The organism is Thermaerobacillus caldiproteolyticus (genome assembly GCF_013761245.1).
Lineage (GTDB): Bacteria > Bacillota > Bacilli > Bacillales > Anoxybacillaceae > Thermaerobacillus > Thermaerobacillus caldiproteolyticus.
Map to the genome: position 1 here is coordinate 1 of NZ_JACDUT010000010.1, position 57,671 is coordinate 57,671.

Here is a 57,671-nt window from a genome sequence, read left to right on the forward strand (position 1 = left end):
GGAAATGTGTTTTTTAGGTCACTGTATATGATTTCCAAGACGGGTGGATTTTTTGTGTACATTTATGCATTCACTATGCGTTTTGCAACACGTTCAGATATAAGTGTTTTCCCTTCCAACGCCACTTAATAAATTCATCATAAATAAGTCTCAAGCCTTATTTGAATATACATTTCAGGTCTATTTCGGAGAATCTCTTTTCTTTGTATCGTTAAGATGGAAAAGGGAGAGAAATTTTGGTTGAAATGGGTTTAGGTTTATTCTTTAAGCCAATTTATCTCTATGCTGCTTGGAGTTTTTGAGAATTAGTTGTTGATAAGGCTCATCATCTTCTCTAAGAGGTGAGGATTTGGAGAAGTATTGTTAGAGTATTTGTTTAGGTAAGCTGCTTGTACTAGAGACTTATCAATATGGAGCAAGCCCGTTTTATTGGTAGATTTAAATGAAAAATTATTGTTTGGTTCAAGATATGGGGGGAGATCATGCAAGCTTCTAACGAAATATGTTTGTATAAAAATAGGAAGTGATATTTCTTCTTGCTGCAAGGAATGGCTAAAGGATAAGCAAAAGCTAATGATGGAAACTAAAAATACTATGGAAAGAAGGGAAAACATTGAAAGGATTTTTTATGATTCTATTGGGTGTCATTGGATTATATGTTATCTTTTTTAATCCAATTGACTTTAGTTGGTTGTCTTTTGGAAATCAAGGAACTCAGTCCGTTATATCTAAGAAAATTGATATGATTGAAATTGATGTTTCAGGTGTTAACACAACGATTATTCCGGAAAAACGAGAAGATTTAAAGGCAGATCTAGATGGAAAGGGAAAATTGATCGTTAAACGCCACGGGGACAAGGTAGAGGTAAGTGTGAAACGAACAAGGAAATGGTTTGACTGGTTTTTATTCAATAAAAAGGCGAGACTGAATATTTATATTCCTAAAGATTATGATCGAAATATGGCTATAAATCTAGGCTCAGGGAATCTGAGTTTTTCCGGCCATTCCAAAAATGAACCGATGAAATTAAATGAATTACTATTAGATGTAGGCTCAGGCAACATCAACCTAAAGAATTTATCGGTTAAATATTTTGAGCACAATGGTTCGTCAGGTAATGTCGAGATAGATTCATTAACGACAGAAACAGGATCATTTGATGTTAGTTCAGGAAATCTCAATGTAAAGCATTATATTGGAGCTATTAAGGCTGAATTATCATCTGGAAATTTAAATGTACAAATGGACAAATTAATAGATTCAGTTGATATTGAAGTAAGTTCAGGAAAGGTCGATATTAATCTGCCGACCAATGCTGACTTTACTTTAAATGGAAAGACAAGTAGCGGTAATATAACATGTGATTTCCCGCTAACTAGTAAAAAAATAAGTAATAAAAACATTAAAGGTATTCATGGGTCTGGGAAGCATCAGATTGATCTAACCGTATCAAGCGGCAACATCAATATTTATTAAAATAACGCAAAAAAGAGGCAACTTATTTAGTTTTGTGTATCTAACTTCAAAAACAATGAATGATGTTCCCTAAGCTATAAAAATGACATATAGTTGTCGACTAACACTCGAAAGAAAACCAAAAGCAGCCTAAACCTTCTTTATTCAGGTTTCAGGCTGCTTTTCAAATAAAACTCCTAGTATAAGAGTGCTTATGCTTTCAAATAGGCAAGCCCCTAATTCATTTATTCCTCTCTGTTACTTGTCTAGCAATGCTTCAAAGAACATATCCTGTAATTCCACAGTAACTGGCCGTCAATAGTCAGTGAATCGTGTGCCTTTTTGTTTTAAAGTTGTAGAAGGATCTCTACGTTATCACCGGTAGAGAAGGGGCTACCAATTATGTAATTCAGTATGCATAATTTTTCCTGCATGTTCGTTAAGAATGTTAATTTCGCTGCTTTTTACTTTTGCTGTTGCGAAAAATGCAATAAATAAGAAAGAACTCACTAAAGGAGGTGAGTTCTAGTTTCAAAGGAAGTAATCACAATAAACGTATTAAGCGAGCAAGACGTTCAAATATATCAATCAATATAGAGCAGGAAAAGTAAATGGTAGGAGATGTTAGTGGAATTTTTTCATGATTGAATTGTAAAGGTTTTTTCGTCTACAATATAGAAACTATATTCAAATGCTCAAATATTGACTATATAAATATTTTGTAATATAGTGTTGAGACATTTCCTTTTTTCATTAAATGGAAGGTATGTTTGTATTCTGTTTTTAGTCGGAAAAGGGGGAACGACGTAGTTTGAATAGAAAAGAAAATTTCCTGTAATTATCGAATCATGATATTTATATCATGATATTATAAGAACTAAATCTTTAATAATGTTTCGCTCGGTTTCAATTAGATTAATTACCTCCTATTTAAGAATTATTGTTTCATAGAAAAATTTAAAAATAGTAGAGGGGGGATATAGTGAGAAAGATAATATCACAAATCAGACAGGAGTTAGGGCGAAAAGAGATTTCACCATCATATTTGGCGAAAATGCTAAATGTATCACTAACATGTATCAATGAGTTTTTTAATGGCACAAGGCAGTTGAATTTTAGTGATTTTTTACAAATCATCAATCTTTTATTTGATAAAGATAACCAACAGCCATTAATTTTGGATTATTGTTTAAGCACAGAAAGCAAAGAGGATATTAGGGAAGCAATGGAATGGGCTTCCAATAACTGTTTTTATGAGCTATTATCCGATTTAATAGATATCTATCCAAGCAAATTTAGCGATTTATACTCTCTTTTGTTAAAACGAAATAAAAACGAATTATCTCCTATTCAATTATACAATGAATTAGAAATGATTAAATTTAAAATGGGAAATGAAACTGAGATACCCGAGGTTCAAGTTCTAGTAAGGATCGCTTCTTTGTATAGTTTTCTTAGTTTAAAATCATATGGATTGATTCTGCCTATTGCTCAGGATGCCTTAAATCAGGCTGAATCTATTACAAACCGCTATATAAGAGAGTCTTATGTTATCCGGATAAAAGAGGTAATGGCCATATACTATATGAAACAACTACAGCTGGAAGAGGCTATCAAAGTGGCGCGGGGGATCATAAATATATCGAATTTTGAAAAATTTCCGTTAACAGTGAATTCTATGCTATGTTTGTTAGCGGAAATATATGTATACAGTGATTACTGCAAAAGTATTTATTACATCGAAAAGGCGATAGAACATTTCAAAGAATTAGGGATGTCAGAGAAATTTAAAAACCGTGAGAACATGCTTTATGCAACCCATGATTTTATCAAAATCACGAATGGAATGTATAAAAATTTATATTTAACGGATAAGGCAGAAGAAGCCCATTATCTATCCCGACAACGGGATGAATCTTCCAAGGAAAGGGCGCTCTATCTTTTAGAGAAAATCGCAAAAGAAAGAGGAAAACTTTCGCCGTTTCAAATTTACTATAAGGCGCTTGCTTTGGGGGATGTACAATTGATGAGATTTGCGGAAGAAGAATTTTTAAAAGCCGGAGATTTATTTTACGCTCAATTGCCAAGAAGATATTTAGTGAAAGATAGTTCTGAAAATTAAGTGTTTTTGTTGAAATATATCATAAATATAGGTTAAAATGTAAATAGATATAAGAAAAGGAGGTATGATAATGAAGAGGAAATTTCTATCATCACTTCTCATTGCTGCTTTTGCATTAACATTAGGTGTGGCGAATGACTATGGGACAAAATCGGAAACAGCTTCAACTTCTAGTAGTGTTCAAACATTACCTGCTCCTACCGATCCAGGTGGCGGCGGACATTGATCAAAACCCCTCTAATATTTATTATAGAGAGAACAATAACGTACTAATGCATGGTAGTCTATTCGTTTTGAATAGGCTTTTTTGTTTGGTATAAATCCTTTGTAAATCATGTAAATAAATATATTATATTGTATAAATATTTTAAAGGTTTGATACCTCTTTAAGATTTGTTGAATCTTTCTAGCTAAAGGCAAATGACAGGGACATCTATTTATTTCGGCAGGAACATACAAGAAGATTTAAAGAACGGATAAAAAATATTTATGCAAAAACGCAGAATGAATACATAAATGAACATAAAAAAGTCTGCTCTATTGGAAATTATTATAGTTACCAAACCATACGCTTCTAAAGAATGAACACTATCATGATTTCCAAACCTATTACAGAACATGTTTGTTCCATTGAAAATACTCCTCTTTGAGTGGTTTATAAAAAAGTTAATTTTAGTTCACAGCTTAACCGTTCGCCAGCTTGAGCTAAGTTGGGCTTAGCCGTAACATAAGAAGGGGACGCGGTTTATCTAAAACGAACATGGAGGAGAAAAAATGGCAAAAGTAAAAACCAATGCGATGCGTGTTCTTGATAAGAAAATGATTCCTTACAATGTCATTACCTACGACAGTCAAGATGGAAAAATCGATGGGATTTCTGTTGCCCATAATATCGGGAAAGATCCTCGATTCGTATATAAAACATTAGTAACGCGGGGGAACAGCAGGAACATTTATGTGTTTGTCATCCCTGTGGAATCGGAACTGGATTTGAAAAAAGCTGCACAAGTAACGGGTGAGAAAAAAGTAGAAATGGTGCCGGTAAAAGATATACAAAAGTTGACAGGATATATCCGCGGAGGGTGTTCGCCGATAGGCATGAAAAAACTTTATCCAACCTTTATTGATTCTAGTGCTTCTCAACTTGAGCACATTATTGTCAGCGGCGGCAGGATCGGCGTGCAAGTGGAACTTAGCGTGGAAGCTTTACAAAGCGTAACAGAAGCTGCACTGCAAGAAGTGGTAAAGAAGCAATGAATAAATCGAGGGAGTAATGATGGGGACTTTGAGACCGAATAAAAAAATACATTTATGAAGATTACTTCACATGAGACGATGTGATTAAGTTTCTGTGGTCAATTCCCGGTAAAACAGATACTTTCACTCAAGAAACATGGGGCTGGTCCTACTTGTAGCAGACAGGAAAAAGCACAGGCTTGTACTGTTATACTATATGAGAAATCTAATTAGACGATGGAATGGTATACAAAAAGGGACCTTAGATGTTCTTTGGTCCCCTGTCACATGAAGTTATGCTGTTTTTGATTCCACTTGTTCATTATTGATAGGCTTTCTCATGATAAAAGGGTATAATACTAGCCCTAAAACGAATAATCCAATTCCTAATAAGAACGTGTTCCAATCTGCTGTTCCTGTCTTAACAACCCAGACAGAGTAAATCAGAGCTAGAATGGTAATAACTCCGTCGTAGATTCGCAATCTCTTTGTTGTTTGATATGTCTCTCCTGTAATGATCAATTTGAGTTGATAAAGAACAGAAACAAGGTACGGAACTAAATAGGCAAGTGTTGCTACGACAATAGCAAAGTTGTAAGCTTGGTTTACCGTTCCAGACACCGTTGAAAATAAAAAGAGCTGTGTCATGAAATTCGTAATAAACAAGGAACGAACAGGACTCCCTTTTTTATTCGTTTTAGCAAAGAAAGCTGGGAATAATCCTTCTTTTGCTGCTTGATAAGGTACCTCAGAACTAACAACAATCCATCCAATTGTAGACCCAAATAATGAAATGAGTGCTAAAATAGCCATAATATAAGCTCCATTGTTACCAACGACTGCACGCAGAGCATCAACAAGCGGTTTTTGCGATTGCTGTAATTCTTCTTGAGGAATAGCTCCCATTGTCAATAACGTAATACCGACATAAATGAGTACAGAGATTACTAATCCGAGCAGGGTAGCTTTTTTTACATCCTTTTGTGATTTGGCACGATTGGAAAGCATAACAGCTGATTCAATTCCAATAAATGCCCACAGCATTGTAATGGCTGCCCCATTAATCTGGCTTGTAAGAGATAAAGACTGTCCTTTCTTATTTACAAAATGAAATCCATCTCCTAAATTAGAAGCATCAAATATCCAAACGGTTAAGATAATAAAAATAAGAAAGCCAACTACTTTTGTTCCTGTTGTTAAAATATTAATGTTTCCAGCATAGTTGAAGTCGCGAGAAAGAATCCACTGAATTCCCCATAAAACAACGGTGCATACAGTAAATGTGAGAGCTTTTCCTACTTCTAGTTGAAAAGACCCAATTGTCAGTAATACTTGTTTACTTTGCATAACCGGAAAAAAGGTACTTAAATAGCCTGCAAAGGAAATAATGACAGAAGCAGTTGCTGCCCAGTTCGCTGCCCAATATCCCCATGCCATGCTGTATCCTGCTACATTCCCAGCTTTTGGTGAAGAAAACATCGCTTGTGCATAGCTTTGCGGTCCTGCTTTTAATTCAGGTTTCCTTATAGCTAAATTTCCAAATACAAGAGCAATCATCCATACACCAAATCCCGTTGCAATCCAAGCAAGGGTTGATCCCATCGGGCTTGCTACTTGAGCTAAACTAGCTGGAAGCATAAATATGCCTCCGCCAATCATATTTCCAACTACAAATGCGGTTAAAATCCATACGCCCCATTTTTTCGTTGCCATGCGATTTCCTCCTTATATAAAACTCTAGATGTGGGTTTGTTAAACAATAGTAGGAATGCGTTAGCTGATTTTTATGTATTACAGTAAGATAATATAATATTATTTTAGTTTGGTAAAGTGATAATATATTAAAGAAATAAAGATTATTAATTCTAAATAATCCTTATTATTTCAAAACTTAATTATTTAGAATGTCCAAACAAGTCTAAAGAGAAAAGTAGGACATGTTTCATTTGACGCTGGAGGAATGAGAAGTCTATCAAAAATGTCCGCTCCCGAAATATTGTGACTATGGGCCGGATCATCGATTGACGATGGCCGCGAAATCGAGAGCGTAAGGAATGAAGAAAATAAAAATCCAAGAGATTCATCACTATTATCACCATGCGGAGAAATTCTAGTGAGTAGAAGGGCGCAAGAATTGCAAATTGATATAAATATATAACGGTTTTGCATCCGGTTGTTTTTGGTCCAGAAAGGCAAACAGATATCGATAAATTCTTAGAAGCAGTAAGAAAACAAAAGAAAAAGGAAGAAAACTTTATTTTTCTTCCTTGCTCCTATTCTCCAGATTTCTAGCAATCTCTTTTAAAATTTGAACCTTCTTCATTACAGTATTTGGAATCAGGGGAGATATATGCAGGGAGTCATAACAAATGTTACAAATCCAAAAGTAGCTTTATTCTTTATTTCTTTTCTTCCGCAATTTATTATTACAGACAATCCTTATGGTCCCATTCCCTTTATTATTTTAGGAATTTCGTTTATTACTATTGGTACTCTTTGGTGTTTAATTGTTGCATATTTTGCTTCATTCGCTACTAAAAACTAAGAGAAAATATAAAAATAGCAAACCTATTAAACAAATTAACGGGCATTGTTTTTATAGGGTTAGGTATAAAACTATTCCAAACAAAAGCGTCTTAATAAATATCATTTTTCCTTGTTCAACTAGTAGGTGCGATAGTTGAATAAGGAAAAAGACCAACTGCGTGGAACAAGACTAACAAAAAGTCTGATTTATTCGTGTTTTTTATTATTTTCATAATATTGGATATTTATTTTACTTTTGCAACACGCCCCATTATGATAAAATAATCTAAAACTTGTTTCTTTTTAGATTATTAAAAGGTTACAATAGGGAGGAGACATCAATGAATGCTTTTTTCAGAAAAAAGTCTATTGACCAATTGCAACGAGAGGGTGCCAAAAACACAGGGCTAAATAGAGTCTTAGGATTATGGCAACTTACTGCAATTGGTTTAGGTGGTATTATTGGGGTGGGTATCTTTGTATTAACGGGTGTAGCCGCTGCTGAACACTCGGGACCTGCAGTTATCTTATCATTCATTATTGCTGGACTGGCTAGTGCAGCGGCTGCACTGTGTTATGCAGAATTTGCTGGTTTAATACCTGTTGCTGGAAGCGCTTACACTTACAGCTATGCTGTATTAGGAGAAGTAGCAGCGTGGCTGATTGGATGGGATTTATTACTTGAATATACCCTAGTTGTTGCAGTAGTAGCTATCGGGTGGTCTGGTTACATGCAAGAAATTCTCCAACAAATTGGAATACACCTTCCTGCATGGGCACAAGGCGCTCCGGGCACTGGAGCTGGTCACAAAGTAGACTTGATTGCGATGTTAGTTAGCCTTGCCATTGCTGGTTTGCTTTACTTAGGTATCGAATGGGGTTCTAAATTTAATAACCTCATGGTTGTTATTAAGTTAAGTATTATTCTAGTGGTGATTGCTGTAGGAAGTTTCTATGTTGATTCTGCTAACTGGCATCCTTTTATGCCTTTTGGCTTTCATGGTGTAATGAGTGGAGCAGCTCTCGTATTTTTTGCTGTATTTGGCTATGACACCTTAACTACAGCGGCAGAAGAGGCAAAAAATCCGCAACGTGATCTGCCGATAGCTGTCGTATTGTCCTTGGCTATTGCCCTATGTCTGTATATCGGAATGTCTCTCGTTATTACAGGTATGGCTCCGTATCATACACTCAATGATGCAGCGCCAGTAGCCAAAGTCTTTAGTGATGTTGGATTGAAGTGGATTACGATCATCATTTCTGCTTCTGCTATTGCGGGTATTCTGTCTGTGTTATTTTCCTTTATGCTGGCAGGTTCACGCATATGGTTTGCCATGAGCCGCGACGGCTTATTACCAAGATGGTTTACGAAGGTACACCCTAAATTTAAATCACCTTATCGTCCGACTTTAATAATTGGTGTGATTACCGCATTCGTTTCAGGATTTACTCCGATTGCTGAGGTAGCTGAACTAGTCAACATTGGAACACTGTCAGCGTTTATCTTAATTTGTGCATCCATCATTGTTCTGCGAGTGAAACGACCAGAACTTGAAAGAAAATTTAGAACGCCGTTTGTTCCGGTAGTTCCTTTGATTGGAATCGGATTTTCAATCTACCTTATTATCAGCCTGCCTGAAATTACTTGGATTCGTTTTATAGTTTGGATGATTATAGGTTTGATCATTTATGTATTTTACGGTAAGAGAAAGAGCAACTTAGCGAAAAGTTTTCCAAACGAACAGTAAAACTTAAGGAAACATTTGTTTCCCTATTTGCAATGATACGGGATCACATCAATAATATGATAAGGCTATATTGTATAAGAAAAAGGGGAATTCCTTATTATATAGGAATTCCTTTTTTAATCGCTATCTACCCTAAAAATAGCGGAAAGCCAAAAAAGATAACTTGCGCTCAGCTGTCATTTTATCTGGAGGAAAGAGGAAAAGAAAAAGGAATCATTTTTCTGGTTCAATTTTATTATAAAGTGCATTTTCATCTAATATACAACTGATGCGGTTTGCAGAAGCGGAGTTTTTTATTTATTTCATACCGAGTTATAGATGGGGAATTAAGGATAATAACATAATTTCGGGCATTTTTGTTATATATAATATATGTGGATGTGATGAAAGGGAGGAGATTGTTGCTGTTACTTGTTATTGGTATTAGGAGTGGAAAGTGGTGATGAGAGGAAAACTGTAGAAGACACGATATCTACTAATGTTCAAGCACTATCGGTTAGTGACCCAAGTAGTGGCGGACATTAATTCCAATTCTACAGATAAGATGCCAAACAGCTGTCGTTTTATATAAGACTAACTTGGAGACACGACTTCTCAGACATAAAACGATCTACTTCGCGTCTTTGCAATAATTATGTTCTTTTTTGTTATTAATGCACTAAAAAATAAAAACATGAACTAGCGGCATATGTACATCCTTAAAAATTGGTTCGCTTCATTCCTATTTTAGTCATAAGAGATAGGAGGAGGTATACCATTAAAATTCGAAATATTATGTTTATTTATAATTATAAAAATAATTTTATAAGGGAGGAGAATGATATGAAATTATTATCTAATTTTTTTACAGTGATCGTACAGAGATTTTTGCCTGATCCTTTTGTGTTTGCGCTTATTCTAACGGCTATTTTGTTTGTGGCTGGAATTGTCTTTACTCCCCATAGTCCAATAGATATGATTCATTTTTGGGGAGACGGATTTTGGGATTTATTAGCGTTTGCTATGCAGATGAGTTTAATTTTAGTTACGGGGCATGCTCTAGCTAGTTCACCGTTTGTTAAACGCGGGCTACGAAGCTTTGCAAGTATTGCAAAAACTCCTGCTCAAGGTGTTGTCCTAGTGACATTAGGTGCAGCGATCGCATCTTTAATCAATTGGGGATTTGGTTTAATTGTTGGTGCCTTATTTGCTAAAGAAGTGGCCAAAAAGGTTCCAGGCTCTGATTATCGGTTGTTAATCGCAAGCGCTTACATAGGCTTTTTAACTTGGCACGGCGGACTTTCTGGATCGATTCCTTTATTAGCAGCAACGCCAGGCAATCCGATGGAGAAAATATCTGGGGTTATCCCATTAACGGAAACTATTTTTACAGATTTTAATCTATTTATTACCATATCACTTCTTATTGTTTTGCCTATTATGACAAAATTAATGATGCCGAAGCCTCATGAAGTAGTAACGATTGATCCGAATTTACTTGCTGAAGATAAAAGTGATGTATCATTGGCTATATCGGATGAGAAAAGTTTCGCAGTGCGTATGGAAAACAGCAGAATCTTAACATTTCTCATTGTCGCTATGGGATACGCATACTTGATTTATTACTTTGTGACGAAAGGATTTAAAATTGATGTGAATACAGTTAATTTACTTTTCTTTTTTACGGGCTTATTGTTGCACGGTACTCCTCTATCGTATATGCAAGCAATCACAAACGCTGCACGTGGTACAGCTGGCATTTTGATTCAATTTCCTTTTTATGCTGGGATTCAAGGGATGATGGAGCAATCAGGATTAGGTGGTATTATTACAAATGCCTTTATTTCTATTTCTAATGAGCATACTTTTCCGATTCTTGCCTTTTTAAGTTCAGGAGTCATTAATTTCTTTGTTCCATCTGGAGGAGGGCACTGGGTCGTTCAAGGACCTTTCATTATGCCTGCTGCTGCTTCTTTGGGAGTGAATCCGGGTATCGCAGCGATGGCGATTGCTTACGGTGAGGCATGGATGAATATGGCTCAACCGTTTTGGGCGCTCCCCGCTCTCGCAATTGCGGGTTTAGGCGTGAGAGATATTATGGGATACTGTGTCACTACACTATTAGTATCTGGAATTATTTTTATGATTGGGCTGTCATTTTTCTAGATTTCCGGCTTGAGTATTATAACAAACTTGACATATCTTCAAAAAAACAAAAGCATAAATTACTTCTGAGTTCTGGTGAAGAAGGATGGTTAATTCCTCCTTCAGTTCTTGATTACAACGGCATAACTCACTGATTTCTTGATTTTTTTGGCTTGATGCTGCCTGAGCTTACAAAGTTCGTGCCATTGCTTTCTTTGTATTCGGTTACCCAACGGTGAAGGGGGGATAAGAGGGCCCAGTTCTCTTGCCGCTTGATCAATCGATTTGCCTGTCCTCTAAGCACAACTCAACGGCTTGAATTTTGTATTCTTTATATCATTGAACACCTCGAACGTATCTTATTCTCTGTATCCATTTTTTAGACAGAAGTGAGATAACGTCCTTGTTGTGTATTCTTTATATTAATATAGATGAGATCATCTTTTATGATGAGTACTTGCGAAATCATTTTTTTATGTTTCTTTTTTGTATAATGATGTTGAACATTCTATAAAGAGTTATATAGTCAAATATGGTCGCATCACAATACCTTATATTGCTCTAGATATTCTATTTTTGGTATATTTTAGATTATTACGCAGATATACTATCGATCTCATTTATTGGCTATGTTAAATCACCTTGTTGGTATTTACTGAAAATATAATAATGAATAAAAGCAATCTTAATATGGAGAGAAAAAAGGAGGAAAGAATTTGGAAGAAACTAAGTATATAAAAATAAACTTTTATTTGTTACTTGCGATATTGTCGCTTTCAATAGTTGGTTATTTATTTGCTGTTTATAAAGAGAATTTGTTTTTCTTGTATGAAAGGTCTCTTACACTTTTAATCATAGCTTCCATCATATTATCAATAATTGGAATCATAAAAAATGAAGGGAATTCAAAGTGGATTTCACTTTCTTACTTTGCTTTTTTTGTACAATTTTCTGTTCTTTGTCTATTTTTAGGCCCACTTACGTTTTACAGTGTAATTTTTGTATTTTATGTTACTACCTTCATTACAATCTTAATCTTTGTTATAGCCATTAGAAAGATTGACAAGTTCAAGTTTATACCTTTACTGCTTTTAACATTGTCTGTAATCTTTACGATTTACGTTATATTTCTAAATGCTTTATGGGGAACCAGTTGGATTTAGGCTTTTTGGCGGAGTTTATCTAATATCGTTCTTCTTTCAGCTAACAATTAAGCAGATGAAAGACCTTCAATTTGTGAAGGTCTTTCATTTATTTTTAGAAGAGTCTTAGAGAATTACATTATTAAATTGTTCGATAAAAGGTGTTTTCATATAGCTCCTTGCTTGAGGAGCGTCTTGATTTCAAGCGGTCAAAAAGAAAGTCGATGCATCTTCTTTCTAACCCTTAGTCTCAAATGTATTCATTTTCACTTTTTTTACTGCTCTCTGTTCTCCTAAAGGATTCCAGATGTTGTTTGGAGATTAGATTTATATTTCAAATCAGTCTATATTCATCAAAATTTCCCTCGTTTTATTCGTAATATTAAATAGAAATGATCATGATTGGGGAGAGATAAAGCGAGTGGAAAAAAATCAGAAAGAAACCAATTTGTTTGAAGATTTTGTCAAGAGGAGAAAAGAACAGCTTTTGGTTCAGCACTTGATCCTGATATGTCTAAAAAGAAGAGGTTATTTACCATTTTATTTATAAATATAAAGAAAAACTGTTAGTTAAAAAAATAAAGCTGCGAAGTACAACGATTCCCTCCCTTGAGCAATCAAGGGATCTTTTTATCTTAACAGAAAAATGACGAAAGTTTTTTTACTTAAAGAGGTGGCATGATAACGCACAATGATGGTGCTTTTTATCAAAGTAACATCAGTGAATAGAAGTGTTTGAATGTTTATGAATCTAAATAAAGTTAAATCTTAAAAAAGAACAGTTAGCATATAATCTCTTACTTTGAAATAGGGTATTTTTCCTATATAAATGATAATTCTTAAGTCCGATATTAAGTGTGTAAGAATATAAAATATAAGAAGAAAATTTCGAAAATCACAGCAGTGAGAAGTCTTTTATAGTTGCATCAGGGATTCTTTTCATATTTATGTGAGAGATTTTTTAGAAAGATGGATTGGAAAGACCTCGATAATATATAGTTCTGATTTTGTACAACTTGGGGGGATAAAAAGTGTTGTGGAAGAGTTTCACTTAATTTATTTCATCAGACACATAACGATACGTTCACTTAAAAAGAAAAAGGGAGTAATTGTATGAGTATGAAGACTAAAATGAACGGGCTTTTAAGTATATCATTTTTCTTACCTACTATTCTTTTATTACTTTATTTCGTAAAACATTCTTTTAACTGGCTGATTGGATCTGCTATCTTTTCTTCCTTTATTTCTATTTTAGTTACTGTGGTTCTCTTTAATCGAAAGTTTTCGGTTGAATCAATGCAAAATCGTAAAGAAGATCAAGATCTATCCAATGAGAATGATGAAACGGTGGTTCTTTTCCAGAGCCTTGAACAAGATACCGAAGAATTAAAGGATTCTTTACAAACACTTTGTGATGAAATGAAAAATATATCAAAAATAGCGGCGGATATTTTGCAAGGGGCTAACATTCAATCCGAAAATGTAGAAAAAAGTACCGAAGCCATGATGGATATCTCAGCTGGCATCCAACAAATCGCCTTAAATGCCCAGAACGTATCCAATACGTCCACGACAACCTTACAGGCTGTTGCGGATGGATTTAAGGCCATTGAGACGGTTATCGGTCAAATGGAATCGATTCACCAAAAAGTCGAAAATCTTTCCAAAGTTATTACCGATTTGTCTAAGCATTCTCGGGAAATAGGAAATATCGTCAAAACAATTACGGAAATTTCAAGCCAAACGAACTTATTGGCATTAAACGCAGCTATTGAAGCAGCACGCGCTGGAGAGCATGGAAGAGGTTTTGCAGTGGTTGCCGATGAAGTAAGAAAACTGTCTGAAGAGGCGACTGCGTCAACGAATCAAATTAGTGAAATTGTTTCTTCCATCCAAGAAAATATTTCAAAATCAGTGGAATATATGAACGAAGGAAAAGTAGAAGTGACGAATGGCATTCGTATCGTAAATGACGCAAAACACGCTTTTGAAGTGATCCAATCAGACATGAACAATGTTTCACAACAAATTATAGAGGTTTCAGCTGCTGTTCAACAACTTTCAGCTGGTTCTGAAGAGATTAGAAATATTACAGAGTTTACTAAAAAGATTCAAAAAGGCGGTGTAGAAAAAATACAAAATATGAATGAACTTTTTGATGAATTAATAACAGCAGCGAATAAGATCCTTTCGTCCACTCGCCGTTTGTATCAAAAAGTGAATAATGCGAATCAACAGGGGGAGAATGACTGATGGAAAATCAATTATTCATCGAGACTGCAATGCGATCAAAGCTATACCAAAAAAAGTTGAAAAATATTCATCTCGAGGATTGGAACAGTATCCCTTTTACAACGAAAGATGATCTTAGAAATGTCGATACATATGATGTACTAGGTGTACCCTTACATCAGGTTGCAACTTATCATGAGACAAGTGGAACAACTGGTACGCCGACTCCAAGCTGGTTCAGTCATAAAGATATTGAACAGGAAGCTCAGGTAGTTCTTCAATCTTCTTTAAATCTAAATGAACATGATATCGTCTTAAATCGGTTCCCTTTTGCGATGGCAATCCCTGCTTTTATTGTATATTGGGCATCACAAAAGGTTGGAGCTGTTCATATCGGTGTTGATAAAGCAAGTATGGTGACTCCCGATAGACGTGTTGTAGAAATTATGAAACGAACAAATCCCACTATTTTGACATTACTTCCATCCGAAGCCGAAAAACTATACCATGTCGGTATGCAAATGGGAGTTCGTTTTCCTACCAAAGGTTTACGGGCATTACTTTTAGCAGGTGAGCTCGTTTCACCGGCAAGAAAAAGATATATTGAAAAAATGTGGGGTGTTCCGGTTCACTTGCTGTTTGGAAGCACGGAGACGGGCGGATTATTTATGACATGCGAAAATGGACATTACCATATTGATCACCCAAATGTGAAAATCGAGGTAGTAGATGATTCGGGTATCCCTGTCGAAAACGGAGTGAAAGGGAATTGTGTGATTTCTTCAGCAAGGGAAGGAATGCCGCTCTTGCGATATGCTAATCAAGATATTATTCAATTAATTGATGGGGCACAATGCAATTGTGGAAAAACGGAGCCAATTATGATTCACTATGGTCGAAAAGAAGATGTGATAGAATATCAAAACAAATCTGTAAACTTTTATGAATTGCAAGAGGCTGTTTATACACTTAGTAAGGTTCCTTTTATGTGGAAAGTGAAAATCTCAAGTAATCGAGTTCAATTTCTATGTCAGTTTATTGAACCAGCAGGAGAAGCAATCATTTCTACTATTAAACATGAATTAAGTGAAAAATTAGGTTTTGAGGTAGATATTCAACAAACAGAGATTATCCCGCTTGAAAAGCTTACTGAAAAACCTGCTTATGGGAAGTATGCATATATTGAACGCGAACTTATCAATGAGCCTGAAGTGCTCGTTAAGTAGGGTACAACGATTAACAAGGATAATCTTTTGGATAACAAGGGATGAATAAAAGTCAAGTAGCCATTTTTGAAAAAGATCCGTATTTGAACGCAACACCTAAGTTAAGGTGTTGCGTTTTTATTCATAGTAAAATCATACATGAAGCTATACGTTATCATCTATATTTTTACAAAAAAAAAGACCTTCGACCTTACGCTACAGCAAAGACCAGAAAATTCAAGAAGCTCTCTCTTGAAATTCCTGTTTTTACGATTCTATCTTCACATAAATTGGTGTTTCTACTCAAACAATTTCTGTATTTTCGGCGCATTTGCGGGTTCACAGAAGTTCCATGTCTTTCTAGTTATTGTGAGTTGCTTCATGGTTTTGAAGGGAATGCTTTTCTTTCTTTAACGCCCAACTCCTATAAGACTTAGGTATCCAATGTCTGAAAATCATGGTGATCGTGTTGAGTAATAAAAAAGTTCTTTAATTTTCAAAAATGTTGTTTAATACTAAAAAAGTCGTTTAATATTCTTGTTGTATTAACGGGTAGCTTAGCTCTAAATATAATACTTTTATTGAGGTGACAAATATGACAATGTATTATTTAGGTTTATTCCTTTGGTCACATCTTATTGCAGGAACTATTGCAACCATTATTGATTATTTGTTTTATAAAGAAGAAATACCTGAAGCTATTGAAGAATTTAATCATGAATATAATTTCGGTTTTAAACTTACTGTACCAATTTATATTGTTGTGCATATTCTTGGTGGCTGGTATACGTTATTTAGTGTATTAAAAAGCATTTTTAATTATTACTTTGAACCAGACGATGATGATGAATAATTGTATATTAAAATTATGAAATTAAGCAGATGATGAATGACAAAAAGTTGTTTGATTTACAAATCTGTATTTATCTAATTTGTACTATGTTTGTATATATTGAGAGATTAAAGAGAGTATTCAATTAACAGGTACGATAGTTAAAGAACAGTCGATTTTTAAACAATTTTTTGTTTCTGTTTTCTAAATCATTGAAGTATTTATAACTCAAAAATTAAACAACTATTTTTAAACACCGCTGGGAAATCGAATGGTGCTGTGTATATTTGTGTTTTAAATTGATCGCACTGCTCTCAGAAGGCAGAAGTAGTCTCTATGATTCTTAAACTCGGTAAACTTTTACATTACAAGGGATATAAGTTCCATTTTGTATGGGATGATTTTTTTACTCTACGGCTAATCGATAGACGTAGTCTAAAAGACTGCGGGATTTGTCATCGCCGATTAAGCGTAATAATAGTAGAACGCTCGTAAAATAGAGGAACAGGTAGGAAGCCTCTTCCTTTCATCGATTTATCCACGAAAGAAATTATGCACGTAGTAAAGAGACTTGACTTATGAATGTGTAATATCTACTAGTACTCTTGGTAAGGAATTTCTCAAACTCCGGAATACGATGAGCGTCAGTTCCATGAGTTGAAGGACGCTGGACGGACTGAAGCAGCCGTGATGATATTGTTTTTCATCGATATCCGTTGCATGTACAACTATGCCTCTCATCTTATGCATAAGATTGCGTATTTATTTTAGTTCTGCAACACCATCATAGTTTGTAAAAACAATTTTATAAAAAATAGAGAAAAAATATATAATTAAAAGAGAAAGGGGGAGTATTCATGGAAAAAATAAAGGAACTTGCACAAATCATTAAAAATGCAAAAAACATTACAATATTCACCGGAGCAGGAATGAGCACAGAATCGGGAATTCCTGATTTCAGAGGCGATAATGGTATATATTCACAAGAAGAAGATGTGGAGAATTATATATCAGAATACTATTTTAATAGAAATCCGAAAGATTTTTGGGCAAAATTTAAACGAATTTTTTCCTTGAAATTAATGGGGAATTTTGAACCAAACAAAGGACATCTATTTTTAAAGGAATTAGAAGATATGGGGAAAAATATAACGGTTTTAACACAGAATATTGATGGGTTGCATCATAAAGCAGGAAATTCCAATATTATTGAATTACATGGAACCCTTCAAACTGCTACATGTCCAAAATGTCAAACAAAATACGATTTAAAGTTTATTAACGAACATGATGTTCCAAGATGTAATAAAACAAACAAAAAGGGAGAAGTCTGTAATTTTATTTTAAAACCTGATGTTGTGCTGTTTGGCGGTATGGTTCAAAAGTTCGACGAAGCATTAAATAAAGCTTATAACAGTGATCTTTTCATTGCAATGGGAACGAGCCTTGAAGTATCTCCCGTTAATCAAATTCCTGTTTATTTATCTTATCAAGCCCTTAAAATCAAAAAAGCAATGATTAATAAAACGCCAACAAAAATGGATCATTTATTTGATATTGTTATTTATGAAGGAATAGGAGATACGGTTACAAAAATAAATGAATATCTAAAAGATCAAACGAACTCATAAAGAGTTCGTTTGATTTTAGGGGATATTATGAAAAAAACATACAGGGATAGTCCAAAATTATTTTATACAAAAAACATTTATGTTTAAAATTTGAACCTGTTGCAAAACTCATAAGCATGCATAAATGAACGTAGAAAATCCATCATCGTGAAAATGATGTACAGTGACTAAACATACACTTCTGGATGGATATATCGTCATCTACAACATACTTTTTCTGATAAGAATGATTGCATTTTAGCACTTAGTATGATCTGTATGCGGAAGCTCGGATACAAGACATGGACAGTTTTATTAAAGTTAAAAATAAACCTTGTATTTTCTGAAATTTCTTAATAAAATAAAATCAACATACTAACTGGTTGGTATATTGTTAAACAACATGAATATTCATAAGATAGAAGAATTTTTTATTTGAATGGAGAGGATAATATGTTCTTGCGCCTCACAGATGAACAGAGAATGGTCCAAAAAGCCATCAGAAAGTTTGTAGAAAAAGAGCTCATGCCTCTGGAAAATGAAGTGCTGAGAAATGAGAGAGAAGGAAGACCAAGCCTCCCGCCAGGTAAACTTAAGGAACTTCAATTAAAAGCAAAAGAAGCGGGGTTCTGGGGAATCAACACACCTGCGGAATACGGCGGCGCTGACCTCGGGAATGTCATGATGGCGATTGTAATTATGGAGGTTTCGAAAACGTTTGTTCCTTTCCAATTTGGAGGATCGGCAGATAATATCCTCTATTACGCCAATGAAGAACAGAAGAAAAAATACTTAATTCCTACCATCAACGGCGAGAAAAAATCATGCTTTGCCATGACCGAACCTAGTGCAGGCTCCGATACAAGAAATATTAAAATGACAGCAGTAAAAGACGGAAATGAATGGGTGTTAAACGGAGAAAAAACGTTCATTACTGGCGGAAATGAAGCAGATTTTGTCATGGTGATTGCCATTACTGATAAAGAAAGGCATAAGGCGACTTTAGGACGTGAAGGAGTCACATGTTTTATTGTTGACCGCGATATGGGCTGGAGATCCGAGTATATACATACGATGGGACAGTCAGGACCTGCCAGCTTAATATTTGAAAATGTCCGCGTTCCGGAAGAAAACATTTTAGGTGAATTGCATGGCGGTTATAAACTCGGATTAGAATGGATTGGATATGCGAGATGGGTTGTTGGAGCGCGAGCAGTCGGAGCTGCAGAACGTTTGCTGCAAATGGCGATCGATTATTCAAAAGAGCGCATCACCTTCGGAAAACCGATTGCAGAAAGACAGGCTATTCAATGGCAGATTGCTGATTCGGCGGTGGAAATCGAGGCGGCAAAATGGCTCGTGCTCAATGCAGCTTTTACGCTGGATCAAGGGGAGGATAACCGGCATTTAGCATCGATGGCGAAATTGTACGGTGCGAATATGGGAAATAGAGTCGTAGACAGAGTTCTGCAAATTCATGGTGGAATGGGTTATACGAAGGAGCTGCCAATTGAACGCTGGTACCGCGAAGCAAGACTTTGGAGAATTTACGATGGTACGGATGAAATCCAGCGCATGATTATTGCTAGAAATCTATTAAAAGGGCATGTAAAAATCGGTCAATTTATTTAATGTTGAAAGCGCTATCTAATGGATATTGGAGTATATATAATTTCAGGAGGAATGGAAAATGGGTGGAAGATTTGAAGGAAGAGTAGCATTTGTAACAGGCGGAAGCCGCGGAATCGGAAGAGCGATCGTTGAGCTCTTTGCAGAAGAAGGAGCAAAAGTGGCTATTATCGATTTGAATGAAGAAGCGTTGAATCAAACGACAAGCGAATTAAAAGCAAAAGGGTATGATGTTTATTCTAGAGTGGCAAATGTCACCGATGCGTCCCAAGTGGAAAGCGTGGCGAAAGAAGTAGTCGACACGTTTGGATCGATTGATATTCTCGTGAACAATGCAGGGGTGATTCGTGATAACCTGCTCTTTAAAATGACAGACTCTGATTGGGAAACCGTGATGGATGTTCATTTAAAGGGATCGTTTTATTGCGCTCGTGCCGTCCAAAAATATATGGTAGAGAAACAATATGGCCGCATCATAAACATTTCTTCCACGTCGGCTCTCGGTAACCGCGGTCAGGCCAATTATGCCACAGCAAAAGCAGGGCTGCAAGGATTTACAAAAACACTTGCCATCGAACTTGGGAAATTTGGGATTACTACTAATGCGGTAGCTCCTGGATTTATCGAAACGGATATGACAAAAGAAACGGCAAGACGAATCGGTATTTCATTCGAGGAGCTCATCAATATCAGTGTTTCACAAATCCCGGTTGGAAGAAGCGGAAAGCCGTCCGACGTTGCTCATGCTGTTGCCTTCTTTGCAGACGAGAAATCTTCCTTTATCAACGGCCAAGTCTTATATGTAGCTGGAGGCCCAAAAAATTAAGCGAAACGGGGTGACCATTACATGTTCACGGAACACATTGGAAAATGTTCTAATAAGGTTAAGAATATTGTTGAAAGAAGCGCTGTAAAAAAGTTCGTGGAAGCGATTGGTGATCCGAATCCAATCTATTGGGATGAGGAAACGGGAAAAAAATCAAGATATAAAAACAATATCGCTCCTCCAACATTTCCAAGGGTTTTTGATTACGGCGTGATTAATGAATTGAAACTTCCAAGTAAGGGGCTTATTCACGGTGAGCAAATCTTCCATTATGAACGTCCTCTTCTCGTAGGAGAAGAAATTATCTGTTACTCGAAAGTGGAAGATTACTATGAGAAAAAAGGAAGCATCGGTAAGTTAGGATTTTTGGTCATAAAAAGCTACGGGGAAGATCCGTCAGGTCAAATCATCTTCACTTCTACACAAACTATCATCATAACAGAAGCGGTAAGAAAGGCGATGATCGTGTGAAAAAGCTCATAGAATTACAAGTGGGAGATTCACTAGGAGAGGTGCAGCTCAATCCTGTTTCTCGGCTGGACTTAATTAAATATGCCGGAGCTTCCGGGGATTACAATCCTATTCATACCATTGATGAAGAAGCAAAAAAAGCCGGTTTACCGGGAATTATTGCACACGGAATGTGGACAATGGGAAATCTCTCAAAGCTGTTCACCTCTTATTATGAAGAAGGTTTTATACAGGATTATTCGGTCCGGTTCAAAGGAATGGTTTTTCTTAACGATGTCATTACACTAAAAGCAACTTTGAAAGAAAGAATTGGGAATAAACTGCGTTTTAACGTGTTGGCGGTGAATCAAAGCGGAAATGAAGTGGTAAAGGGAGAGGTAGTGTTTTCTCAATATTAAACTCTCTGCAGATCGGACATCCACTAATCACTTTAGGGATGAGCACGAAAATAATGTAATAGCATTTGTCATTGGAAGGTTTCTTAGCTGTGAAAGAAAGCCCGGTGACAAGAGGAATCTCTTGGTTACTGGGTTTTCGCTAAGTTGTTTTTATTTTACAAGGAGTGTGGGAAACAGTGAAAAGAGATGCTGTTATTGTTTCAGCGGTCCGCACAGCCATAGGCAGGCAAGGTGGTGCGCTCGCCTCTGTACCAGCGCATATATTTGGAGCGGAAGTGATCAAAGAAGCAATTCAACGGGCAAACGTCAGACCTGAAATGATAGATGATGTGATTTTAGGAAATGTTTTGAGCGGCGGCGGAAATATTGCAAGATTAACAGCGTTACAAACCGGTTTGTCCATTGAAATTACAGGATTAACCGTTGATAGGCAGTGCGGGTCAGGAATCAATGCAGTAAACCTAGCAGCACAGGCGATTCGTGCTGGAGATGGCGATATTTATATAGCTGGAGGGATTGAGAGCATGAGCCGGGCGCCATATTTAATGGACCGTCCGGAAAAACCATACAGTTCTACCCCTCCAAGTTTCCGGAAGTCACAGCTGTCACCGAAAGAAATTGGCGATCCACCAATGGGAATTACGGCGGAAAATCTCGTGAAAAAATATAACATTAGCAGAGAGGAACAGGACGAATTTGCGTTCAGAAGCCAGCAAAGAATGGCTGCTGCAATGGAGGAAGGCCGGTTTAATGAGCAAATTGTTCCTATTACCATTCCAGTCAGAAAAGGGGAGCCGATCGTATTCAAAACCGATGAACACCCTCGGCCCCAAACAACTATGGAAGCACTGTCAAAGCTCCAGCCTGCTTTTCTAGAAGGAGGTACCGTTACAGCCGGGAATAGTTCTGGTTTAAATGACGCTGCATCGGCATTGGTAATCATGTCAAGAGAAAAGGCAGAAGAGTTGGGTTTAACCCCGTTAGCCATTGTCAGAGAGTATGCCGTAGCAGGTGTAGACCCTAATATTATGGGGATCGGACCTGTTTCGGCGACAAGAAAAGTGCTGAAAAAAGCGGGGCTTTCCTTGGAAGATATCGATATCATTGAAATTAATGAAGCATTCGCCGCGCAAGTTATTGCATGTGACAGGGAACTGAACATGGACCCGGAAAAGGTAAATGTGAACGGCGGTGCGATCGCCCATGGGCACCCGCTCGGTGCAACCGGTGCCATCCTTATCACAAAGGCGGTATACGAATTAAAACGCTCTGGAGGAAGATATGCTCTGATTACGGCTTGTATTGGAGGAGGACAGGGGATTGCCACCATTATTGAACGTGAACAATAACACTGTTCAGTTGGCAAGAAATTATATGAACAACACCTAAAATTTTTAGTAGAGCTTTGAAATGTGCCGTAATTTAATTAATGAAAACTTCTACAGAAAGGAACGAACACATGAAGGAAAAAATTATCGAAACAAGCATTGAACTATTTGACCAGAAAGGCTTTAAAGAAACATCCGTACAAGATATTGTCGAATCTATCGGGGTGACAAAAGGAACATTTTACTATTATTTCAAAGGTAAAGAGGAATTGTTAGGAGATATTTGTTTGACCTATATTGAGGATCTCGTAAGGCAGCAGGAACAAATTTTAGAAGATCCTAATAAGGATTGTACAGCAAAGCTATATGATATTGTTTATATGCTGATCAATAACATTAAAACGCAGCGGAGAAGTGCGAGAATTTTCTTCCGTGAAATGAGACACTTAAATGAGTTGCACTTGCAGGAAATTAAAGCAAAGCGAAGAGTATTTCGCGAAAATTACCAAAAGTTAATTGAAGAAGGAATAACAAAACGAGAATTTAAAAATAATCCTAACCCAGATATGCTGACATTTGGAATTTTAGGGATAACAAACTGGAGTTATTACTGGTTTAATCCTGAGGGAGAAGTATCGGAAGAAAAGCTCGCTGAAATCTATGTGGACTTGATATTAAACGGAATTAAAAAATCAGATTAATCCTTTTTAGGTGAAGATCCAGCAAAATTTGATTTAAGTATTTAAAAAATATTCGCTTCATATAAATCATACTAACTTAGTTAGTGTCAAGCGGTAAGACGAGCGCCGCTACTTTTTTGTCATGGAAAGAGATACATGGCACCGATTGTGCATTCTCTTTTCATGCCCTTCCTTAAAAAAATTAGGTAAACTACCGCCGCTTTACTTCGGGTTGAAGTAGGAGAAGACTTTTTTCGGAATTATGTTAAAGGGGGTTACATCTTCCAGCTAACACGCTGTTGCAAATTCGCAGATAATTTTTCGATTCAGCGAAAGGATTATTGGGTGTCATCATCTGAATAAAGAAGGAGTGATTAATATGCTTACCCTCCACCATAAATTCTGGCCGAAAACGACAAAGTCTTTAATAGTCCCGCAAACCTCAATGTACGATAACCTCAAAGTTTCGGCCAATCGTTATCCTGACCATGAGGCAATCTATTACTATGGTCAAACAATGAGTTACCGTCAGCTAGATGATGAGGTTCATGCACTGGCTGGATATTTACAGCAAAAATTAGGCGTATCAAAAGGGGATAGAGTTTTACTATTGATGCAGAATTCTCCACAGTTTATTATCGCTTACTATGCGATTGTGAGAGCCAATGCCGTTGTTGTTCCCATCAATCCCATGCTGACAACCAGTGAATTAGCGTTTTATATAAAAGATGCTGAAATCAGAACTGCCATTATAGGACAGGAATTGTATGAAAAAGTGGCCCCGCTGCTTAACACAACCTCTCTCGATCATCTTCTTATAGCTGCTTACTCAGATTATATTAGGACCGATTTTGAAGGAAGTTTACCAAAAGAAGCAGAAGCTCCGCGGATCATCTTTGACAAGTCAAATCATTTTCTATGGATGGATGCGATAAACGCCAAATATTCACCTGGAGAGCATTTGTCTTATGCTGATGATCTTATCGTTCTTCCCTACACTTCCGGCACTACCGGGCTACCAAAAGGATGTATGCATACAAACAGAACCGTTCAAGCAAATACGGTTGGCGCTTATCATTGGTCAAGGGTTACACCTAATACGGTTCATTTAGCGACATTGCCGTTCTTTCATGTTACCGGTATGGTTCACAGCATGCACATGCCAATCTACAGCGGCAGCCGGATGGTCATCATGACAAGATGGAATCGTGATACGGCTATCGAGCTGATTAAGACACAAAAATGCACCCATTGGGTTACAATCAGTACGATGCTGGTCGATTTCTTATCCAATCCAACATTAAAACCGGAAGATCTCTCTTCTTTAACATCTATTTCAGGGGGAGGAGCTACGTTTCCGGAAGCATTGGGAGAAAAGCTTTATCAATTGACAGGGTTACACTTTGTGGAAGGATATGGACTTTCCGAAACGATCGCCCAAACCCACACTAATCCGCCAGACCGACCTAAAATGCAATGTCTCGGTATTCCAACATTTGATGTAGATGCACGTATCATTGACCCTGTAACGCATCAGGAGCTTGGGGTTGGCGAAGTCGGAGAAATTGTTGTCAATGGTCCGCAAGTGATGGTTGGCTATTATAACAGGGAGGAAGAAAACCGGAACGCCTTTATTGAACTCGATGGCAAATTGTTTTTCCGGACAGGGGATATGGGTCGTTACGATGAAGAAGGCTATTTCTTTATTGTGGACCGCGTAAAACGAATGATCAATGCTTCCGGTTTCAAAGTGTGGCCAACTGAAGTAGAGTCCTATCTTTACAAGCATCCAGCTGTCCAACAGGCATGTGTCGTTGGAGTTCCTGATCCAAAAAGGGGCGAAACGGTAAAAGCATTTATCATCTTACACGAAGGTTATGAAGGAAAAGTGAGAGAAGAAGACATTATCGAATGGTCGAAAAAGCATATGGCTGCTTACAAATATCCGCGTTATGTTGAATTCAGAAAGGAATTCCCGATGACAAGCAGCGGGAAAATACTGTGGAGAAAACTTCAGGAAGAAGAATGGGAAAAAGTAAAAACGAATCCAACGGCTGATCCACCTAAATCTACTTAAAAAAAGGGGGAGAACGGATGGAGATTTTCATACAGCAGTTATTAATGGATTAATATTTGGAAGCGTTTTCTATAAATTGTCACTCGTTATAGATTATAAGCAAATCTACTTGCTGTTTTGGGATTGTCTTTAGTTTTAGATGTCCGTACCGAAACGATCTCGTTCTTTAAAAAATAATACAATAAATGAGAATTGTCTTCACTTCTGCATATAGACGTGAATTTTATAATTATCAAAGACATAAATTTTTATGTTGCATTGTATCGGATGCCTTAAATGCAGATAAACACCGTTCGAATTTTTCGAACGGTGTTAAAAATAGTTGTTTAATATCTTGGAACAGTAACTAATCTTTTCACATAAGAATAACAATAAAGTGGTTTAAAAATCTCTATCTTCTTCAACGTAACTAGATTTGTGCTGATGGAATTTATAGTTATCAATCTTTATGGGTTACTCTTATAATTATCTTTGATCTGAAATGGTCGCACCATTATTTGCTGCACTTAATGCAGTCAGGTCGTTGTATGGAGGTCCTGTAGTGGTTCCAGCTAGCAGAACGATATCAAACTCATTTATAGGGATCCCCCACGAATTACCACTAAATGTTGTGAATGCCCGATCCACTAAAAAACCACCTTTAGTGTTGTAAACGACATTGTTATTTATCGCTCCTGTCGTATTCGGGTTAATATACATTCCTGTTCTCAGTGAATAAAAAGTATTATTTTCTAGTAATATATTAGAAACATTGTTCTGAGAAACAACTGCTCGATTGACAACCCATCCTGACATAGGGCCTGGCTGTGGTGGACCGTAGATTGTATTATTAATAATATTTACATTGGCTCCTCCCACTTGAATAAACTCTACCGCATATGGAATATCACTAGTCATGGTTAAGCCGTCGATCGTCACATTGTTGGCTGATACCAATAAAGGAATCACATTTGCTTGTAACAGTAGCAGCGGGTCGGATTCACCTAATAAAGTAATACCTGATTTATTAACGTTAATCTGAGATGTTATTGGATAGGTGCCTTCTAATATATGCACTGTGCCTCCAACATTAACTGCAGCTATCCCTTGTTGAATGGTTCCAAATGGATTCGCTCTACTTCCATCTCCTCCTACTGAGCCTGCACGGACAAATATATTGTTAGGATCTACGATCTGGTCAATTGCATCATCGAGCGCCTCTTGTACACTAGCTACGGTAGGATATCCTGAAACAGGTCTATTAGCTAACACCGTTCCGGCTACCTGATCTTTTTGTGCCTCTGTAAGACTATTGTATGCTGTGAGATCTAGCCCCAGTTGCGGGTCTTCGATAGCAGCACGCATCTCAGCTATAGTTTGGGCCTCATTTACAGCATCTAAGCCGCTGTTGTTTCCGGATATTACGTAGTCTGTTAGTTCCTTTGTGATCGTAATAACATTGTTTGTATTGAGAAGGTTGTCAAGTTCACTTCCACTTACGGTTACAAATTGCATTTTGCTGTAGAGGTCTCCTTGGAAAATCGTAAAAAGTAAAATCCCGTTTAGGAAGCTGTTTTGATCATTACCATAGGTAATGGTTTGTGTTTCTTCTGGATTTAAAGTAAATGAAACTGTCCCATCTTGATTGATTGGATCATTTCCTTCACGAATAAAGAGAGTGATCTGTAAAGTTGCTAGACTAGTGTTAATAAATGTTTTTGTACCTGCCATCTTATTTCCCCCCTCTTTCTTGTCTAGTAGATGCAATATACTATTAATAAGTTTGATGCATATACAAGACTTATTAGGAAAGAGTAGAATCTCTTTCTTATTACATAATATGTACAAGTCGACAAATCAGTGATATAAAAAAGAGCCCTTTTTATAGAAGGGCTCCTATAGTTCTATTATGATTTTAGAAAAACAAATTTTGATTGGAATTTTTTCTTGAACATAAAAATCCCTCGTGGCCAAACTGATAATGTAAGTGACTCGTTCTTACATGGGAGACAACCATGCCGCATAGTTGCGACACCATCAGAAGAATGAAAATATTATTTTTCAAGATAGTTGAATAAGAAAAAACAGTATTTTTCTACTAAAATCTTTTTTATATAGAAGTGATAACTAAGTGGAATGAAGAGGAAAATTTGAAAATTGCTTTAACAAAAACGAAAGTTTCAATGAGCTATAGCATTGATGAGGAGTCAGGACTGTATTTTAAAAACGTATACTTTGACATTAGCAATCATTATAAAAAATGATGATATCCATGAGCGGTTGGGAAAGGATTATCCAGAAGCTGTTCATCTCACTAAAAGAGTGGGGACAAATTAAGCATCACATAGCACAACATTCGTGAAATGAGATAAGAGTGATTTACTCATGATTCATATATCAAGAACGTTCACTGCGATTAAGAACGAAAGATATTGTTTTGTTTGTATGAATATGTACCGGATTTCACAGTTTTAGTGTCAGATAAAAAAGAAAACCCATGTATGTTTATAAACCAAGTTCCAAACACAACTAGAAACATTTTAGTATGAATTAGATAACATAAGTAGAATTGTAAATTTTAAAAGATGAAATCTTTACAATTTATTCATTGAACTTATTATATAAGTTTTTTATTATATAATCAGTTACTAATATTCTTTTATTACAAGATAAGAGGGGAGAGAATCATGTATTTCTTATGTTCCGGTAATTCTATTTGTTATTATTTTTATTTAATTACATAATTATATTTTTATATGATGATTGACGGATAAGGGGGAGATAGAATGAAGCAAGTTGTTGCGAGTGTGGAAGAAGTCGTGACAGTCTTGAAATTATTGGGCGACAAAACAAGACTAACCATTATGGCACTATTAGATAATAATGATTGTTGCGTGTGTGAGTTAGTTGAAGTTTTTCAGATAAGTCAGCCTGCCATTAGTCAACATCTTCGCAAGTTAAAAGATGCTGGTTTAGTAAAAGAAACGAGAAAAGCCCAATGGATCTTTTATTCTATGAACAAGGAACATGAAATGTATTCATTAATCAAAGATATTTTAGCTCATATTCCAGACCAGCAAGAAAAATTAGAGGAGCTTGAAAAAAAAGGAACAAAAATCTCGTGTGAGTAACGGAGAGGTGATAGTTTGCTTTCGGTCATACTGGCAGCATTGATTTTCCTCGTGACTTTAGTGTTTGTCATTTGGCAGCCAAAAAACTTATCCATTGGTTGGTCTGCATGTGGAGGGGCACTCCTTGCTTTATTAGTAGGTGTAGTTGATTTTAAAGATGTTCTCGATGTGACAGGCATCGTCTGGAATGCGACCCTTGCTTTTATTGCGATTATTATTATTTCATTAATTTTAGATGAAATTGGCTTTTTCGAATGGGCAGCATTACATATGGCGAAAGTGGCGAATGGGAACGGAGTGAAGATGTTCATCTTTGTTTCCGTTCTAGGAGCCTTAGTATCCGCATTTTTTGCCAATGACGGGGCAGCTCTAATTCTGACACCGATTGTTCTTGCGATGGTGCGAGCCTTACAGTTTGATGAAAAGAAAGTGTTACCTTTTATCTTGGCGAGTGGTTTTATTGCTGATACGACTTCGTTGCCGTTAGTGGTTAGTAACTTAGTGAATATTGTATCCTCCGATTATTTTGACATTGGGTTTGTTGAGTATGCATCACGTATGATTATTCCTAACTTTTTCTCATTAGGAGCTAGCATTTTAGTATTATATCTGTATTTTAAAAAAGATATACCGAAACAATATGATTTATCACATTTAAAGAAACCAAATGAAGCGATTAAAGACCATAAATTGTTTAAGCTTTCTTGGGTTGTACTAAGCATTTTATTGATTGGTTATTTTGTCAGTGAATTTACAAAGTTTCCTGTGTCTCTCATTGCAGGAGTTGTAGCGCTGTCTTTCTTATTCATCGGAAGAAGAAGCCCGGCTGTTCATGTTAAACGTATATTAAAAGGTGCACCGTGGGCGATAGTGTTTTTCTCTATTGGTATGTATGTGGTTGTCTATGGTTTAAGAAATGTAGGATTGACCAATGTATTAGCCGATGTGATTCAAGCAGCCGCCAATCAAGGATTATTCATTGGAACGATTTCCATGGGCTTCATTGCGGCGGTTCTTTCATCGATTATGAATAACATGCCAACGGTGATGATTGATGCTTTAGCGATTGCTGATACAAACACAACCGGTATTATTCGTGAAGGATTGATTTACGCTAATGTGATTGGTTCCAATTTAGGACCTAAGATTACCCCAATCGGTTCTTTAGCAACTCTCCTTTGGTTACATGTATTATCAACAAAAGGAGTCAGGATTACATGGGGAACCTACTTTAAAAACGGGATTATTTTAACCATTCCAACCTTATTCATTACACTTGTTGGACTTTATATATGGTTACTCATTATCTAAGAAAAGGAGTAGATACACATGAAAAAGAAAATCATTTACTTCTTATGCACTGGGAACTCTTGCCGCAGTCAAATGGCAGAAGGATGGGCCAAAAAATATCTTGGCGATGAGTGGGAAGTTTATAGCGCTGGCATCGAAGCTCATGGATTAAATCCGAACGCGGTAAAAGTCATGAAAGAAGTAGGGATTGATATTTCGAACCAGACATCGGATGTCATTGATCCGAAAATTTTAAATAAAGCAGATCTCGTTGTGACATTATGTGGCCATGCGGCGGACCATTGTCCAGTAACCCCGCCAAATGTGAAACGCGTCCATTGGGGATTTGATGATCCGGCAAAGGCGGAAGGAACGGAAGAAGAAAAATGGGCTGTATTTCAGCGTGTTCGCGATGAGATTGGTGAAAGAATTAAACGTTTTGCTGAGACTGGTGAATAACTCACTTCATGTGAATGATTTATAAACCATCATATCATTTATAGTTAAAAGCCGGTGAAAACTTTCGCCGGCTTGCCGTTTATCTTGTACAGTATGAATAAGATTGGCTAACGGAATAAATGGAACCTAAAAATCGTCGAAAAAAAAGGAAGTTTTTTCTTATGTTATTTATTTGCAAAATGAAATAATTTGGTATGATGCCATTAAGAGATGAAAAAAATTCTGTTCACGTTGATTACTTACTATGTCATTTACTATACGTTTCTTATTCAAAGAGAACGGCATTTGGAAACTAAGGAGCAAGGAAGTGGAGGAAGATGACTCCCTTTTTCAAATAATCTGTTCCAACGAAGCTAGGAGCTTATCCGCAGCAAAACGGATTAGCGTAGGAACGGACTACGGGAAGTTACAAGTTCTACAGGACGAAGACAAAAAACAAGCCGGCCCCCTGTACACTAAGGGGAGCCGGTTATTTTGTGTTCAAAATGTGTCTAAACGTACAATTTGCTCGAATTGGTATGGTGACTCGATTTGTTACTCCATCGGATTTTATTCCTAAACTTTGAGTTTTCGGACGCTATAAAAAAGAAATAAGGGATAGGTAATTTATCGATCCCTGTGTCGTGTTTTGCGACATAAGGTGATGGAGATGAGCGAAATATTACTCCGGTCACTTATGGCTCGAATGAGGTAACGAGAGGGTGTTTCAGAAAATTACTGTTCCAGCAGGTTAAATAAACCAGATTATCGGCAGTTCTATATGAAAAAGCCGACTGATGAACACCATCTCTTCTTTACAACATACCTTGGAGTATCCAAAGTAATTGTACCATTATTAGTCACAACCTATAGATCAATAGCCCACTCTTACAATCTTGGCATGATATCCTGACAATTAGAGAGTAGTTGCTTTCTGGCTTGAATCAGCCACCATAACCACGTCTCTGTTTCTCATCTCTCATCTCTTCATTTACTTTATTAGCTTCTTGTAGGTATTCTGTTTCAAATCCGCTTTTTACGGCCCAAGCATAGAACCCAAGGGATAAGCATGCAATAATAATCATATCCCAACCATATGGGATAATGTTTATGCCCCCGAACTTTTCACTTCCCAGATAGGAGATACACATCATAGATAACAAGTACATAACCATCCAAATCCCTGCTAAGAAGTTCTTTCGAAATCCCTTCCATTTTATTTTTGCTTGATAATAGAAATAAATAGGAAGCCCGATCATAATAATGAGCAACACCTGTCCTGTAAGCGGCCAACGTGCCCAATACAGAGTTAAAGAAGCAAAGATAAATCCGCATGGTGCAATAATACGCAGTCCCTTGAGACGAAGAGGGCGGTACAGATGCTTTCCTGTTCGTCTTAATGTCATTACGGTAACAGGCCCCGTAATATAAGATATTAGGGTAGCAACGGAAATTACCTCTGCCAATACGCCCCAACCTTTAAACAAAAACAAAAAAATAAAACATACAGCCAAATTAAAAAACATAGCTGGACGTGGAACCCCGTAAATAGGATGTAGTTTACCTAAAACACCCGGCAAATATCCATTCTTTTGCATTCCATATATCATCCGGGCGGTTGTAGCAGTATAGGTTATTCCTGTACCGGAAGGAGAAACAAAAGCATCAAGGTATAATAAGATCACTAGCCAATTTATATTCAAAGCAATTGCTAAGTCGGCAAATGGAGAATTAAAGTTTAAATGATGCCAACCGTGTACAAGCATGGAAGGATCGACAGAACCGATAAAGGCAATCTGTAACAGGACGTATATAACCGTTGCAATCAGAACAGAACCCACTACTGCAATAGGAATGGATCGGCCTGGTTTTTTAGCTTCTCCTGCCATATTAATTGGACTTTGAAATCCATTAAACGCGAACACAATGCCGGACGTAGCCACTGCTGTCAACACACTTGACCATCCATAAGGCGCCATACTGTGCCCGTAGGTAAAGTTTTCCCCGTGAAAGCCAACGAACAAGAGTGCACCAATTGTCGCGCCGGGGATGATAATTTTAAATATTGTTATAAGTGAGTTTGCTTTTGCAAACAAACTTACGGTCCAGTAATTGAGGAAAAAGTAAATAAGAATTAACACAGAGGCAATACCAAGACCTTTTGGCGTAAGCATTCCGTTTTCTACTAAATCATGTGTCCACTTCGCCCAATCCCATGGCCACGAGCTCATATATTGCACAGAAGCGATTGCCTCCACCGGAATAACGGAAACAATAGCAATCCAGTTTGCCCAAGCAGCAACAAATCCTGCAAAAGATCCATGAGAATATTGTGTATACTTTACCATTCCCCCGGCTTCGGGAAACATGGTACCCAATTCACTATAAGAAAGAGCGATGCATAGGATAACAACCATCCCAATAATCCAAGAAAAAATAGCGGCTGGACCGGCGATTTGGGAGGCCTTCCAAGCACCAAATAACCAACCGGATCCTATGATGGATCCAAGACCCGTCATAGTAAGCGCGAAAGTTCCCATCTTTCGATGCATAGTATTCATCATTTTACCCCTTTCATAAGTATTGTAATAACTTAGAGAGACAAAAGGTAGATTCCATAGACCAATTTCAGAGGGGGATAAGCCAATGCATTTATTTTAATAAATATATCAAATAATTTCAAAAGGTTATAAAATACAAAAAGCACTGGTCAATCAGTGGCTTTTACAAGACGAAGCGACAAGTTAGCGACAAGTTAACGAATTGCGACAATTCGCTTACTACGCTAACCAAAGAAAATTGCCTAGGTTCAGCTATTCTTTCTGTTTAACGTGTCCATGTTCTTGACATACTCTCATTCCTTCGAAAATTATTGTCCCTACATCGAGAGGAGATTTATTATGGGGAGTCTGGCAAGGATTTAGAGAAATAAAAAAAGTTATGAAAAGTATTCCTCTTCCTCAAATGATCGCAGTTGAACCTTTTCCTAGGTTAACGGCAGTTTTAAAAGGAGAAGATTACACAAATTCCTTTCACGGTCAAACAGTTCTGAAATCTATCGCCGGCTCTACCGTTACGTATCAGGCAGTGGCGGCGATAAAAGAGTCTAGAGGAAAGGCTGTGATTGTATCCAGTAAAGAAGCATTTATCGCACAACAACATTTAATGAAGAAAGGGATCTTTTTGGAACCCTCTTCGGCTTCCGTGGTTAGTGCATATGAAAAATTAAAGCAATACGGAATGATTCGAGAAAAAGATGTGATTGTCACAATAGGAACATCTCTGGATTTGTCGAAATTTAACTATTCTTAAAAACTCAAAATCCGCAACTTCATTCTGTTCGGCTCTGCACGTTATTTTATGAATTTTAAAAAATAGGGGGGAGTTAAACTGAATCGTTCTTTTTATGCTCTTCTTGTTAGTCAGACTTCAACAAATCTAAGCTTTGCGCTTTATATCATGGCTGTTGTCATGTATTTATATAATGAAACTGGTTCTACTACTTTGTCTACGACGGCCACTTTGATTAGCATTGCCTCTCGGATGGTAAGTGGTATGTTTTTACCAGCCATATCTGACCGATTTAAATTGTCAACTTTGTTAATGCTGTCCCAATTAACACAATTGGTTTTCCTTTCAGGACTCATCATACTCATTCATCAGCGGCTATCGGTATTTATTTTGGTGTTGCTCTTTGTGTTTATGTCATTTATTTCTTTTTTTAACGGATTTTTCTCACCTATAAAAAGTTCAATCGTTAGAGCAATTGTATCTGAAAGGGATAGAGTAAGAGCAAACAGTTTCATATCAAGTGTTGACCAGACATTTTTGTTTGCTGGATGGACATTTGGTGGGTTATTATTGTCAATTTTAGGTAAGGCGGCAACGCTTGGTATCGCATTTTTCTTAATTTTATTATCAGTTGGTAGTTTGTGTATGGTAAAAGTAAGCGAAATATCGAATATTGAATCAAAAGAGGGATTGATCAGCCGTTTGACAGCTGGATGGAAGTACCTTTTTCAGCATCAAGGATTACGGATTATGATTGCCATGGACTTGATAGAAGCTTTTGTCGGAACGATTTGGATTGGAGCTGTTACTCTTACCTATGTCAAAGAAGCCTTAGGAAAAAGCGAAACATGGTGGGGCTATATCAACGGTGCCTATTATCTGGGAACAATTATAGGAGGACTTATGGTTTATCGTCTTTCCAAAATGATGAGAGGACGTTTGGCTATATTTATGATATTTGGCTCTATGATGTTTGGTTTACTAACGTTTATCTATGGATTTGTATCAAATCCGTATCTCGCATTATTTTTGGTACTTTTAATGGGGCCTTCCTATCAAATCAGAGATCTTGCACAGGAAACCATGTATCAAAATAGTGCTAGTGAAAAAATTTTAACAAAAATTCTTTCAGCTAAAAATGCTCTCGTCCAACTCATGATTATTTTTTCAATCATTGGGATAGGAGTTCTGACAGACTTAATAGGAGTTCGTCTCGTTTACATATTGTCAGGATGCTTGTTGATGTTCTCGGCATTGTTTGGTTTTGTTCATTTATATGTTCGCAAAAAAGGATTATATTTGGAATCTGAAAGTGCTTAAATATAAATACCCGTGCTGTTTAGCAGGTATAGTATTTATGTCAAGAAAATGGACACGTTAAACGGAGAGAAAAACTCTTTCCATGGCACTTTGATGCATCTTGAATCCTGTTCACACTAAATTTGTTGTTGAAAATGTGTCGAATTTTTACTATCCTTGTGTCAGTAAATATTATGTTGATATTTTTTCGACAACAGATAAAAACTTGATATATATACATCAACAAAAAGAGGGGTATTATGAAACCAACACCAGCAATCTGTTTTGCAGCAGATGTCAAACAGTCCAAACGGATGAAGAAAGACCATTTAATTTACGCACTGGAAGAATGCCAACAGACAATCAACAAACAATTTGAGCATGACCTGCTTGTTCCGTTTGCTATTCGGAATGGCGATGAACTCATTGGCGTCATGAAAAACTTTTCTAATGCCTATTCGCTAATCATCCATATTTTCCAACAGTCACAGCTCCATCGTTGTCCCTTTTATTTAGGCATTGGGATTGGCGAACTGGAAACGGATGAAATAAACGTTCATACGATGAATGGAAGCGCTGTGTTACATGCATTTGCCGCAAGGGACAAACAACTAAAGGAAAAAGGTGAGAAAGCGAAAATTTGGAATGATATTGAGACTGAAACAAGCTTTTATTTTTCAGCCGAACTTGTCCCCCATGAACCACTTAACGCATTATTAAATTTTATTGTAACAACAAAACGAAAATGGACGGATAAGCAAAAACAAGTTATCGAATTAATTGAAAAATTTCCCGAATGGACGTATGAAAAAATCGGAAAACATTTAGGATACAAATCACCCATTTCCACCGTCAGTTATTTATTGAAACGTGCTGATTACCAAAAAGTAAAAGCGGTAGAGGATAGCTTTACCCAATTGCTATTGTTGTATGAAAATCTTTTGAATCGTAGGGAGCGATAAATTTGTGGATTTATTTTTACGCTGCTCATTTGTTAGGGGATTTTATTTTCCAATCGGATCAATTAATAGAGCAGAGAAAGGACAACCTTATAGCTACACTAGTCAAGCATGTTACCATTCATGCTATTTTAATGGGAATGGCTTGTCTCTTGATTGCACTTGCCAGTCCATCCATTACTAGTGCGACCCTTCGCTCATTTGGACAAGCCGTTTTTTTGATCGCTATTTCTCATTATGTCATTGATTACGGAAAAATGAAATTAAGCAAAAAAATAAATGGAGTAGGTAGTCAAGCATTGTTGTTTCTCATTGATCAGGTTCTTCATTTTTTGTCAATTATTTTGGTACTTCGTTATTTCACGACCGCTACGTCAAATATCCAAGCATTTTATGTGATGTTTACAGGTAATGCTAGTATTTATGAAAAGGTTACCGCTACTATTTGTATCTTTATCTTAGCCACCTATGGAGCTGGTTATTTCCTTGGAATTCTCTTGCAAAATATTGCTCCAAACAACGAATTACAAGAAGGAATATACCGCTTATCAGATGAAAAGACAGAAGTAAAAACGAAATATGAAAGTGATGGAAGAAAAGAAACAGAAATTATCACTATCAAAACGGAACAGTACTTTCATGATTCACCAGCAAAAATTGGTCAAATCATCGGCATGTTAGAGAGGACTCTCATCGTGATCCTAATGATGATTCATTTACCACAGGGACTTGCCTTTTTAGCAGCGTTAAAAACATTAACCCGATTTAAGCAATTTGAACATAAACAATTTGCCGAATATTATCTGATTGGAACACTATCAAGCTCTATGATCGGAATTTTACTGGGAGTAGTTGCTTCAAATATATGGTGAAAATGACTGGTATAATCGAGTGGAGTATTATTTAAAGTTTTTATAAGGGGATAAAGCCATGACAGCTTTCTCTTATTCTAGTCAACTTTGATTCTATCAAAGAGGAAGCGGCATGGCTTTTTCTATACTTTGTTTTTACGCAATTACGTAGACGAAAAAGTGAGAAAAAGAATATTATTTTGACTTTTATCAAGATAGTAGTAAAATGGAAATGTAATCGTTTTATCTTTCATGAACGTGTTGCAAAACATATCATCCGTGTATATATAAATGCGGTGGCCTTTAGAGAACAACCGCGTTGGTTAGGTTTCTCGCTGTTCTGCATTCTTGTGCATACTCTAGTTTTGCAACACCCTTTTTAACACTAGAACTGGTGTGGACAAAAGGGGATCAATCAATTATGTAAGGCGTATTTAATTAGCTTTGGAGGGTATTCAAAAATGAACACGCTTAGTGACAGCTTCAGAAATCCATGGGAAAAGTTTCACGGTCCAAATCTTGGATATGTCATGGAAATGTACGAACAGTACTTACAAAATCCAAGTCTGGTTGATCCAGAATTGAAAGAGTGGTTTGACCGATGGGGGCCTCCCGAGTTTCAGGGCACTAACAACGATGATGACCCGAAAGACGTTGTACATCACACAAATGTACCTGCAAACTTGTTAGAAAAATATGTTCAGGCAGTCAAATTAGCCGACTATATTCGTACTTTCGGTCATTTGGATGCCAAAATTAATCCATTAGAAACGTCTGAAAAAGATTCGTGTCATATTGATATTCAAAGGTTCGGATTAACAGAAGATGATTTAAAATCTATCCCTTCTTCCATTATAAGTCTGTATTTGCCTAACCATATTAAAAATGCGTTTGAGGCGATTCAATATTTAAAAGAGGTCTATACATCCAAACTAGCGTTTGAATTTGGTCATGTTCAAGATGTAGAAGAAAAAAAATGGCTATTACAAATGGTTGAGTCAGGCAGCTATCGACCTTCTATCTCTAATGAAAAGAGAATGGAACTACTAAAACGGTTGACCGAAGTAGAGGTATTTGAACAATTTTTACATCGGACATTCGTTGGGCAAAAACGTTTTTCTATTGAAGGCATTGATATGTTAGTTCCATTACTCGATGAAATGATTTCAGAATCTGTACAAAAAGGAACAAAGCTGATTAATATTGGAATGGCCCATCGGGGTCGGTTGAATGTACTGGCGCATGTATTAGGAAAGCCTTATGAAATGATTTTTGCGGAATTCCAACACGCACCAAATAAGGAATTGATTCCATCCGAAGGTTCTATCGGCATTACATATGGATGGACGGGCGACGTCAAATACCATTTAGGATTAGATCGAAAAATTAAGAAAGAGAACACTGTCCGGACCGTTATTACCTTAGCTAATAACCCAAGCCATTTGGAATATGTCAACCCTGTGGTTGTCGGCTATACGCGGGCCGCTCAAGAAACTCGCAACAAGCCTGGTTTTCCTGAACAAGATGAGAATAAGTCATTTGCCATTTTAATCCATGGTGATGCGGCATTTCCAGGACAAGGGGGAGTGGCGGAAACGTTAAATTTAAGCCGGTTAAGAGGCTATCAAACAGGCGGCACGATCCATATCATTGCGAACAATATGATTGGATTTACGACGGAAAGTGAAGATTCCCGTTCTACGAAATACGCGAGCGATTTAGCAAAAGGATTTGAAATTCCAATCGTTCATGTTAATGCAGACGACCCAGAAGCGGTGCTCGCAGCCGCTCATTTAGCTGTTATTTACCGACAAACATTTAAGAAGGATTTTTTAATTGATTTAATTGGATATCGTCGTCACGGTCATAATGAAATGGATGAACCAGCCGCGACCAATCCATTAATGTATCAAACTATTCGTAAACATCCGACTGTTCGCCAGCTCTATGCCACTCAACTGGAACAGCAAGGGATCATCCAGTCAACGGAGGAAGTTGATCGCTTTGCCAAAGAAGTGGAGAAGAAACTGCAAGCAGCTTATAGAAAAGTGGCGGACTTAAAGGAAGAACTCGATTATGAAATGAATCCACCGGAAGTAGCGGAAAAAGGCATTCCGAAAATCAATACAAGCGTACCTGTTAATGTGCTCGAACAAGTAAATCACGAACTTGTGCAATGGCCAGATGGGTTTCACGTATTTAATAAATTGGAACGAATTTTGAAGCGGCGCATTACCGCTTTTCAAGAGAACAAAATCGATTGGGCGCATGCCGAAGCGCTAGCATTTGCCACCATCCTTCAAGATGGAATTCCAATTCGATTAACAGGACAAGATTCAGAAAGAGGAACATTCGCCCAACGTCATCTTATTTTACATGATGACAAAACAGGAAAAATATTTTCGCCGCTGCATCAGCTATCAAACAGTAAGGCGTCTTTTGCGATTCATAATAGCCCGCTGTCCGAGACGAGTGTGCTTGGGTTTGAATACGGTTATAACGTATTTGCTCCCGAAACGTTAGTGCTGTGGGAAGCGCAATTCGGTGATTTCGCGAATTCCGCCCAAGTCATCATTGATCAGTTTATCGCATCGGGAAGAGCGAAATGGGGACAAAAATCCGGTCTTGTTATGCTGCTCCCACATGGGTATGAAGGACAAGGACCTGAGCATTCCAGTGCCCGTTTGGAACGGTTTCTTTCATTAGCTGCTGAAAATAACTGGACAGTCGCCAATATGACGAAATCATCGCAATATTTTCATATTTTGCGTCGTCAAGCATTGATTTTACAAAAAGAAGAAGTGCGGCCGCTTGTCATTATGGCACCAAAAAGCTTATTGCGTCATCCATTGGTCGTATCAGGAGCATCGGATTTGAGTAAAGGAAGCTTCCAACCGGTGTTGCCACAACCAGGGTTAGGACATGATGCCGAGAGAGTCGAACGCTTAATCCTATGTTCGGGTAAAATCGCGATTGATTTAGCGGAAAAATTAGAAGAAGTGAAAGACAAGGATTGGTTCCATATTTTACGGGTAGAAGAATTATATCCATTCCCAATGGAGGAAATTTCTCGTTACATCAAGCAGTTCCCGAATGTAAAAGAAATAGTCTGGGTGCAAGAAGAGCCGAAAAATATGGGAGCTTGGAACTTTGTAGAGCCTCGACTGCTTACATTGGCGCCTGCGGGAGTTCAAGTCTCTTATATCGGTCGCAGAAGACGCTCTAGTACGGCGGAAGGCGATCCGATTGTTCATAAAAAAGAACAAGCACGAATTATTAACCAGGCATTCACACGTTCGTAACTCTGGAATGACCAAAATACAAACGAAAATGGCGAAAGGGGATATAACAGTGGCAGAAATCAAAGTACCAGAATTAGCAGAATCGATAACGGAAGGGACTATTTTTCAATGGCTCAAACAACCGGGAGATTTTATTCATAAAGGAGAGCCGATTGCGGAGTTAGAAACCGATAAAGTCAATGTCGAATTAATGTCTGAAGAATCAGGGGTCATCACTAAATTACTATTTAATGAAGGGGATACAGTCAGAGTAGGGGATACAATCGCCATTGTGTCAGAAGAAGCAGAAGCAAACGTTCCACAAGAAGAGGAACCACCACAGCAACCGGGAAAGGAAGAACCAAGCCAACCGGTAGCTGTAAAAGAGGAGCCCGTTAAAGAAGAATCCGTCACAAGACCAACTCAACGACCGGTTGCTTCACCAGCTGCGAGAAAACTAGCCCGAGAAAAAGGAATTGACTTATCCAAAGTGACGCCAGTTGATCCGTTTGGCCGTATACGTAAACAAGATGTAGAAGCGTATTCAAATCAACCGGCTAAATCGGCACCAACTGTGGAAGCAGTCAAACCGACGATACCTGATATGTTTGAACCGGAAAAACCAGTGGAACGAATGAAAATGTCTCGACGCCGTCAAACGATCGCGAAACGGCTTGTGGAAGTTCAACACACAGCGGCGATGCTTACAACATTTAACGAAATTGACATGACAGCGATTATGGATTTACGCAAACGTCGAAAGGATGCGTTTTATCAAGAACATGATGTACGGCTCGGCTTTATGTCTTTCTTCACAAAAGCAGTCGTAGCGGCATTGAAAAAATATCCGCTGTTAAACGCAGAAATTCAAGGTGACGAAATCATTGTGAAAAAATACTATGATATCGGGGTAGCCGTATCGACAGACGAAGGCTTAGTGGTTCCTGTTGTGCGCGATGCGGACAAGAAAAATTTTTCTGAAATTGAACGAGAGATTTTACACTTAGCGACAAAAGCGCGCGAAAACAAATTAAGCTTAAAAGACTTGCAAGGTGGTACCTTTACCATTACCAATGGCGGGGTGTTTGGCTCGTTAATGTCCACACCAATTTTAAACGGACCGCAAGTCGGCATCTTAGGAATGCACAAAATTCAACTTCGTCCTGTTGCCATCGATGAAGTGCGCATGGAAAACCGTCCAATGATGTATGTAGCATTATCATATGATCACCGCATTATTGACGGGAAAGAAGCAGTTGGTTTTTTAGTGAAAGTAAAAGAACTTCTCGAAGATCCAGAGCAATTATTATTGGAATCATGAGGGAATTTTCCCTCATGATTTTTTATTGAAATAATATGAACTCTTCAAACTCTTAAATAATTAAACCCCCAAAAACAACAACCTTATGTAATTATCGGGCTAGTCGTTTTTGAGGTTTCTACATTCTTAGAAAGTAAAAGGATCAATAGCTCGGTTTGTTTATACAGGTAGTTTTTTATCCGCTTTTGGCGTTTTGATTCCAACCATAAAATAATTGTCTTTTACTTTTAGACAGAAGGGAGTAAGAGAATTTGGAGATCCGTCTTTAAACAAATTCCCTAAAACACGGCCAGCGTGAGGTCAACAACTGTTTTCTAAGCCTTCATTTTCTCTCATCATAAGTACCAACAATAATCCTCAGCCCGTCATTAAAGAGATCATCAACCGTACGTCCTGAAGTAAAATATTCTTCTATGCCTGCCACCATAGTAGGGTGATCTTTTTTAAACTTCTCAAGATCAAAATGTTTAAGTCCTTCCGGAGAGAGAGGAGTTTGCTCTTCAATTACATACCCAAAGGTGTAGTGAGTGGCAGTCAGAACAATCAAGCGGGATTTCCGAAGACTGACACCGGCACTATGAAGTGAGTGTATAGCCACTTCAGATATTTTAGCCATCGTTAATGATAAATGCGCTCCCGCGACAACACGACCGCCATCGGTATACGAGAGCATTGCTTTGCGCAAGCGGTTAAGAGTATGGATAAGCCACTCTTGCCAAGGCTCGCCATCGCCTCGTGGCTGTAAGTCGGCAAATTCCGTCTGCAAAATCGCTTCGGCCATTTCGTTAACCAGAGCGGCCTTATTGTTAAAATGCCAATACAAAGCTGGAGCCTGAACTCCCAGTCTTTTAGCCAGTTTTCGCAGTGTTACTCCCTCAAGACCACTTTCATTGAGCAATTGCAATGCTTCTTCTATAATTTGTTCCTTTCTTAATGCCATCGTATTTCTCTCCTCGACAGTTTCATCTTCAAGACTGCTTTTTGTTTTAGCAATCGAAGAGTTCAACTAAATTATCAATTTATTCTACTTGGCATTGTACCACAAAACACTTGACAAGTTTACTTAACACCGTTAAATTTAACACTGTTAAGTAAACTGCAAATTGAAAGGAGAAATGTTATGAAAGCTGCAGTATTACACAAATTCGGAGAAGTGCCCCGGTACGAAGAGTTTCCTGATCCAGTTCCCGGTCCGGATGAAGTGCTCATCCAAGTCAAAGCGGTCGCATTAGAAAATGTGGATAAAATGATGGCAGAAGGGAAACATTTCGCCAGCCGTCAATTCCTCTCCCAACTTCCAGCTATAGTCGGTTTTGACGGAATAGGCGAGCTTCCCGATGGAAAAATCGTCGGCTTCGGCGGCATAAAACCTCCGTACGGGGCAATGGCTGAAAAGGCAATCGTTCCGAAAACGAATACGGTTCCCGTTCCTGAAGGCATTGACGCCGTGACGGCCGCAGCGCTTCCGGCTTCGGCATTATCGTCTCTCTTTCCGCTGAAATGGGGGGCAAAGCTTCAACCAGGCGAAACGGTTCTGATCAATGGGGCGACGGGAGTATCCGGTAAGCTGGCCGTCCAGATCGCCAAGCTTCTAGGCGCGGGGCGGGTCGTTGGAACAGGACGCAATCCGGAGTCAATGAAACGGGTTTTGGAGCTGGGAGCGGACGCTGTCATTGATCTCAAGCAGTCCGATGAGGAACTGGCAGATTCATTTATAAAGGAAGCAGGAGAGGGTTATGATGTCATCCTCGATTTTTTGTGGGGACGTCCGACGGAAATACTGATCAAAACGTTCGTTCCTCATGAACTCGTTCCGGTGTCGCGGAGGGTGCGACTAGTACAGATTGGAGAAAAGGCTGGATCGACCATCTCACTTTCTGCGGATGCATTGCGAACCTCGGGGCTTGAGATTTTCGGAGGAGCTGCCGGTTGGACACCTGAGGCGATCAATGAAGCCACCAATCAAGTGTGGGCGTGGATAAAGGAAGGAAAGCTGAGCATGGACATTGAAACAGTCCCTCTTAAAGATATAGAAAGCGTTTGGAAGCGCACGGATTTTCAAGGCAAAAGGATAGTGATCGTGCCTTAAGCGTAAAAAGTATGGTGTAGTTCAATTAAATAATAGAAGTAGTTAACTTGATAGCGTCCAAACAGGATGAAGCTACGACTCCCGTCACCAGTTTAGAAGGAAAATCAAGTGTTACCAAAGATCAAATATGAAGCAACCGAAGATCGAGCTATTATTTATATAGAGATAGTACAAAATGTTCTTGGAATCAGTGTATTTCCTGAAATGTTTTTGTTTCGTGGATCAAATAATTCATTTAGAAGGAGATCGTTATTCGTACTATAGAGATTGCGGACAACATCTCTGAAAAATACTTCTCCAGCCGCCAAAAAGCTTATTGATTGTGTTAAATCATGGTTGAACAATCAGAACTTATTAGATTTCTGAATTGCAGTTCATTTATTCTATTTTGGAGATCATAAAAAATAGAACTATGTGCTAAATAATCAAAAAAAACTAATAAGATAAAATTACAGCTAATTCATATTACTAAAATGATTTCTATTTTTATTTTACCATTCAAGACGTCAGATGGATTGACTTGCCCAAAGACTAGGTATCACCAACAGAGAATCCACTTTAAATGATATAATCTATTTAAAAAATCATCCTGCAAATTACAGGATGATTTTTTTATGATGATATTGGAATTTAATGTTAAAATTTCTTTAGGAACCATTCGATAGGTGGTTGTAGGAAATGACGAAATTACTTTTAACATCTTCTGGTTTTTACACGGAGTTCATAAGAAATGAATGTAATCAATTATTAAATCAAGAGCCAAGCAAGATGAAAGCAGGAATTATCATTACTGCTTCTATTGAACATAAATCATTGCCATTAAAGCTAAGAGAGATTTTCTATCAATGAATTTTGGTAAAGTCGATTTTATAGATGTTGAGTTTGATGGAAATGATTGTTTGAAAAACTACGATACTATTTACATTAACGGTGGTAATCCGTTCTATTTATTCCGTCATCTAAAAAAGAGTGGTAAAAGAACTATTTGAAAATAACGTAATCATTGTTGGCGTATCTGCTGGTTCAATGATTTTAGGACCCGATGTCATGTAACAACATTGACTGGTTCCCAAGCAGTAATCATCAATAACAACGTCAAATTTAGAGTAAGTACTATTTTAGACGATTTTTCTTATTTTCCCTCCTTGAAATGAACCTGTTAATTTAATTTGTAATGATCTTCCCTATCTTGGGATTTTACTGATGCGAAAAAATCAATGTGGTGTAAAAAAACGAATGGAAAGGAAGAAAAGGCATGAAATCCATGTACCCGAAGAATGGCCGTGTTATTTTCCATGTTGACTGTAATGCCTTTTACTGTAGCTGTGAAATCGCGCGGGATCCATCATTAGAAGGAAAAGCGGTAGTAGTAGCTGGAGATCCGAAAGAACGCAGAGGGATCGTTTTGGCAGCAAACTATATAGCGAAGAATGATTTTGGGATATATACGACTATGCCTTTGTGGGAAGCGAAGAAAAAGTGTCCTCACTTGGTGATCCTGAAACCTGATTTTGACCTATATCGAGAAATGAGTACGAAAGTTTTCAATTTTTTAGCCACCTTTTCGCCTATTTTAGAACCTGCTTCTATTGATGAAGGATACTTGGATATAACAGATTGCTATTCGTTAGGGTCTCCTCTTGAAATCGCTCATCAAATTCAAAAAGGGCTGTTAGAAACATTAAAAATTCCCGTCAGCATCGGGATTGCTCCTAATAAATTCCTAGCAAAAATGGCGAGTGATATGAAAAAACCATTAGGAATTACGGTTCTTCGCAAACGTGATGTGCCAAAAGTACTTTGGCAATTACCTGTTCAATCGATGCATGGGATTGGAGAAAAAACAGCTGAAAAGTTAAAAGGCATTGGTGTTTTTACTATTGGTGAATTGGCAAAAACGGAAAAAGGAGTATTAAAAGACTTACTTGGCATCAAAGGCGTTTACTTACAGGAGCGAGCAAACGGAATAGACCACCGTCCGGTTGATCCGGAAGCCGTTCTTAAATGGAAAACCATCGGCAATTCCACCACCCTTTCTCATAATGTAACTGAGGAACATACTCTCATTGAAGTGTTACGTAGACTGTCTGATTCAGTCAGCAGCCGAATGAAAAGGAAGCGAGTGGTTTCATCCACTCTTCAAATTACTATTCGTTACGCTAATTTTCAGACGGTTACTCGGAGTAAAACATGGCTGAATCCGTTTCAGGAACAAGAGGAAATTTTTAGGTATGCGGTGCAGCTATTGAAACAGCATTGGAACGGAGATCCGGTGAGGTTGCTGGGGATTACTGCTTTGGATGTATTGGATAAAAAAGAATCTACCAAACAATTAGATTTGTTCAGCTTTGAAGAAGATGCGAAAGATGAACCATTGTTGAATGCCATTGAACAGTTAAAACGAAAATTCGGTGAAGGAATTATTCAACCTGTGTCTGAACTTCTTCACAAAGAAAAAAGTCTGAAAGAAAAGATACGATTGCGGTACGATACGAAACAGAAAAAAAAGGACGGTGAATCTATGTAAGTATTGATATGGATCATGTACCGGAGGCTGCTAAAAGTGTAATGATACACGGAAAATATAAGTAAAACCAAGACAATTAGTTATTTATGTAGGAAGATGGCAGACTCATTTATTCTATTCTAAAGACATAAAGACCGAATCAAAGTAGAGCGTTACGAAAAGAAGAGCAGTTTAGTTGAAGAGGGTATATCAATTTGGATAGAGAATTTGTTTTTATATGTATATAATGAATTGGCAATTCGAGATTCGTAAGGCAACAGTTCAAGATATAGAAGGAATTGTAAGGTTGCGTTTGGAACTTTTTAAGGAATTAGGAGAAGTACGGTCTGGACAAGAGGAAACTCTTGTCCTAACAGCTACAAAAAAATATTTAGAGGAAGCACTTTCTAATAATGAGTTTATTTCCTTTTTAGCTTTATCAAATCATAATGTTATAAGTATTAGTGGGATGGTTTTATTTAAACGCCCACCTTACTTAGCTAATTTAAAGGGACTTGAAGCTTATATACTGAATATGTATACGATTCCTCAATATCGGGGGAAAGGTTTAGCAAGAAAATTGTTAGAGCATTGTATGGAGGAATGCAAAAAAATCGGGGTAAAACGAATTTGGTTACATGCATCTGATGATGGAATACCATTATATAAAAATATGGGATTTATTTTTAAAAACAGTGAAATGGAATTATTTATTTAAGTAGTACTTTTATCTTTTATAATTAGAGATAAGAAATAGTGCTTGTCTTGTTTGAATAATAGGATCAGATCAATGTAATTATTAACCAATAATGTTAGTGTGATACTATAAAGTTTATAATGTAAAAAAAAGGGGGGAGGAATTATGAAGGTTACTCAAACTACTCATTATGAGATAATTGCAAAATTAAATAAACCCGTGCACGATCTGCATTTTGAATTGTACCCTAAATATTTTAAGGAATATAACTATGAGGCAATTAAAGAATTTTTTAAAAGTATTATTCAGAACGACAGTTTTATTTTTCTTCTGTTAGAAGATAATGGAGAAACGCTCGGTTATGCTTGGATAGAGATTAGAAAATATCCAGAAACTGCTTTTAAAAAGGCGTATAAATCTGTATATGTTCATCAGATTAGTGTAGCAAAATCCCAAAGGAAAAAGGGATATGGTTCAAGATTAATGGAAGAGGTTTATGAAATTGCCAAAAACAACGAAATAGATGTAATTGAATTGGATTATTGGTTTGAAAATAATATTGCAAAAGACTTTTACAAAAAACATGGATTTACGAAGTACAGGGAATTTGTTTATAAAAAACTATAAATTCAATAATTGGTGGCATTTGTGTATATTTTGATTTTGTGCTATCGAAGCTATTGTTATATGAACCTTTAGATACTGATTGTCATTGCAATTGTTGAATAGTGCTTTTCGATTTCGTTAACAAAAGAAAAGGATAAAATGAAACACGCTCCTTTAATTGGTGGAACGGGGATGTTAAAGACGTTACGCCTTTGGCTGGTGAAACAGGAATATCACGTTTTTTGCGATTTGATATTAGATTGCAACTCGAAAATAAAGAAAGAATCGCCGATCATGTTTAAAACATGATGTACAGCTAGGATTTATTATCGAAAATGGCTATTCAAGATGGGTTACCCCATGAAGAACAAGATCCGAAGCAAAAGGATTTTGAACATTCCTGTTTTATTCACAGACTAAACCATCTATCAAATTGATTCGTTTCTCCTCGTGTTTATTTATTAGAGTGCTTTAGTGGGAACGGTTTACTATCATTGTTTAGCTGACGATACCAGCATTTTCACTAATGTAGGTGCAGGTGATGATTGTTTCCATTTTTCTAAATCAAATGATGGGATTAATGTAACAGGTAAGGTTGATGCTGGCTAATCCTCGTGATTTGTCTTGAAAGGAGCAAGTTTATCTTATGATTAATATTAAACCTATATATTTTATTCTAGCTAGTATTTTATTTGTGATATTTCAAGCGTTTGTGATCATAAGAAAAAAGGAGTTTAATTTTTGGAGTGTATTAGCAAAATACATTTTTTTAAACTATTGTCTATACGCTATTTTCTTACTCTTTTTCCCTATTTATATTGATCCGAGAGCAATAGATACAAGTCAAGCGGTTTCTAGTAATATTAATATTATTCCCTTCGCTTCGTTAATAGATATGGCAATATTCGATACAAAGTACGGTTATTATACATCCTTAGTCAAGAACATTATGGGGAATACTCTGCTACTTTTGCCATTGTCTTTTTACCTAACAGTAATCTGGGATAAACTTAAAACTGTTAAAACAGTATTGATTACCTCTCTTTCCATCCCGATTTTAATCGAATTGATTCAACTAATAGAAAATATTTTTCAAGGAACTGGAAGAAAAGTAGATATTGATGATGTGATACTAAATGGAGTCGGCTTTTTTATGGGATACTGGATTGCAGTTAAACTTTACTCACCAATCAAAGAAATGCTTTCACAATCGAATGTTAGTTTAAAAAAACACAATTTATAAGCAACCAGCTATGGTATCGACACTCGGATCTACCAATCCATGTTGAAATGATATGCTCAATATCCGAAAAAAATCTGATAGAACAAATCCGTTCCAACGAAACGACGCGTATAGTTTTTATTTGGCGTCGAGTAATGGGGAACGGGATGTTCCAGAAACCAACAGTAGGTGACGTTGGTTCGGATTTGTTCGATAGTTTCGCGCATCGAGCGAATCCTAAATACATTTTAAACAACATCACTGGATCCATACTTAGACATCCATGATCAGGAGAATAGAGATTTTTCACCATATCAATAAATGGCTGCATCTAGTTTTCTTACCAAGTGATCCTCTAGGACCAGATCATCCAATTTCACTGTCGTTTCGGTATAGAGCACATTATCTTGGTGTCGCTGGTCGAAGCATCGTTCTTTCCCTCCATTCGTCCTGCCTCCATAATAAAACAGCTTGCCGACTTTATCGACAAGCTGAAATAAGCATAATATGTCAAACAGCTTATTTATATTTTAATAGACACAAATTATCATCTGAGGTACTACGCCGCGGCACGGCTAGTTAATGGGCTTTGTTAATTATTTATTCGGCTTCAGCCGTTTTAAGCATTCGAAACATCGGGAGCATGACCAGAATGCCAATAACAAAGAATGCGGCAGAGGTCTGATAGATCGTGACTAGGGAGAATTGTTTTTTCAACAGACCAGCCAAGCTCATCGTGATGACCATCGAACCCATGAACAGAGGGGTCAATATGCCGTTAACACGTCCTACGAACGTTTCGTCGGTATTGTTCAGTATAATCGTATTAATACCGATATGGAGAGCAGGCATGAATAGACCGATGATAAACTCAGCCAGCAAAGTAAGCCAGAACATGGTAGACCAACCCATCACAAAAATTCCTACAGCCATCGCACCCATCCCCAGCATCAGTAGGATGTGCGGCGCAATCCGATTGGAGAAGACCATCGCCACAGCGCCACCGATGATCATCGCTGCCCCATGAGCTGTGAACAGCCATTGCAAGTAATCCTTTTCCAGACCAAGGCGCTCTGTTACTAGAAAGATGGCCAACGGGTGGATTAATCCAAGCCCTAATCCGGCAGCCATGAAGCCGCCTCCTAAAGTCACAAGAATCTTGCGCGACCACACATATTGAAAGCCGAGCTTTATTTCATGCCAGATCGATGTCTCGCTTTCGTCTTTCTTTTCTATCCGGTCGGGAGGCAATAAGGTCAGTACGAGAGCAGATAATAGGAAAGCTATACCTACTATCGCCATAGAGATATAGATACCGAATTGTTGAAAGACGAAGGTGCCTAATATCGGACCGATGATCATGAAAATGGCCATCATTGTCTGGAATAATGACATACCCGCCTGCATTTGTTCTCCTGGAACGTGTACTTTGAACAACTTCATCCCCGAAGGCTGAGAGAACTGCGACAGGATCGCGGAGGCGAATGTTGCGAGGAAAACAGCCTTCCACGTGCCAAACAGAAGCGCCATTAATATGACAAATATCGATATAGCGCTTAAGAGGTCGCACCAGATCATCGTTCGTTTTGGCCGCCAACGGTCTGCGAACGTACCCCCAATAAAGGAAAAGATAAAAATCGGTGCAAATTCAGCCACCGATATGAGTGAGACGGCAAGCGCATCCCCATTTGTCTTCTCGGTGACAAACAATAGAATCGCAAAGTTACGTACCCAAATGCCAACCTGAATAAACAAGCCGGCTGTCATAATCGTTTGGATAAAACGATTACGTAATAGGGAAGCCATGGATGGATTCGAGTTTGTTGATGACATAAGAATGACCTCTCTATCTTATATTGATTTAATAATTGGACGTCAACTAACATTTAGCTTTTTGCAAGGTTTAATTGCCATGAAACACCATATTTATCTTCCACCCAACCAAACTTTTCGCTAAATGGATAAGCGGCTAATGGCATTAGAACTTTGCCACCTTGCGATAACTGCTCAAAAACTCTATTTATTTCTTCTTCGGTATCACATGTTACAAACAGTGACATTGCAGGAGTAAAAGGGTGCTCTTGCTTGTTGCTATTATCGATCGCCATAAACGTTTGTCCTTTTAATGTGAATGTAGCATGTAATACTGTTCCATCTTCATGACGGAAAACACTATTTATTTCTGATTGATCAAATACAGAGGCGTAAAAATTCATTGCTTCTTCAGCCTTGCCATTGAACATGAAACACGTAGTAATTTTTTGATTTGAATTTCTCATTTCAACCAGCTCCTTTTATCGCATGTAAGAACGACATAAATTCTAGTCTCGACAAACGGGCGAATGTACGTTCCTATTACTGTATTATCTGTGATTAGAAACAGATTGTCAACTGTTACAATTTTATCTTTTTAAATAAGAAATCCTTGTTTTTGGGACTGATTATCATAACACAAAAATATATACATATATAGAACTTACTGGAGTTCACAAATGCGACGAAATTAGCTAAATCGATGGAGAATTTTTACTCACCAGCTATCTTGACCCGCAGTACTGCATGAATTGGATTACACAACATAGTGATCAAATTCCAAACCAATCGGCAGTTTTGAATAAAACTCGTGAATGGGTACATCAACATACTTCTACCGGTTCACCTATCTCCGCATTAAATTAAATTACAGACTAAATACTAGGGAGCAAAGTGGCTCCCTCACATTTTCTTACTATCTCTCCCCATTGGAAGTTAAGATATATATTACAGTAAAAAGGTCTAATGAGTATAATCGACAAGAAGGAAGTGCTTTTATGTGGATCATTAAGACTCAGCATAAAAACGAGGATGGGGCAACAGTTGCACTTGAATTGGAAAGTGAAGACGGCCAATTCGATGCGAATATCAGATGGGACGGATGTATGGAAGTTCATGTTTATTCGGTTACTGAAGAAAAGCGTGAACTGCATGATACTTTTCATACCTGTGATGTAAAGGGATTTATAGAAAAGCTACAGTCTCTAAATGGAGTGTGTACGGAGTTTTTTGGAGAAGGAAGCTATTGGGAGGCAAAAAACTAACGATAAATCAGACGGTAAAAACGAACCATAACGTGTATATAGCGTCCGCTTATATTTACAGACCACTGCAAATTAAAAAGCGTTAGGCATGCTAACGCTTCCTTCTTTTTACAATCCACTTATTTAGAAATGTATACAATATAGAACTATATTCTAAATAATCAACCACATAAAAGAAATGAGGATAATAAGACTATAATTATACAAGTTAGTCTTAGGTGGTAATGCCATTAAACCAGAAAGTGTCAAATTGCCGCTTTACAAAATAATGAAAAAAATGAATAACTTACGATGAAATATTTTCAAAGAAAATTTGTTATCCATAGTTAATGGAAGGAAATAAGATTAATTTAAGTAGAAATTCATTTTTATCGTAACAGCCAAGTTCGATGCAGACGATTGATGGCTCTTAATTTTTAGCGGAATGACAAAAGTTGAAGACTCATCTTTATCGGGAGGGAAAATTTGATGAAGAAATATCCTCTTATCATGATCAGCATCGTTTTTCTGCTAACTGGCTGTTTAAAGCAAGAAGAAAACAGTTCTCAAAATGAACAACAAACAAGTAACAACGTCAATATGGAAATCGTTGCCCAAGATTTAAGTGTGCCATGGGCAATCGACTGGGACGGGACATCTTTTTATATTTCAGAGCGGACTGGCTCAATTGTAAAAATTACAGGCGACAGAAAAAATAGACAGAATCTCCATTTAGAAAAGAAGCTTTCAACGGCATCTGAAGCTGGTGTATTAGGTTTTGTGCTTCATCCTGAGAAAAAGAATTATGACTTTCTTTACTATACATATGAGGATAAAAAAGGACAATTTAATCGTGTTGTAGAAATACGAGAAGAAAATAATGAATGGTTTGAAGAAAAGGTTTTGCTTGACCAAATTCCAAGCGGAAACGTTCATCATGGTGGAAGAATAAAAATCGGACCGGACAAAAAATTGTACATCACAACTGGAGATGCTACAGAACCGATGCTTGCCCAAGACAAGACATCTCTTGGGGGAAAATTTTGCGTATGAATCTCGACGGCACCATACCGGACGATAATCCTTATTCCAACTCCCTTGTCTATAGCTATGGACACCGCAACCCACAAGGCTTGGCATGGGATGAAGCAGGTCAGCTTTATAGCTCTGAGCACGGCTCAAGTGCACATGATGAAATTAACTTGATTAAACCGAAAGGAAATTATGGCTGGCCTTTTATTCAAGGAAATGAGAAAGAAGACGGGATGATCGCACCATTGTTCCATTCAGGAGATCATACTTGGGCGCCATCTGGAATTGCTTATCATAATGGGATTTTGTATGTTGCACAGCTACGGGGGGAAGGTGTTTTAGCGTTCGATTTAAAAAATAAAACATATAAACAAATCGTTTCCAACGTAGGGCGCGTGCGGGATATATTCATATTGAGAGATCATTTATTTTTTGTCACAAACAACACGGATGGAAGAGGGGTTCCATCCAATCATGATGACAAATTCATCAAAATGCCCATTCCGAAAGCTTTTTGATGCAAAGAAATACTCATTTTTCCGGATCGATAGTCCACACTGATCGAAGTTATCGAAATCGATAGGAAATAGTCAAGGAAATAGTCATCAAGACATAAGTCAAGGAATCGATTAACCAATATAACAGGAGGTGATCATATCACATGCAAAAACAATTATTCACGGCTTTTCTTTTAATTCTTCTATTGTTATTAGTTTCTTGTTCATCAGAAGAAATGGTACAACGAGAAGGAAATCAAGTCAAAATGGCGACTGTTCAGAGCGAAAACATTGCTAATCAGAAAAATGTTGATACGCAAGCAGTAGCGGAACCGAAAAAAGATACTCCACAGCAAAACACTCAATCGCAAAAAGATCACAAGGTTACTACCGCTCCTGCTGATAAAACGAAAAATCTAACAACAAAAGAAGACGCAGCCAAGTCAATTACAAAAAGCGAAGCGCAGAAACAAGAGGTAAAAGACGTTAAACAGCCACAAGAATTCAAGAGTTCGACTAATCAACATCCAGCCAATAAAAAATCATCTACCAATGAGCAGAAGCAAACGAACACAGCAATCACTTATGATCAAGTGAAAAGAACTCTCCATAAAGGCATGAGTAAAGAGGAAGTGGAAGCGTTCTTAAAGGTTACAGGAGTGAAAATCGTCAGTGCGTTGGACGAGAAAACAATGTACCGATATGATATAGCTTTTCCTGACCATTATCAGTTTACCGCAAGCTTAACGGAAGATGGAACGCAATTAGATGACGTAGACATTGATGGGGTCAAAAAATATAAAGGATCCATCGTCTTTGTGGAATATGATGAACAAGCCAATATAAAAGGATACTCTATTATCTATGTGGATGAAAAAACACAAAAAGTCCATGCCTACTATCATTACCCAACCTTTGAAAAAACGGATATTCTAGAATAATCCAAAAAACGACCGGCACAATCGTTGGTCGTTTTTTGGAGTGCAATCATAGCGTACCAAATTTGGATATGGACTCCACGTCATCAACTTTCTGAGAAGGAGATCATGGATTTGGAACAATGTCTAGAAAGTTACTCAAATGTTCGCCCCATCTATGAAATGGTGCAAGATGATCACGAAGCGATTCGTCAAGCAGACTACCAATTCGTTTTTACGTTGGCTTTTCCATCAGCTTTCCGATTCAAAACAGCCGTTTTATCAATATGCTCGGCGCTTGCGCAGCGATTTGCAGGCAGTAAAACATGCTTTTCTTCTCCCATACAGTAGGGGTACTAGAAGGGTAAATAAACCGGTTGAAAACTATTAAACGAATGATGTATGGCCGAGCTGGATTAGCTCTGTTAGAAAAACGTATTCTCTATAGGCTGTACTCATTATTTTAATAAAACAATAAAAATCCCCAATAGGATGATAGGTAATCATTCACCAAAAGAACGTAAGAACCAATTTTAAATCGTTGTTGACAATGACAGGAGAACGAATAAAATTTAATGCTAAAATTCACAACATATATATCATCTATAAAAAAACAAAAAGGAAACGTAAGGGAATACCCAAACAGCGGGATATCTACAGAAAATGTAAATAATACAAGGAACTTAAATAATATACATTTCGTTCACCATACTTAAACGTATCTAAATGTTGAATTTCAAACGGGGTGGGGAAACAGGGAACAGTCCAAGCTATTTTTTTAAATATTGTTTTAGTGTGCTTTTATAGCTACTTTTATTTACTAGTTAAAAAGGGAAACAGACTATCTTCAGATAGCCTGTTTAATAATTTTTTATAATATTTTTTCAATCGGTTTGCTTAGCAAAGATGAGTGAAGAGCGTCTCTGTTTTTTAGAATTTTTTGAAGGTTTATTAGATGTAGATGTCGAATTCATGAGTAGGATTGAATAATTTTAGGAAGATTATTTGTGTATGTATTTAAGTTTTAAGCAATAAATGCATTTAATCATTATAAATGAACAGGAGATGACGGAATTTGTCTTTAAAAAATTATGGAGTTTTAAAAGGGAAACCGGTCGACTCTATGATGGGAAGAGGACAGAATTCTCATTATCAAGTTCTTATCAAGGATGATGAGGAAGGTATTCAATATCGAATAGCCATTAATATTAAATCTCAATCTTATCCTTCAGAAGTATTATATTTTGTTGGGGAGGATTTCCATTCAGAAGACATTACAAAGTTACCTGACTTAGAGTTTGGTTTTACTCCTATAAAAAATAATAACCCAGACATTGGGCTTGATTATATCAGAGGAAATTTATTCGATCCTGGAAAGATGATTCCTCTCCCAGCTGATGTAGAGGGACCAGATAACGATTTGAACGAAAAGATTCAATATTATATTAAGCAAGCTATTGATAAGAAGGCAATTATATACGCTTTTGGAGAGAGATGGGGCCCAGAGCAAAATAAACCTGATAAGTATTTTGGCTTTTTACCTGGTAATGGTATACATGATATTCATATGAACCAAGGAAATGTAGGGAGATGGAAAAATGATAACGGGATATGGCAGGATGGGGGAATTCTAATACATTTTGAACAAGAGAAAAGGTGGGTAGCCATTTTTCTAGCTTTCCAATCTCAATCATGGTGTACAGATGAAAAGGGGAATGCAATCAAAACAGTAGAAGAATGTAACCATAAAAATGTGAATAATCAGTAAAAAAAGTTTTATACTGGACATTAACAATAAAAAAGTGTTTACCTTAGAGTAAACAATTTGTATTTAAGGTTTGTAAAATAAGACACAATGTTCTATAACTGAACATTAATGTTTAATAGTTGCCGTTTAATATCCCACCCTTTAGGTTTCATATCTGGATTGAACCATTTTCCTCCATCTTCAATCCATTTTTTACGGTATTCCTCAAATGAAAGTCCTTCACTGTCATCATCAAATCCAAATTCAAAACCGCAACAATCACATATTTCATAAGAAGGATTACCATCATGATCATAAGGCATTTCTTCTAACCCATCATAACCACAAACCGGACAGATATTTTTCATTTTTATCATCTCCTATTGCTTCTTAAAATACTTAATTCCTTCTTTAGGTTTGAAATAAGTCCTTATAACACCATCTTTTGTAACTACAGCAAACTCATTAGTCGATTTATTATAGAACAGTATATCTCCGTTTGAACGAGTTTTTGTTAAGATATTCCCACCTGGTTTTGAGTTAATTAGATTCCTTGCTCTTTCTAAGTATTCATCCATTGTTATATTGCCAAATTCCTTTTGTTTAACTACATGTTTAATATAATGACTTCTTAGAAGCTTTTCTGATGCAAAATTAGCATTTTTAAAATCACCAATACCTTTACTAAAATTTTCTTCGTATGTTTTAGAGCTACAACCAATAGTAAGTATGAATACTAATAAAAATAGTAATAAGCTCCAAAGTGTTCTTTTCATCCTTATTCCAACCCCTCGAATCATTTTCTTTGGAAAGGAATACGAATTTCACCCTTTTAGGGTAGGAAAATAGTTACCTATATGTGCCTATTCTTTTATCGATATATTTTGCTGAATGAATAAAAGGTCAGAAACTCTATCATATTTTAGCGAAAACTAGAAGAGAAAATCAAGCTGCGCCCATTTTGGTGATGGGCTTTTTTGTTTGATGAACAAGAAGTTCTATCATAAAAATAATCTCAACACCAAATAAATCGTTGGATGTAAAAAGTGACTAAAAATAAAAAAGAGCCACTTCTTTTTAGAGAGTGACTTTGTATGAGTACAATTATTACAGGTTACAGGGCTAGTATATAAGTAAATTCATTACTTCATGCATATTGCTTTATCTAAGAGAAGAACCGTGTTTGATTTTTATTATTTGCCCATAAGCCTCGTTAAAGCCATCCCAAGAAATCCAACACCCATTCCTATGAGCCATCCGATTTGGGGACTTCCTAACCAAGCTCCCAATCCTCCACCAAGAAACATGCAGCCAACAAACACTAATCCTCCAGCTCCCCATTTTTTCTGCTTCATTATTCAATCACCCCCTTTTAATTAAAACATATGTAGCTAACTAACCTTTCCTGCACATAATATGTTAGATATTAGAGACTTTTAGATCCCTTCAGCAACAATTCAAAATTCCAAAATTTTATTCGTGAAATCATATTATTTTTGTGGACATCTAACAATCTATTGTTCTTGGTTTTCCTGTTAGTCCTGATGTTAAACATTCAAAAAATGAATTAGCAGATTGAAAATAATTAACATTGATAAAATAATCTCGGATCGCTGCCTGAAACATTATGTACAGTTAAGATTTATTATCGAAAATAGCCATTCAAGATGGCTAACCCATGAAGAAATATCAGCAGGTGTGATTTTAAAAATTTTTTGAGAGTAAAAGAATTCAATGGCATATAAAAATTTAAAGTAAGCCCCAGTTTATAGATGATCGATACTTTCATAAAAGATTATTAATTAAAAAATAAGGTAAAT

45 protein-coding genes and 4 pseudogenes (1 of these 49 running past the window's edge) are annotated in these 57,671 nt (G+C 37.1%); 38 read left to right on the forward strand and 11 right to left on the reverse strand.

Going from position 1 to position 57,671, the window contains the following annotated elements; all coding sequences use genetic code 11:
• Positions 1–613 precede the first annotated feature (613 nt).
• From liaG to ybaK, 4 genes are all read left to right on the forward strand, one after another.
• A complete protein-coding gene (gene liaG, locus HNR31_RS14275; protein WP_258561097.1) occupies positions 614–1,477 on the forward strand; it encodes a LiaG family protein in 864 nt (287 codons plus the stop codon).
• 961 nt (positions 1,478–2,438) lie between these two features.
• Positions 2,439–3,578, forward strand: coding sequence for an AimR family lysis-lysogeny pheromone receptor (locus tag HNR31_RS14280; protein ID WP_181556901.1), 1,140 nt, complete (start codon positions 2,439–2,441; stop codon positions 3,576–3,578).
• Between the two features lie 70 nt (positions 3,579–3,648).
• Positions 3,649–3,804: a hypothetical protein gene (locus HNR31_RS14285; RefSeq protein WP_181556902.1), complete on the forward strand. Its 156-nt coding sequence runs from the start codon at positions 3,649–3,651 to the stop codon at positions 3,802–3,804.
• 548 nt (positions 3,805–4,352) lie between these two features.
• Entirely contained in the window at positions 4,353–4,835 is a 483-nt protein-coding gene (gene ybaK, locus HNR31_RS14290) for a Cys-tRNA(Pro) deacylase (RefSeq protein ID WP_181556903.1), read from the forward strand.
• 273 nt (positions 4,836–5,108) lie between these two features.
• On the opposite strand, the gene HNR31_RS14295 is transcribed toward ybaK, so the two are convergent.
• Positions 5,109–6,527, reverse strand: coding sequence for an amino acid permease (locus tag HNR31_RS14295; protein WP_181556904.1), 1,419 nt, complete (start codon positions 6,525–6,527; stop codon positions 5,109–5,111).
• Positions 6,528–7,161: 634 nt separating this feature from the next.
• Here HNR31_RS14295 and HNR31_RS14300 point away from each other — a divergent pair.
• From HNR31_RS14300 to HNR31_RS14365, 14 genes and pseudogenes are all read left to right on the forward strand, one after another.
• A pseudogene (locus HNR31_RS14300) lies at positions 7,162–7,454 on the forward strand (LysE family translocator); the annotation flags it as partial.
• Positions 7,455–7,681: 227 nt separating this feature from the next.
• A complete protein-coding gene (locus tag HNR31_RS14305; RefSeq protein WP_181556905.1) occupies positions 7,682–9,088 on the forward strand; it encodes an amino acid permease in 1,407 nt (468 codons plus the stop codon).
• A gap of 822 nt (positions 9,089–9,910) precedes the next feature.
• Positions 9,911–11,233 (forward strand): TIGR00366 family protein, encoded by a 1,323-nt coding sequence (locus HNR31_RS14310; RefSeq protein ID WP_181556906.1) that lies wholly within the window; start codon positions 9,911–9,913, stop codon positions 11,231–11,233.
• Positions 11,234–13,467: 2,234 nt separating this feature from the next.
• Positions 13,468–14,385, forward strand: a pseudogene (locus HNR31_RS14315) (methyl-accepting chemotaxis protein); the annotation flags it as partial.
• Positions 14,386–14,606: 221 nt separating this feature from the next.
• Positions 14,607–15,812 carry a phenylacetate--CoA ligase family protein gene (locus HNR31_RS14320; protein WP_181556908.1) on the forward strand — a complete coding sequence of 402 codons (1,206 nt, stop codon included), beginning with the start codon at positions 14,607–14,609 and terminating at the stop codon, positions 15,810–15,812.
• Between the two features lie 574 nt (positions 15,813–16,386).
• Positions 16,387–16,644: a hypothetical protein gene (locus HNR31_RS14325; protein WP_181556909.1), complete on the forward strand. Its 258-nt coding sequence runs from the start codon at positions 16,387–16,389 to the stop codon at positions 16,642–16,644.
• Between the two features lie 836 nt (positions 16,645–17,480).
• The gene (locus HNR31_RS14330; protein ID WP_181556910.1) at positions 17,481–18,254 is read left to right on the forward strand and encodes an NAD-dependent protein deacylase; all 774 of its coding nucleotides are present in this window, start codon (positions 17,481–17,483) and stop codon (positions 18,252–18,254) included.
• A 432-nt stretch (positions 18,255–18,686) separates the two neighbouring features.
• Entirely contained in the window at positions 18,687–19,865 is a 1,179-nt protein-coding gene (locus tag HNR31_RS14335; protein WP_181556911.1) for an acyl-CoA dehydrogenase family protein, read from the forward strand.
• Between the two features lie 58 nt (positions 19,866–19,923).
• Positions 19,924–20,688 (forward strand): beta-ketoacyl-ACP reductase, encoded by a 765-nt coding sequence (locus tag HNR31_RS14340; protein WP_181556912.1) that lies wholly within the window; start codon positions 19,924–19,926, stop codon positions 20,686–20,688.
• Positions 20,689–20,709: 21 nt separating this feature from the next.
• Entirely contained in the window at positions 20,710–21,159 is a 450-nt protein-coding gene (locus HNR31_RS14345; RefSeq protein WP_181556913.1) for a MaoC family dehydratase N-terminal domain-containing protein, read from the forward strand.
• Positions 21,156–21,557 carry a MaoC family dehydratase gene (locus tag HNR31_RS14350; protein WP_181556914.1) on the forward strand — a complete coding sequence of 134 codons (402 nt, stop codon included), beginning with the start codon at positions 21,156–21,158 and terminating at the stop codon, positions 21,555–21,557. Before HNR31_RS14345 ends, HNR31_RS14350 begins: the two co-directional genes overlap by 4 nt.
• Before the next feature lie 176 nt (positions 21,558–21,733).
• Positions 21,734–22,906, forward strand: a complete 1,173-nt coding sequence (locus tag HNR31_RS14355) for a thiolase family protein (protein ID WP_181556915.1) — start codon at positions 21,734–21,736, stop codon at positions 22,904–22,906.
• Between the two features lie 110 nt (positions 22,907–23,016).
• Entirely contained in the window at positions 23,017–23,586 is a 570-nt protein-coding gene (locus HNR31_RS14360; RefSeq protein ID WP_181556916.1) for a TetR/AcrR family transcriptional regulator, read from the forward strand.
• A 358-nt stretch (positions 23,587–23,944) separates the two neighbouring features.
• Positions 23,945–25,642 carry a long-chain fatty acid--CoA ligase gene (locus HNR31_RS14365; RefSeq protein WP_181556917.1) on the forward strand — a complete coding sequence of 566 codons (1,698 nt, stop codon included), beginning with the start codon at positions 23,945–23,947 and terminating at the stop codon, positions 25,640–25,642.
• A 465-nt stretch (positions 25,643–26,107) separates the two neighbouring features.
• Here the strand turns inward: HNR31_RS14365 and HNR31_RS18920 are convergent, their stop codons facing one another.
• On the reverse strand, positions 26,108–27,352 hold the full coding sequence (locus HNR31_RS18920; protein WP_258561098.1) for a right-handed parallel beta-helix repeat-containing protein: 1,245 nt from the start codon (positions 27,350–27,352) through the stop codon (positions 26,108–26,110).
• A gap of 1,055 nt (positions 27,353–28,407) precedes the next feature.
• Between HNR31_RS18920 and HNR31_RS14375 the strand changes: the two genes are divergently transcribed.
• From HNR31_RS14375 to arsC, 3 genes are read left to right on the forward strand one after another with little or no spacing between them, the layout of a single operon-like run.
• Positions 28,408–28,752: an ArsR/SmtB family transcription factor gene (locus HNR31_RS14375; protein WP_181556918.1), complete on the forward strand. Its 345-nt coding sequence runs from the start codon at positions 28,408–28,410 to the stop codon at positions 28,750–28,752.
• A gap of 15 nt (positions 28,753–28,767) precedes the next feature.
• Positions 28,768–30,063 carry an arsenic transporter gene (locus HNR31_RS14380; RefSeq protein ID WP_181556919.1) on the forward strand — a complete coding sequence of 432 codons (1,296 nt, stop codon included), beginning with the start codon at positions 28,768–28,770 and terminating at the stop codon, positions 30,061–30,063.
• Positions 30,064–30,081: 18 nt separating this feature from the next.
• A complete protein-coding gene (arsC, locus tag HNR31_RS14385; protein ID WP_181556920.1) occupies positions 30,082–30,501 on the forward strand; it encodes an arsenate reductase (thioredoxin) in 420 nt (139 codons plus the stop codon).
• A gap of 923 nt (positions 30,502–31,424) precedes the next feature.
• Here the strand turns inward: arsC and HNR31_RS14390 are convergent.
• On the reverse strand, positions 31,425–33,041 hold the full coding sequence (locus tag HNR31_RS14390; RefSeq protein ID WP_181556921.1) for an APC family permease: 1,617 nt from the start codon (positions 33,039–33,041) through the stop codon (positions 31,425–31,427).
• 310 nt (positions 33,042–33,351) lie between these two features.
• Between HNR31_RS14390 and HNR31_RS14395 the strand changes: the two genes are divergently transcribed.
• The 6 genes from HNR31_RS14395 to odhB all read left to right on the forward strand — a co-directional run bounded on the left by HNR31_RS14395 (position 33,352) and on the right by odhB (position 41,482).
• Complete coding sequence (locus HNR31_RS14395) at positions 33,352–33,792, forward strand: pyridoxal-phosphate dependent enzyme (RefSeq protein WP_309505725.1); 441 nt, start codon at positions 33,352–33,354, stop codon at positions 33,790–33,792.
• Positions 33,793–33,870: 78 nt separating this feature from the next.
• Positions 33,871–35,091 (forward strand): MFS transporter, encoded by a 1,221-nt coding sequence (locus HNR31_RS14400; protein WP_181556992.1) that lies wholly within the window; start codon positions 33,871–33,873, stop codon positions 35,089–35,091.
• A gap of 239 nt (positions 35,092–35,330) precedes the next feature.
• Positions 35,331–36,032 carry a SatD family protein gene (locus HNR31_RS14405; protein ID WP_181556922.1) on the forward strand — a complete coding sequence of 234 codons (702 nt, stop codon included), beginning with the start codon at positions 35,331–35,333 and terminating at the stop codon, positions 36,030–36,032.
• A gap of 2 nt (positions 36,033–36,034) precedes the next feature.
• On the forward strand, positions 36,035–36,901 hold the full coding sequence (locus HNR31_RS14410) for a DUF3307 domain-containing protein (protein ID WP_181556923.1): 867 nt from the start codon (positions 36,035–36,037) through the stop codon (positions 36,899–36,901).
• A gap of 440 nt (positions 36,902–37,341) precedes the next feature.
• The gene (locus tag HNR31_RS14415) at positions 37,342–40,182 is read left to right on the forward strand and encodes a 2-oxoglutarate dehydrogenase E1 component (protein WP_181556924.1); all 2,841 of its coding nucleotides are present in this window, start codon (positions 37,342–37,344) and stop codon (positions 40,180–40,182) included.
• Between the two features lie 49 nt (positions 40,183–40,231).
• Positions 40,232–41,482 carry a 2-oxoglutarate dehydrogenase complex dihydrolipoyllysine-residue succinyltransferase gene (odhB, locus tag HNR31_RS14420; RefSeq protein WP_181556925.1) on the forward strand — a complete coding sequence of 417 codons (1,251 nt, stop codon included), beginning with the start codon at positions 40,232–40,234 and terminating at the stop codon, positions 41,480–41,482.
• A 322-nt stretch (positions 41,483–41,804) separates the two neighbouring features.
• On the opposite strand, the gene HNR31_RS14425 is transcribed toward odhB, so the two are convergent.
• Positions 41,805–42,422 carry a TetR family transcriptional regulator gene (locus tag HNR31_RS14425; protein ID WP_181556926.1) on the reverse strand — a complete coding sequence of 206 codons (618 nt, stop codon included), beginning with the start codon at positions 42,420–42,422 and terminating at the stop codon, positions 41,805–41,807.
• Positions 42,423–42,635: 213 nt separating this feature from the next.
• Here HNR31_RS14425 and HNR31_RS14430 point away from each other — a divergent pair, with 213 nt between their 5' ends.
• The 6 genes from HNR31_RS14430 to HNR31_RS14455 all read left to right on the forward strand — a co-directional run bounded on the left by HNR31_RS14430 (position 42,636) and on the right by HNR31_RS14455 (position 48,623).
• Entirely contained in the window at positions 42,636–43,571 is a 936-nt protein-coding gene (locus HNR31_RS14430; RefSeq protein WP_309505720.1) for a quinone oxidoreductase family protein, read from the forward strand.
• A gap of 678 nt (positions 43,572–44,249) precedes the next feature.
• A complete protein-coding gene (locus HNR31_RS14435; RefSeq protein ID WP_181556928.1) occupies positions 44,250–44,420 on the forward strand; it encodes a hypothetical protein in 171 nt (56 codons plus the stop codon).
• A gap of 406 nt (positions 44,421–44,826) precedes the next feature.
• On the forward strand, positions 44,827–46,098 hold the full coding sequence (locus tag HNR31_RS14440) for a DNA polymerase IV (protein ID WP_181556929.1): 1,272 nt from the start codon (positions 44,827–44,829) through the stop codon (positions 46,096–46,098).
• A gap of 226 nt (positions 46,099–46,324) precedes the next feature.
• A complete protein-coding gene (locus HNR31_RS14445) occupies positions 46,325–46,795 on the forward strand; it encodes a GNAT family N-acetyltransferase (RefSeq protein WP_181556993.1) in 471 nt (156 codons plus the stop codon).
• A 144-nt stretch (positions 46,796–46,939) separates the two neighbouring features.
• A complete protein-coding gene (locus HNR31_RS14450; protein WP_181556930.1) occupies positions 46,940–47,401 on the forward strand; it encodes a GNAT family N-acetyltransferase in 462 nt (153 codons plus the stop codon).
• Between the two features lie 625 nt (positions 47,402–48,026).
• The gene (locus tag HNR31_RS14455; RefSeq protein WP_181556931.1) at positions 48,027–48,623 is read left to right on the forward strand and encodes a VanZ family protein; all 597 of its coding nucleotides are present in this window, start codon (positions 48,027–48,029) and stop codon (positions 48,621–48,623) included.
• A 68-nt stretch (positions 48,624–48,691) separates the two neighbouring features.
• Here the strand turns inward: HNR31_RS14455 and HNR31_RS14460 are convergent.
• The 3 genes and pseudogenes from HNR31_RS14460 to HNR31_RS14470 all read right to left on the reverse strand — a co-directional run.
• Positions 48,692–49,003 (reverse strand): annotated as a pseudogene (locus HNR31_RS14460) (transposase); the annotation flags it as partial.
• Positions 49,004–49,202: 199 nt separating this feature from the next.
• Positions 49,203–50,435: an MFS transporter gene (locus tag HNR31_RS14465; RefSeq protein WP_181556932.1), complete on the reverse strand. Its 1,233-nt coding sequence runs from the start codon at positions 50,433–50,435 to the stop codon at positions 49,203–49,205.
• Positions 50,436–50,488: 53 nt separating this feature from the next.
• Complete coding sequence (locus tag HNR31_RS14470; protein WP_181556933.1) at positions 50,489–50,881, reverse strand: VOC family protein; 393 nt, start codon at positions 50,879–50,881, stop codon at positions 50,489–50,491.
• 531 nt (positions 50,882–51,412) lie between these two features.
• Between HNR31_RS14470 and HNR31_RS14475 the strand changes: the two genes are divergently transcribed.
• The 5 genes and pseudogenes from HNR31_RS14475 (at position 51,413) to HNR31_RS14495 (ending at position 55,872) form a co-directional block, all read left to right on the forward strand.
• Positions 51,413–51,679 (forward strand): hypothetical protein, encoded by a 267-nt coding sequence (locus HNR31_RS14475; protein WP_181556934.1) that lies wholly within the window; start codon positions 51,413–51,415, stop codon positions 51,677–51,679.
• Between the two features lie 468 nt (positions 51,680–52,147).
• Positions 52,148–53,208 (forward strand): annotated as a pseudogene (locus HNR31_RS14480) (PQQ-dependent sugar dehydrogenase).
• Between the two features lie 143 nt (positions 53,209–53,351).
• Positions 53,352–54,128 (forward strand): hypothetical protein, encoded by a 777-nt coding sequence (locus HNR31_RS14485; RefSeq protein WP_181556935.1) that lies wholly within the window; start codon positions 53,352–53,354, stop codon positions 54,126–54,128.
• Between the two features lie 111 nt (positions 54,129–54,239).
• A complete protein-coding gene (locus HNR31_RS14490) occupies positions 54,240–54,455 on the forward strand; it encodes a hypothetical protein (RefSeq protein WP_181556936.1) in 216 nt (71 codons plus the stop codon).
• Positions 54,456–55,179: 724 nt separating this feature from the next.
• Positions 55,180–55,872, forward strand: a complete 693-nt coding sequence (locus HNR31_RS14495; protein ID WP_181556937.1) for a DUF2278 family protein — start codon at positions 55,180–55,182, stop codon at positions 55,870–55,872.
• Positions 55,873–55,964: 92 nt separating this feature from the next.
• Here HNR31_RS14495 and HNR31_RS14500 read toward each other — a convergent pair whose 3' ends face one another.
• From HNR31_RS14500 to HNR31_RS14515, 4 genes are all read right to left on the reverse strand, one after another.
• Positions 55,965–56,219, reverse strand: coding sequence for a hypothetical protein (locus HNR31_RS14500; protein ID WP_181556938.1), 255 nt, complete (start codon positions 56,217–56,219; stop codon positions 55,965–55,967).
• A 12-nt stretch (positions 56,220–56,231) separates the two neighbouring features.
• On the reverse strand, positions 56,232–56,627 hold the full coding sequence (locus HNR31_RS14505; protein ID WP_181556939.1) for a hypothetical protein: 396 nt from the start codon (positions 56,625–56,627) through the stop codon (positions 56,232–56,234).
• Positions 56,628–57,044: 417 nt separating this feature from the next.
• Complete coding sequence (locus HNR31_RS14510; RefSeq protein ID WP_181556940.1) at positions 57,045–57,206, reverse strand: hypothetical protein; 162 nt, start codon at positions 57,204–57,206, stop codon at positions 57,045–57,047.
• A 443-nt stretch (positions 57,207–57,649) separates the two neighbouring features.
• Positions 57,650–57,671: the 3' end of a LysR family transcriptional regulator gene (locus HNR31_RS14515; protein ID WP_181556941.1), read on the reverse strand. The gene runs 833 nt beyond the window's last position; 22 of the gene's 855 nt are visible here — the last part of the coding sequence; its start codon lies beyond the right edge, outside the window; it ends in the stop codon at positions 57,650–57,652.

Coding starts and splice junctions, on each gene's coding strand:
- HNR31_RS14330 (WP_181556910.1), top strand. CDS start 17,481: ATGGAAAAAATAAAGGAACTTGCACAAATCATTAAAAATGCAAAAAAC.
- HNR31_RS14425 (WP_181556926.1), bottom strand. CDS start 42,422: ATGGCATTAAGAAAGGAACAAATTATAGAAGAAGCATTGCAATTGCTC.
- HNR31_RS14365 (WP_181556917.1), top strand. CDS start 23,945: ATGCTTACCCTCCACCATAAATTCTGGCCGAAAACGACAAAGTCTTTA.
- HNR31_RS14295 (WP_181556904.1), bottom strand. CDS start 6,527: ATGGCAACGAAAAAATGGGGCGTATGGATTTTAACCGCATTTGTAGTT.
- HNR31_RS14360 (WP_181556916.1), top strand. CDS start 23,017: ATGAAGGAAAAAATTATCGAAACAAGCATTGAACTATTTGACCAGAAA.
- HNR31_RS14455 (WP_181556931.1), top strand. CDS start 48,027: ATGATTAATATTAAACCTATATATTTTATTCTAGCTAGTATTTTATTT.
- HNR31_RS14285 (WP_181556902.1), top strand. CDS start 3,649: ATGAAGAGGAAATTTCTATCATCACTTCTCATTGCTGCTTTTGCATTA.
- HNR31_RS14465 (WP_181556932.1), bottom strand. CDS start 50,435: ATGTCATCAACAAACTCGAATCCATCCATGGCTTCCCTATTACGTAAT.
- HNR31_RS14475 (WP_181556934.1), top strand. CDS start 51,413: ATGTGGATCATTAAGACTCAGCATAAAAACGAGGATGGGGCAACAGTT.
- HNR31_RS14415 (WP_181556924.1), top strand. CDS start 37,342: ATGAACACGCTTAGTGACAGCTTCAGAAATCCATGGGAAAAGTTTCAC.
- HNR31_RS14325 (WP_181556909.1), top strand. CDS start 16,387: ATGACAATGTATTATTTAGGTTTATTCCTTTGGTCACATCTTATTGCA.
- HNR31_RS14335 (WP_181556911.1), top strand. CDS start 18,687: ATGTTCTTGCGCCTCACAGATGAACAGAGAATGGTCCAAAAAGCCATC.
- HNR31_RS14500 (WP_181556938.1), bottom strand. CDS start 56,219: ATGAAAAATATCTGTCCGGTTTGTGGTTATGATGGGTTAGAAGAAATG.
- HNR31_RS14450 (WP_181556930.1), top strand. CDS start 46,940: ATGAAGGTTACTCAAACTACTCATTATGAGATAATTGCAAAATTAAAT.
- HNR31_RS14345 (WP_181556913.1), top strand. CDS start 20,710: ATGTTCACGGAACACATTGGAAAATGTTCTAATAAGGTTAAGAATATT.
- HNR31_RS14340 (WP_181556912.1), top strand. CDS start 19,924: ATGGGTGGAAGATTTGAAGGAAGAGTAGCATTTGTAACAGGCGGAAGC.
- HNR31_RS14405 (WP_181556922.1), top strand. CDS start 35,331: ATGAAACCAACACCAGCAATCTGTTTTGCAGCAGATGTCAAACAGTCC.
- HNR31_RS14470 (WP_181556933.1), bottom strand. CDS start 50,881: ATGAGAAATTCAAATCAAAAAATTACTACGTGTTTCATGTTCAATGGC.
- HNR31_RS14510 (WP_181556940.1), bottom strand. CDS start 57,206: ATGAAGCAGAAAAAATGGGGAGCTGGAGGATTAGTGTTTGTTGGCTGC.
- HNR31_RS14375 (WP_181556918.1), top strand. CDS start 28,408: ATGAAGCAAGTTGTTGCGAGTGTGGAAGAAGTCGTGACAGTCTTGAAA.
- HNR31_RS14440 (WP_181556929.1), top strand. CDS start 44,827: ATGAAATCCATGTACCCGAAGAATGGCCGTGTTATTTTCCATGTTGAC.
- HNR31_RS14305 (WP_181556905.1), top strand. CDS start 7,682: ATGAATGCTTTTTTCAGAAAAAAGTCTATTGACCAATTGCAACGAGAG.
- HNR31_RS14390 (WP_181556921.1), bottom strand. CDS start 33,041: ATGAATACTATGCATCGAAAGATGGGAACTTTCGCGCTTACTATGACG.
- HNR31_RS14445 (WP_181556993.1), top strand. CDS start 46,325: ATGAATTGGCAATTCGAGATTCGTAAGGCAACAGTTCAAGATATAGAA.
- HNR31_RS14435 (WP_181556928.1), top strand. CDS start 44,250: ATGACGAAATTACTTTTAACATCTTCTGGTTTTTACACGGAGTTCATA.
- ybaK (WP_181556903.1), top strand. CDS start 4,353: ATGGCAAAAGTAAAAACCAATGCGATGCGTGTTCTTGATAAGAAAATG.
- arsC (WP_181556920.1), top strand. CDS start 30,082: ATGAAAAAGAAAATCATTTACTTCTTATGCACTGGGAACTCTTGCCGC.
- HNR31_RS14320 (WP_181556908.1), top strand. CDS start 14,607: ATGGAAAATCAATTATTCATCGAGACTGCAATGCGATCAAAGCTATAC.
- HNR31_RS18920 (WP_258561098.1), bottom strand. CDS start 27,352: ATGGCAGGTACAAAAACATTTATTAACACTAGTCTAGCAACTTTACAG.
- HNR31_RS14310 (WP_181556906.1), top strand. CDS start 9,911: ATGAAATTATTATCTAATTTTTTTACAGTGATCGTACAGAGATTTTTG.
- HNR31_RS14505 (WP_181556939.1), bottom strand. CDS start 56,627: ATGAAAAGAACACTTTGGAGCTTATTACTATTTTTATTAGTATTCATA.
- HNR31_RS14485 (WP_181556935.1), top strand. CDS start 53,352: ATGCAAAAACAATTATTCACGGCTTTTCTTTTAATTCTTCTATTGTTA.